At 59.9% G+C, this 57,671-nt stretch carries 41 protein-coding genes (1 of these 41 running past the window's edge); 25 read left to right on the forward strand and 16 right to left on the reverse strand.

Going from position 1 to position 57,671, the window contains the following annotated elements:
• The coding region (locus ABDB84_RS11925; protein ID WP_345919961.1) for an IS30 family transposase at positions 1–292 on the forward strand (292 nt) is incomplete at its 5' end.
• Positions 293–657: 365 nt separating this feature from the next.
• Here ABDB84_RS11925 and ABDB84_RS11930 read toward each other — a convergent pair.
• From ABDB84_RS11930 to ABDB84_RS11950, 5 genes are all read right to left on the reverse strand, one after another.
• Positions 658–1,146, reverse strand: coding sequence for a GNAT family N-acetyltransferase (locus ABDB84_RS11930; protein ID WP_345919962.1), 489 nt, complete (start codon positions 1,144–1,146; stop codon positions 658–660).
• A gap of 609 nt (positions 1,147–1,755) precedes the next feature.
• Positions 1,756–2,382 carry a hypothetical protein gene (locus ABDB84_RS11935; RefSeq protein ID WP_345919963.1) on the reverse strand — a complete coding sequence of 209 codons (627 nt, stop codon included), beginning with the start codon at positions 2,380–2,382 and terminating at the stop codon, positions 1,756–1,758.
• 236 nt (positions 2,383–2,618) lie between these two features.
• The gene (acnB, locus tag ABDB84_RS11940; RefSeq protein ID WP_345919964.1) at positions 2,619–5,228 is read right to left on the reverse strand and encodes a bifunctional aconitate hydratase 2/2-methylisocitrate dehydratase; all 2,610 of its coding nucleotides are present in this window, start codon (positions 5,226–5,228) and stop codon (positions 2,619–2,621) included.
• Between the two features lie 59 nt (positions 5,229–5,287).
• Positions 5,288–6,289 (reverse strand): HpcH/HpaI aldolase/citrate lyase family protein, encoded by a 1,002-nt coding sequence (locus ABDB84_RS11945; protein WP_345919965.1) that lies wholly within the window; start codon positions 6,287–6,289, stop codon positions 5,288–5,290.
• An 8-nt stretch (positions 6,290–6,297) separates the two neighbouring features.
• Positions 6,298–7,290 (reverse strand): malate dehydrogenase, encoded by a 993-nt coding sequence (locus tag ABDB84_RS11950; RefSeq protein ID WP_345919966.1) that lies wholly within the window; start codon positions 7,288–7,290, stop codon positions 6,298–6,300.
• Positions 7,291–7,604: 314 nt separating this feature from the next.
• On the opposite strand from ABDB84_RS11950, the gene ABDB84_RS11955 reads away from it, so the two are divergent.
• From ABDB84_RS11955 to ABDB84_RS12015, 13 genes are all read left to right on the forward strand, one after another.
• Positions 7,605–8,333, forward strand: a complete 729-nt coding sequence (locus tag ABDB84_RS11955; protein ID WP_345920154.1) for a GntR family transcriptional regulator — start codon at positions 7,605–7,607, stop codon at positions 8,331–8,333.
• Positions 8,334–8,390: 57 nt separating this feature from the next.
• Entirely contained in the window at positions 8,391–8,780 is a 390-nt protein-coding gene (sdhC, locus tag ABDB84_RS11960) for a succinate dehydrogenase, cytochrome b556 subunit (protein WP_345919967.1), read from the forward strand.
• Positions 8,774–9,121 (forward strand): succinate dehydrogenase, hydrophobic membrane anchor protein, encoded by a 348-nt coding sequence (gene sdhD / locus ABDB84_RS11965; RefSeq protein WP_345919968.1) that lies wholly within the window; start codon positions 8,774–8,776, stop codon positions 9,119–9,121. Before sdhC ends, sdhD begins: the two co-directional genes overlap by 7 nt.
• Entirely contained in the window at positions 9,122–10,894 is a 1,773-nt protein-coding gene (gene sdhA / locus ABDB84_RS11970) for a succinate dehydrogenase flavoprotein subunit (RefSeq protein ID WP_345919969.1), read from the forward strand.
• An 18-nt stretch (positions 10,895–10,912) separates the two neighbouring features.
• Positions 10,913–11,635, forward strand: coding sequence for a succinate dehydrogenase iron-sulfur subunit (locus ABDB84_RS11975; RefSeq protein ID WP_345919970.1), 723 nt, complete (start codon positions 10,913–10,915; stop codon positions 11,633–11,635).
• Positions 11,636–11,638: 3 nt separating this feature from the next.
• Complete coding sequence (locus ABDB84_RS11980) at positions 11,639–11,899, forward strand: FAD assembly factor SdhE (RefSeq protein WP_345919971.1); 261 nt, start codon at positions 11,639–11,641, stop codon at positions 11,897–11,899.
• 24 nt (positions 11,900–11,923) lie between these two features.
• Positions 11,924–13,225, forward strand: a complete 1,302-nt coding sequence (gene gltA / locus ABDB84_RS11985) for a citrate synthase (protein ID WP_345919972.1) — start codon at positions 11,924–11,926, stop codon at positions 13,223–13,225.
• A 71-nt stretch (positions 13,226–13,296) separates the two neighbouring features.
• Complete coding sequence (locus tag ABDB84_RS11990) at positions 13,297–16,131, forward strand: 2-oxoglutarate dehydrogenase E1 component (protein ID WP_345919973.1); 2,835 nt, start codon at positions 13,297–13,299, stop codon at positions 16,129–16,131.
• A gap of 37 nt (positions 16,132–16,168) precedes the next feature.
• Complete coding sequence (gene odhB, locus ABDB84_RS11995; RefSeq protein ID WP_345919974.1) at positions 16,169–17,434, forward strand: 2-oxoglutarate dehydrogenase complex dihydrolipoyllysine-residue succinyltransferase; 1,266 nt, start codon at positions 16,169–16,171, stop codon at positions 17,432–17,434.
• A gap of 123 nt (positions 17,435–17,557) precedes the next feature.
• A complete protein-coding gene (lpdA, locus tag ABDB84_RS12000; protein ID WP_345919975.1) occupies positions 17,558–18,982 on the forward strand; it encodes a dihydrolipoyl dehydrogenase in 1,425 nt (474 codons plus the stop codon).
• A 108-nt stretch (positions 18,983–19,090) separates the two neighbouring features.
• Positions 19,091–20,203 (forward strand): cell division protein ZapE, encoded by a 1,113-nt coding sequence (zapE, locus tag ABDB84_RS12005; protein WP_345919976.1) that lies wholly within the window; start codon positions 19,091–19,093, stop codon positions 20,201–20,203.
• Between the two features lie 57 nt (positions 20,204–20,260).
• Positions 20,261–21,940 (forward strand): ABC-F family ATP-binding cassette domain-containing protein, encoded by a 1,680-nt coding sequence (locus ABDB84_RS12010; RefSeq protein ID WP_345919977.1) that lies wholly within the window; start codon positions 20,261–20,263, stop codon positions 21,938–21,940.
• A gap of 66 nt (positions 21,941–22,006) precedes the next feature.
• Positions 22,007–22,762, forward strand: coding sequence for a GDSL-type esterase/lipase family protein (locus ABDB84_RS12015; protein WP_345919978.1), 756 nt, complete (start codon positions 22,007–22,009; stop codon positions 22,760–22,762).
• Between the two features lie 163 nt (positions 22,763–22,925).
• Here ABDB84_RS12015 and ABDB84_RS12020 read toward each other — a convergent pair whose 3' ends face one another.
• On the reverse strand, positions 22,926–23,912 hold the full coding sequence (locus tag ABDB84_RS12020) for a Gfo/Idh/MocA family protein (protein ID WP_345919979.1): 987 nt from the start codon (positions 23,910–23,912) through the stop codon (positions 22,926–22,928).
• A 313-nt stretch (positions 23,913–24,225) separates the two neighbouring features.
• On the opposite strand from ABDB84_RS12020, the gene ABDB84_RS12025 reads away from it, so the two are divergent.
• Positions 24,226–25,320 carry an acyltransferase family protein gene (locus ABDB84_RS12025; RefSeq protein ID WP_345919980.1) on the forward strand — a complete coding sequence of 365 codons (1,095 nt, stop codon included), beginning with the start codon at positions 24,226–24,228 and terminating at the stop codon, positions 25,318–25,320.
• On the opposite strand, the gene ABDB84_RS12030 is transcribed toward ABDB84_RS12025, so the two are convergent.
• From ABDB84_RS12030 to ABDB84_RS12040, 3 genes are read right to left on the reverse strand one after another with little or no spacing between them, the layout of a single operon-like run.
• Positions 25,308–25,859 carry a DapH/DapD/GlmU-related protein gene (locus ABDB84_RS12030; RefSeq protein ID WP_345919981.1) on the reverse strand — a complete coding sequence of 184 codons (552 nt, stop codon included), beginning with the start codon at positions 25,857–25,859 and terminating at the stop codon, positions 25,308–25,310. The two genes, ABDB84_RS12025 and ABDB84_RS12030, sit on opposite strands and share 13 nt — an antisense overlap.
• A 3-nt stretch (positions 25,860–25,862) precedes the next feature.
• A complete protein-coding gene (gene msbA / locus ABDB84_RS12035; protein ID WP_345919982.1) occupies positions 25,863–27,656 on the reverse strand; it encodes a lipid A export permease/ATP-binding protein MsbA in 1,794 nt (597 codons plus the stop codon).
• A gap of 7 nt (positions 27,657–27,663) precedes the next feature.
• Positions 27,664–28,350 carry a tyrosine-protein phosphatase gene (locus tag ABDB84_RS12040; protein WP_345919983.1) on the reverse strand — a complete coding sequence of 229 codons (687 nt, stop codon included), beginning with the start codon at positions 28,348–28,350 and terminating at the stop codon, positions 27,664–27,666.
• A gap of 105 nt (positions 28,351–28,455) precedes the next feature.
• On the opposite strand from ABDB84_RS12040, the gene ABDB84_RS12045 reads away from it, so the two are divergent.
• On the forward strand, positions 28,456–30,291 hold the full coding sequence (locus ABDB84_RS12045) for a tetratricopeptide repeat protein (RefSeq protein WP_345919984.1): 1,836 nt from the start codon (positions 28,456–28,458) through the stop codon (positions 30,289–30,291).
• Between the two features lie 251 nt (positions 30,292–30,542).
• On the opposite strand, the gene dctP is transcribed toward ABDB84_RS12045, so the two are convergent.
• The 6 genes from dctP to dapC all read right to left on the reverse strand — a co-directional run bounded on the left by dctP (position 30,543) and on the right by dapC (position 38,416).
• Positions 30,543–32,642, reverse strand: coding sequence for a TRAP transporter substrate-binding protein DctP (gene dctP / locus ABDB84_RS12050; protein WP_345919985.1), 2,100 nt, complete (start codon positions 32,640–32,642; stop codon positions 30,543–30,545).
• A gap of 198 nt (positions 32,643–32,840) precedes the next feature.
• Positions 32,841–33,854, reverse strand: coding sequence for a 50S ribosomal protein L3 N(5)-glutamine methyltransferase (gene prmB, locus ABDB84_RS12055; protein WP_345919986.1), 1,014 nt, complete (start codon positions 33,852–33,854; stop codon positions 32,841–32,843).
• Positions 33,851–34,996, reverse strand: a complete 1,146-nt coding sequence (gene dapE, locus ABDB84_RS12060; protein WP_345919987.1) for a succinyl-diaminopimelate desuccinylase — start codon at positions 34,994–34,996, stop codon at positions 33,851–33,853. The genes prmB and dapE overlap by 4 nt, the downstream gene beginning before the upstream one ends.
• Positions 34,997–35,022: 26 nt before the next feature.
• Positions 35,023–36,192: a PilT/PilU family type 4a pilus ATPase gene (locus tag ABDB84_RS12065; RefSeq protein WP_345919988.1), complete on the reverse strand. Its 1,170-nt coding sequence runs from the start codon at positions 36,190–36,192 to the stop codon at positions 35,023–35,025.
• A gap of 175 nt (positions 36,193–36,367) precedes the next feature.
• The gene (dapD, locus tag ABDB84_RS12070; RefSeq protein WP_345919989.1) at positions 36,368–37,189 is read right to left on the reverse strand and encodes a 2,3,4,5-tetrahydropyridine-2,6-dicarboxylate N-succinyltransferase; all 822 of its coding nucleotides are present in this window, start codon (positions 37,187–37,189) and stop codon (positions 36,368–36,370) included.
• A gap of 30 nt (positions 37,190–37,219) precedes the next feature.
• The gene (dapC, locus tag ABDB84_RS12075) at positions 37,220–38,416 is read right to left on the reverse strand and encodes a succinyldiaminopimelate transaminase (protein ID WP_345919990.1); all 1,197 of its coding nucleotides are present in this window, start codon (positions 38,414–38,416) and stop codon (positions 37,220–37,222) included.
• A gap of 209 nt (positions 38,417–38,625) precedes the next feature.
• Here dapC and smc point away from each other — a divergent pair, with 209 nt between their 5' ends.
• The 3 genes from smc (at position 38,626) to ligA (ending at position 45,886) form a co-directional block, all read left to right on the forward strand.
• Entirely contained in the window at positions 38,626–42,162 is a 3,537-nt protein-coding gene (gene smc / locus ABDB84_RS12080; protein ID WP_345919991.1) for a chromosome segregation protein SMC, read from the forward strand.
• Positions 42,163–42,251: 89 nt separating this feature from the next.
• On the forward strand, positions 42,252–43,427 hold the full coding sequence (locus ABDB84_RS12085) for a cell division protein ZipA (protein ID WP_345919992.1): 1,176 nt from the start codon (positions 42,252–42,254) through the stop codon (positions 43,425–43,427).
• Between the two features lie 80 nt (positions 43,428–43,507).
• Positions 43,508–45,886 carry an NAD-dependent DNA ligase LigA gene (gene ligA, locus ABDB84_RS12090; protein ID WP_345919993.1) on the forward strand — a complete coding sequence of 793 codons (2,379 nt, stop codon included), beginning with the start codon at positions 43,508–43,510 and terminating at the stop codon, positions 45,884–45,886.
• A 104-nt stretch (positions 45,887–45,990) separates the two neighbouring features.
• Here ligA and ABDB84_RS12095 read toward each other — a convergent pair whose 3' ends face one another.
• Entirely contained in the window at positions 45,991–47,406 is a 1,416-nt protein-coding gene (locus ABDB84_RS12095; protein WP_345919994.1) for an undecaprenyl-phosphate glucose phosphotransferase, read from the reverse strand.
• 2,616 nt (positions 47,407–50,022) lie between these two features.
• Here ABDB84_RS12095 and ABDB84_RS12100 point away from each other — a divergent pair.
• The 6 genes from ABDB84_RS12100 to ABDB84_RS12125 form a co-directional block, all read left to right on the forward strand.
• Positions 50,023–51,411 (forward strand): undecaprenyl-phosphate glucose phosphotransferase, encoded by a 1,389-nt coding sequence (locus tag ABDB84_RS12100; RefSeq protein WP_345919995.1) that lies wholly within the window; start codon positions 50,023–50,025, stop codon positions 51,409–51,411.
• 206 nt (positions 51,412–51,617) lie between these two features.
• Positions 51,618–52,739, forward strand: coding sequence for a GDP-mannose 4,6-dehydratase (gene gmd / locus ABDB84_RS12105; RefSeq protein ID WP_345919996.1), 1,122 nt, complete (start codon positions 51,618–51,620; stop codon positions 52,737–52,739).
• Between the two features lie 173 nt (positions 52,740–52,912).
• Positions 52,913–54,001 (forward strand): GDP-L-fucose synthase family protein, encoded by a 1,089-nt coding sequence (locus ABDB84_RS12110; RefSeq protein ID WP_345920155.1) that lies wholly within the window; start codon positions 52,913–52,915, stop codon positions 53,999–54,001.
• A gap of 55 nt (positions 54,002–54,056) precedes the next feature.
• On the forward strand, positions 54,057–55,586 hold the full coding sequence (locus ABDB84_RS12115) for a lipopolysaccharide biosynthesis protein (protein ID WP_345919997.1): 1,530 nt from the start codon (positions 54,057–54,059) through the stop codon (positions 55,584–55,586).
• Positions 55,583–57,202 carry a hypothetical protein gene (locus ABDB84_RS12120; RefSeq protein ID WP_345919998.1) on the forward strand — a complete coding sequence of 540 codons (1,620 nt, stop codon included), beginning with the start codon at positions 55,583–55,585 and terminating at the stop codon, positions 57,200–57,202. The genes ABDB84_RS12115 and ABDB84_RS12120 overlap by 4 nt, the downstream gene beginning before the upstream one ends.
• 20 nt (positions 57,203–57,222) lie before the next feature.
• On the forward strand, positions 57,223–57,671 hold the start of the coding sequence (locus ABDB84_RS12125) for a glycosyltransferase family 4 protein (RefSeq protein ID WP_345919999.1). The gene runs 733 nt beyond the window's last position; the window shows 449 of its 1,182 coding nt (coding positions 1–449); the start codon lies at positions 57,223–57,225; the stop codon falls past the right edge of the window.

Below are 57,671 nucleotides of genomic sequence, written 5' to 3' on the forward strand. Positions count from 1 at the left end.
GGGCAGCGAAATGGCCTGCCATGCCCAGCTTGCCAAGCGGCTCCAGATGGATATTTGGTTTGCCGATCCGCACACGCCTTGGCAGCGGGGAAGCAATGAGAACACCAACGGCCTGCTGCGCCAGTTCCTGCCCAAGGGCATGGATTTATCTACAGTCAGTCAGACTCAACTCAACGATATTGCACGCCTGCTAAACGGGCGGCCACGACAAACGCTCGGCTGGCGAACGCCCGAAGAAGCTCTCGCCACCGAAATGCAGAGCTTTTATAACCCTGTTGCACTTGATTCTTGAGACCAAGAATCAATCACTCCGACTTACGGTCTTAGTGTTCGAAGACGTCAAAATAAATCACCAAATAGATGAAGAGCCCAAAAGTTATAGAAGCACAAGCGACGCCCAGGACGATTCTCAACGGACTTTGCCAGCGTTCAGAAACTTTCTGCGAAATGTGCCGAACCCAAAGGAGGGGTAGCCAAAGCGCCACAACCAAGCCAGAAAGGAACGCAATAGTCTTCAGCTCTTTAAGCCAATCAACGGATTCACCTTGAGAGACCCTATACAGAGCCGCCAATGGCAATATGATCAAAGGGGGTAACAGAGCTTTGCGCGCGAGGGCAGGTAGCAGCTTCATAGCCCTGGCGTCCCCGGCCGCAGGCTTAGGCCCGCCGTTCAAATCGCTGTTCATTTACTTCTGCACCCCACTGTGTGCCGCGCTGCTGATGAGCAAGGCGAAAACCGAACTTCTCATAAAGGTGCCTTGCTGCGCCAAGGCCTTCAAAAGTCCACAGATAGGCGCGGTCGTAGTTCTGCGACTGACAGAAATCCATCGCTGAATTGAGCAGAGCGGTCCCAACGCCCGTTCCCCGCATCTTGTCTGAAGCGATGAACCAGCGAAGATGCGCGCCGTCCTGCTCGGCGTGGGAGCCGTCGATTGCAATGGCCCCCTCGATATTGCCGTCTTGCAGCGCGAGCCAAAGACCGTCCCGCTCGCCGTCGTATCGTTCGCAGAACTCGGCAAGCTCGCGCGCCACCTTGGTCTCAAAGGGCAGGCCAAAGCCAACGAGTTTGCTGTAGTACTGAGCGTGAAGTTCAGCGATCCTGCCGATCGAGCCCGGTATGTAGTCTTTGTGAATAGTCAGCGTCATGATGAAGTGCGAGATGGCTTCACGAAATGGCCTAAGGAATGAAAGGGACTTCCCCGTCCCGAGTCTGCGGCGGAAGCCGCATGATGGCGCTTCCACGCTTCATCATGCCACTCATACAAGGGCCGTCCATGAGGAGTGTAGCCTGGATGCAGCGAAGCGAAATCCGGGGCTGTTGAGGCAACGGAAAGGCCCTGGATCCCGCCATTCGCCTGAATTCGGGCGACTTGCTAGCTCTTTGCGCCGCTCACTTTTCTGCGCCTGCTCAACTCTTGCTTTACCGTTGATATGGCTAGGAAAAATGCAGTGATGAACAGTGCGACTTGATGTGCCATTGGAGCGTCGCTGGAAAGTAGGGCCAAAATTAAAACTACCGTCGTACATGAAGCGCTAACTAAAACGTAGAGCAGTTCTTTTCTGCTTTTCATTAAATGTCCTCGGCTTATGCTTCATCAGAAATGTAGCGCTGAGTGTAGCGTAGCGAAATCCAGGTCGCTTGAGACAACGGAAAGGCCCCGGATTCAGGCATACGCTTGTGTCCGGGCTATTTGCTGAATGAATTGCACAAACGTCGGAAGGCGCCTGCGGCTTTTCCGACCTACCTCCGTGCATTCAATCATTCCGACTTACGGCCTTTTTCCATACAGAAAGGGTTTTATTTTGCTCATTTTTCTTTATTTCTTCAAGACTTGAAAAAAACTCAGGCTCAATATCAATTTTTCCATCGATAATTCTGTGGCAATGTATCGGCGCCTTACGCCCATTGTTTTTGATGTAATCGTAAGCAATGCGGTGGGCTTGCATAATCTGACGCTGAATTGCCTCGCCACAATCTTTTTTCATTGTGGCTCGAACTACAACAACTAGATCGATATCCTTTAAATGAACGACATCACGATACTCGACAGTTTTTCCATCCGGTATCGACAGTGCATTCATTAGCCTGTCGATTTGAGCGCCAACAGGCCGTTTGAGGGTTTTTTCGTAAAAATCATCAAAAATTTTTTTTGCGAAGCACGTGCCGATAAAACACATGACAGTTCCAACAATCTCTAGTCCGCCAAGTGCGGTTAATTGTTTGTTTTGATAAAACGCGGGGATGGTTTCAAAGTATTCGCGGCTATATTTCCATCCGTCAGTATTGAAGAAAGGCTCTAGTATTTCTTCTTCTACGTCAGCCAATACTCTAAAAAAGTGGCTCTGGCCTTCTGCTGCGAATGAATAATATGTGTCAGACATGAGCGAGATACCTGTGAAATCTAACTGGTAGTAGACGGATCTATGCGTCCATCTACGGTGAAGAGTATGAACAGAAAAATTTCCGCATACATCATTGTTTCGTCGACTGCATCCCTACAGTTTGCCTGCGTACACATCTCAATAGTGCGGACAGAGGGGTATAGCGCAAACAATCCCCAAACAAAAACGCCCCGCAAAAGCGGGGCGTTTTTATTGCAGCCAAATCAATCAACCAATCAGGCCTTCACTTCGTCAGCCACTTCCTTGTACTCGGCGATCTGGTCGAAGTTCATGTAGCGGTAGATCTTGCCGGCGTCGGCGTTGATGACGCCCATGTCGGCTTGATATTCCGCGACGGTCGGCAGGCGGCCGATCTTCGAGGCGATGGCGGCGACTTCGGCCGAGGACAGGTACACATTGGTGTTCTTGCCCAGACGGTTGGGGAAGTTGCGCGTCGAGGTGGAGACGACGGTGGCGCCTTCGCGCACTTGGGCCTGGTTGCCCATGCACAGCGAGCAGCCGGGCATTTCGGTGCGCGCGCCGGCGGTGCCGAAGACGCCGTAGTGGCCTTCCTTGGTCAGCTCGGAGGCGTCCATCTTGGTCGGCGGGGCGACCCACAGCTTGACGGGGATGTCGCGCTTGCCTTCGAGCAGCTTGGAGGCGGCGCGGAAGTGGCCGATGTTGGTCATGCAGGAGCCGATGAAGACTTCATCGATCGGCGTGCCGGCGACTTCGGACAGCGGCTTGGCGTCGTCCGGGTCATTCGGGCAGCAGAGGATGGGCTCGGTGATGTCGGCCAGGTCGATCTCGATGATGTGCGCGTACTCGGCATTGGCGTCCGGGGCGAGCAGTTCGCCGTTGGCGATCCAGTCTTCCATCTTGGCGATGCGGCGTTCGAGCGTGCGCTTGTCGGCGTAGCCGTCGGCGATCATGTTCTTGAGGAGCACGATGTTCGACTGCATGTATTCGACGATGGGCGCCTTGTTCAGGCGCACCGTGCAGCCGGCGGCAGAACGTTCGGCGGAGGCGTCGGAGAGTTCGAAAGCTTGTTCGACCTTGAGATCGGGCAGGCCTTCGATTTCGAGAATGCGGCCGGAGAACTCGTTGATCTTGCCGGCCTTGGCGACGGTCAGCAGGCCTTGCTTGATGGCGTAGAGCGGGATCGCATGGACGAGGTCACGCAGGGTGACGCCGCGCTTTTGTGCTTCTTCCATCGAGCCCTTGAAGCGCACCAGCACCGATTCGGGCATGTCCAGCGGCATCACGCCAGTGGCGGCTGCGAAGGCCACCAGGCCGGAGCCGGCCGGGAAGCTGATGCCGACCGGGAAGCGGGTGTGGCTGTCGCCGCCGGTGCCGACGGTGTCGGGCAACAGCATGCGGTTGAGCCAGGAGTGGATCACGCCGTCACCGGGGCGCAGCGAGATGCCGCCACGGCTGGAGATGAAGGCCGGCAGTTCGCGGTGCGTCTTGACGTCAACCGGCTTCGGATAGGCCGCCGTGTGGCAGAAGGATTGCATCACCAGGTCGGCCGAAAAACCCAGACAAGCGAGGTCTTTCAATTCGTCGCGGGTCATCGGGCCGGTGGTGTCTTGCGAGCCGACCGAGGTCATCTTCGGTTCGCAGTAGGTGCCGGGGCGCATGCCCTGACCTTCCGGGAGGCCACAGGCGCGGCCGACCATCTTCTGCGCCAGGGTGTAGCCCTTGCCGGTATCAGCCGGGATCTGCGGCAGGCGGAACAGGGTGGAGGCGGGCAGGCCGAGGAATTCACGTGCCTTGCCGGTGAGGCTGCGGCCGATGATCAGGTTGATACGGCCGCCGGCGCGCACTTCGTCGAGCAGCACCAGGGTCTTCAGCTGCGATTCTGCAATCGTGGCGCCGCCCTTGGTGGCGGTGACCTTGCCGGTCGCGTGGTCGACGTTGAGGGTGATTTCGTCGCCCATGTCCATCTTGGCGACGTCGATTTCAATCGGCAGCGCGCCCGCATCTTCCTGCGTGTTGAAGAAGATCGGGGCGATCTTGCCACCCAGGCAGACGCCGCCGAACTTCTTGTTCGGCACGTAGGGGATGTCTTCGCCGGTCCACCACAGCACGGAGTTGGTGGCGGATTTGCGCGAGGAGCCGGTACCGACCACGTCACCGACGTAGGCGACGAGGTTACCCTTGGCGGCGAGATCCTGGATCATCTTGATCGGGCCGCGCTTGCCGTCTTCTTCCGGCGTGATACCGGGGCGGGCGTTCTTGAGCATGGCCAGCGCGTGCAGCGGAATGTCCGGGCGGCTCCAGGCGTCGGGCGCGGGCGAGAGGTCGTCGGTATTGGTTTCGCCGGTGACCTTGAGCACGGTCAGCTTGATCGCGCTGGGGAATTCGGGGCGGCTGGTGAACCACTCGGCTTCGGCCCAGCTCTTGATCACTTCTTGTGCAACGGCATTGCCGGCCTTGGCTTTTTCGGCAACGTCATGGAAGAAGTCGAACATCAGCAGGGTCTTCTTCAGCGCGGCGCCGGCGATGGGCGCCAGGGCTGCGTCGTCGAGCAGGTCGATGAGCGGCTTGACGTTGTAACCGCCGACCATGTGGCCGAGCAGTTCGGTGGCCTTGGCCTTGTCGATCAGCGGGCTGCTGATGTCGCCATGGGCGATGGCGGCCAGGAAGGAGGCCTTGACCTTGGCGGCATCATCGACGCCCGGCGGGACGCGGTGGGTGATCAGGTCAAGCAGAAAGGCTTCTTCGCCCGCAGGTGGGGCCTTGATCAGTTCGACCAGTGCGCCGGTTTGCTTTGCATCCAGCGGCAGCGGCGGAATACCCAGCGCGGCGCGCTCGGCAACGTGTTGGCGATAGGCTTCAAGCACGGTCAAATCCTCCAGCAGTGTTCCGTTGGCCTGTTGGGGCGGCAACGGTATTCATAAAATCAAAAGAAGCGTTCGCTTGCCTGTTCCGGCATCTTAGCGCCGGTGGCCTGCGCGCGCTTGAGCAGGTTCCAGTAGTACCGGTATGACGCACGGTCGTGCAGACGACCATCCATCTGTATGGGCCCCCACAACGCGTCCTGCGCCGCAGAGATCACTTCATGGGCTTCAACGAGTTCGCTGAAATCCGGCTGCATCGCCTCCAGAATCGGGCCGATCTGGTTCGGATGGATGCTCCACATGCGCAGGAAGCCGAATTCCTCGCGGGCGCGTCGGGCGTCCGCGTGGATCTTCTGCACATCGCGCAGTTCGGTGCATACATTGTGCGTGGGCACGACCCGGTGAGCCAGCGCGGCGGCGGCGATTTCTGTCTTGGCACGACGCAGGATGGCATGCTCGAACTGACCGGGGCTTTGCATCGCCGAGCCGGCAATCGCCCCCTGATGCGCGCTGACAAAATCCATCAAGCCGAAATCCAGCGATTCAACTCCGGGCAGCGCAGCGATCTCCCAGACCTGGTGCAAGGCGCCAGTCGTTTCGATCAGCACATGCAGCGGAATCTGCCGCTGCAGCCCGGCGTCCCGCTCGGCTTCGCGCAGCGCACGCAGCACCCGGCGTACATCGTCCGCATGGCGGGCCTTGGGCTGGGTGATGAAGGCGAGCCGCGAGCCGGCTGCGGCCACGGCATGTTGCAGGTCGCTGAGCCAGGCAGGGTGGGTGATGTCGTGAATGCGGATGCCGACGCGCCCGAAGCGGTTGTCCTCGCTCATCACCAGGGCGGCTGCCATGGCGATGTGTTCGCGCTCGCGGCCGACGGCGGCGCCGTCTTCGCAGTCAAAACTCAGGTCGATCGTGGCCATGCCCTGAGTCGCTGTTTCCTGCTGCAAAGCGAGGGCTTTGCGCATCAGCTTCTCGTTGCCGGCATAGTGGTCCACCGCCGGCAAGGCGGGCAGCTGCCCGCCTTCCGGGAAGAGCACTGCATCAGGATGAATGCGAGTGCCCATCTGCGTCATCAGGCCAGCAGGTCGGCAACGCCGGCGCGCTCTTCTTCGAGTTCCTTGAGCGTCAGTGCGATGCGTTCGGCCGAGAAGGCGTCGATTTCCAGACCTTCGACGCGCTTGTATTCACCGTTGGCGGTGATCACCGGCACGCCGAAGACGATGCCTTCGGGAATGCCGTAGGAGCCATCCGAGGGAATGCCCATGGTGACCCATTCGCCGTTCGAGCCGAGCACCCAGTCACGGATGTGGTCGATGGCGGCATTGGCGGCCGAAGCTGCCGAGGACAGGCCGCGCGCTTCGATGATCGCTGCGCCGCGCTTGCCGACGGTGGGCAGGAAGGTGTCGCGGTTCCAGGCTTCGTCATTGATCAGCGCCTTCACGTTGTCGCCATTGCTGGTGACGAAACGGTAGTCGGCGTACATGGTCGGCGAGTGATTGCCCCACACCACCAGGCTCTTGAGCGAGTCGACGCTGCGGCCGGACTTGGCAGCCAGTTGCGACAGCGCACGGTTGTGGTCCAGGCGCAGCATGGCGGTGAAGTTGCCTTCCTTGACGCGGCCGAACTTCTTGGCCGTTTCCTTGGCGATGTAGGCATTGGTGTTACAGGGGTTGCCGACCACCAGCACCTTGACGTCCGGATCGGCGTACTGGCCGATCGCTGCACCTTGCACGGTGAAGATCTTGGCGTTCTCGGTCAGCAGGTCCTTGCGCTCCATGCCGGGGCCGCGCGGGCGGGCGCCGACCAGCAGGGCGACATTGGTGTCCTTGAAGGCGACGTTCGGATCATCGGTGGCGATCACGCCGGCCAGCAGCGGGAATGCGCAGTCTTCCAGCTCCATGATGACGCCTTTGACGGCCTTCTGGGCTTGCGGCAGGTCGAGCAGTTGCAGGATGACGGGTTGATCCTTGCCGAGCATTTCACCGCTGGCAATGCGGAACAGCAGGCTGTAACCAATTTGACCGGCGGCGCCGGTAACGGTGACACGAACGGGGGTCTTGGACATTGAGAACTCCTGGATCAATAGATCGCGATGCGAGCGGTCATTAAAGGGGTCGGTCTTGCGCAACGGTTTGAAGTCTCTTCCGGAAGGTCCTTGCGCAGTTACCTCGCAGCAGCGTGCAAGCATTGTGCGGCGTTGCGACCTTCACTCATGACTGTAACGCAGCCATTTCATGCTGGCCACATTTGTTATGGGAACGCTTCAAGGCCGCAAGCTTACACCGTTTTTGCGATGTGAGTCAAAAGCTGTGTTATGTCTTATATAAGACACAAGACGCATGATGGACGCATTCTGAAAATTATGTTTCAATGCCGCCCATGGCTCCTCCTACGCCGACCTTCAGTCCGTTGTACCAGCAAATCAAGTCGCTGATTTTGCGGGCACTTGAGGCAGGCGAGTGGGCGCCGGGGCAGACCATCCCGAGTGAGCAGGAACTGGCCGTGCGTTTCGGCGTCAGTCAGGGGACGGTGCGCAAGGCGATCGATGAGCTGGCGGCAGAGAACATCCTGCTGCGTCGTCAGGGCAAGGGAACCTTTGTTTCTTCGCATCACGATCCGCGCGCATTATTCCGTTTTCTGCGCCTGGTGCCGTTAAACGGTGGAGCTGCCCAGCCGGTGAGTGTGCCGCTGGAATGCTGGCGGGCGCGGGCCGGTCAGGAAGCATCGAAGAATCTGCAGGTGGCAATGGGCAGTCCGCTGACCATCATCCGCCGTCTGCTGAAGTTTGACGTCAAGCCGGTGGTGGTCGACGAGATCTATCTGCCGGGCGAGATGTTCCAGGGGCTGACCCTGGAGGTATTGCAGGATTGGGAAGGTTCGCTCTACAGCCTGTTCGAGTCCCGTTTCGGTTTGCGCATGATTCGCGCGTCCGAGCGGGTGAGGGCGGTGGCGGCAGAGCGGGCGGTTGCAGAAATGCTGGGTGTCGCCGAACACTCGCCGCTGTTGTCGGTCGAGCGCGTGGCGTACACATATGCAGACAAGCCGGTGGAATGGCGACGCGGTCTTTATTCGACGGCGGATCACTTCTACCTGAACGAGTTGAATTGATTCTGTAAAGAGTGTGGCGGATATCTCTCCGTCACGTGTTTTCTGGGAGGTGCGGGTATGGCAGAAGCAAGCAGCAGCAAGCCACGGCCAAAGCATCTGGATCTTGCCAAGATCCGATTGCCGATGCCGGGTATTGTTTCCATTTTGCATCGCATCAGCGGAGCAGGTTTGTTCCTCTGTTTGCCGTTGCTGGTGTGGTTGTTCGGACTGAGTGTCGGGACACCCGAACAGCTTGAAACCCTGCGTGCCGTACTCGGCAATGTGTTGGTCAAGCTGATCCTGCTGGGTCTGCTGTGGGCCTTCCTGCATCACTTCTGTGCGGGCATCCGCTTCCTGCTGCTGGACATGCACAAGGGCATCGAGCTGCCGACCGCACGCCTGACCGCTGGCGTGGTGCTGGCCGTGAGTCTGGGTCTGACCGTCGTGATTGGAGTCTTCACATGGTAAAGCGTCTCGTAGTCGGAGCCCACTACGGCTTCCGCGACTGGCTGCTGCAGCGCCTCAGCGCGGTGGTGATGGCCGTCTATGCGGTGATTCTGGCCGTGCAGATCCTGCTGCTGCCGCAGTGGGACAATGCCGCTTGGCGTGCGCTGTTCGCTGGCGGCTTCATGCGCTTCATCACCTTCCTGTTCTTCCTGTCGCTGTTTTTCCACGCCTGGATCGGCGTGCGCGACATCTGGATGGATTACATCAAGTCGATCAGCCTGCGCGTCACGCTGCATGCGATCACCGCTCTCTTGCTCATCGGCTACGCCGGCTGGGCAGCCCAGATTCTGTGGAGGCTCTAATTGAAAGTCGCCAAGCGTACGTTTGATGCAGTGATCGTCGGCGCCGGTGGTGCCGGTATGCGCGCTGCGGTGACCCTGGCGGAGTCCGGTCTGAAGACCGCCGTCATTTCCAAGGTATTCCCGACCCGTTCGCACACCGTTGCGGCGCAGGGCGGTGTGTCGGCCTCGCTGGGTAACTCCGAGCCTGACCACTGGACCTGGCACATGTACGACACCGTCAAGGGCTCCGACTGGCTCGGTGACCAGGACGCGATCGAGTTCATGTGTAAGCAGGCGCCGCAAGTGGTGGTCGAGCTCGAACACTACGGCATGCCTTTTGACCGCACGGACGAGGGCAAGATCTACCAGCGCCCCTTCGGCGGCCACATGTCCAACTTCGGCGAAAAGCCGGTGCGTCGTGCCTGTGCGGCGGCTGACCGTACCGGTCACGCCATGCTGCATGCGCTCTACCAGCGCAATGTGCGTGCGAACACCCAGTTCTTCGTTGAATGGCTGGCGCTGGACCTGCTGCGTGCGCCGGACGGCCGCGTGCTGGGCGTCATCGCACTGGAAATGGAAACCGGTGAAATCACCGTGTTCCAGGCCAAGGCGACGCTGTTCGCAACGGGCGGTGCAGGGCGCATCTACTACTCCTCGACCAATGCCTTCATCAACACCGGTGACGGTGTCGGCATGGCGGCACGCGCCGGCATTCCGCTCGAAGACATGGAGTTCTGGCAATTCCACCCGACCGGCGTGGCCGGCGCGGGCGTGCTGATCACCGAAGGTGTGCGTGGCGAAGGCGGCATTCTGCGTAATGCTTCCGGCGAGCGCTTCATGGAGCGTTACGCACCGAATGCCAAGGATCTGGCTTCGCGTGACGTGGTCTCGCGCGCCATGGTCACCGAGATCAACGAAGGTCGCGGTTGCGGCCCGGCGCAGGATCATGTGATGCTCGACATCACCCACCTTGATGCTGATGTGATCAACAAGCGTCTGCCGGGCATCCGCGAGATCTCGATCCAGTTCGCCGGTGTCGATCCGATCAAGGCGCCGATTCCCGTCGTGCCGACCTGTCACTACCAGATGGGTGGTATTCCGACCAACTACCACGGTGAAGTCGTCGATTACGGCAACGTCATCCCCGGCTTCTACGCTGCGGGCGAGTGTGCCTGTGCCTCGGTGCACGGTGCCAATCGGCTGGGCACCAACTCGCTGCTCGACCTGCTGGTGTTCGGCAAGAGCTCGGGCGAGTCGATGGTGGACTTCATCCGCAAGGAACCGGCAGCGCTGCCGGAGATCCCGCAGGGCGAAATCGACAAGGCGCTGGCACGTGTCAATCGCGTGAACACCCAGACCGGTGGTGCCGATGTGGCGCAGACCCGCCTGGCCATGCAGCGCACGATGCAGAACCACGCCGGCGTGTTCCGCTTCAAGGACATGCTGCAGCAAGGCGTCGACAAGATCCTCGATATCGAAAAGCAGGTTCAGCAGACCGAGATCAAGGACAAGTCGCAAGTCTGGAACACCGCGCGTATCGAAGCGCTGGAACTGGAAAACCTCATCGAAGTCGCCAAGGCCACCATGCTCTCGGCCAATGCCCGCACCGAGTCGCGTGGCGCCCACGTGCGTGACGATGCACCGGATACACCGGAACATCCGAACGGCCGCGATGACCAGAACTGGCTCAAGCACTCGCTGTGGTATCGCGATGGCAACCGCCTCGAATACAAGCCGGTCAACCTTAATCCGCTGACTGTCCAAAGCGTTGCGCTGAAGACGCGCGCGTACTGATCCCCGGAGCTGAACCAGATGGCAACTACCTCAATTGCGCGCACCGTTCAATTCAAGATCTATCGCTACGATCCGGACAAAGACGCTGCGCCTTACCTGCAGGACATCACGGTCGATCTCGATCCGTCCGACCGCAAGCTGCTCGATGCACTGACCAAGCTCAAGGGCAAGGATGACTCGCTGTCATTCCGCCGCTCCTGCCGCGAAGGCGTCTGTGGCTCGGATGCCATGAACATCAACGGCAAGAACGGTCTGGCCTGCCTGACCGACATCGACAGCCTGGCGCAGCCGATCACGCTGCGCCCGCTGCCGGGCCTGCCGGTGATTCGTGACCTGATCGTCGACATGACGCAGTTCTTCAAGCAATACCACTCGATCAAGCCCTACGTGGTCAACAACACGCCGGTGCCTGAACGCGAGCGCCTGCAGACGCCGGAACAACGTGAAGAGCTCAATGGTCTTTACGAATGCATCCTCTGCGCCTGCTGCTCGACGAGCTGCCCCAGCTTCTGGTGGAACCCCGACAAGTTCGTCGGTCCGGCCGGCCTGCTGGCGGCTTATCGTTTCATCGCCGACACGCGCGACGAGGAAACCAATGAGCGTCTGGACAATCTTGAAGATCCGTACCGTCTGTTCCGCTGCCACACCATCATGAACTGCGTGGATGTGTGTCCCAAGCATCTGAACCCGACCAAGGCGATCGGCAAGATCAAGGAACTCATGCTGTCGAGGGCTGTTTAAGCCATGCATGATCTGCGTGAAAAAGTGAAGTGGCGCGCGCGCCGGGGCCTGCTCGAGCTGGACCTGTTTTTCACGCGTTTCATTCGTGAAGATCTGGAAACCCTGACTCACTCACAACTAGAAGATTTGCTGGATTTGCTCGTCTGTGATGACCACGAACTGTGGGCCATGCTCAACGGCAACCAGGCATGCGAAGTCGAGCGCTGGAAAACGATGGTGACGCTGCTGAAGAGCCGTGCACCGACTGTTGCTGGCAGTGTGTAAATCTGTTTTAAGGGAAGGAAAACCATGACGACCCCCCGTAATGCCACGCTGACCCTGGACGGTCAGTCCTATGACTTTCCGGTCCTGACCGGCTCTGTTGGTCCCGATGTCATCGACATCCGTTCGCTGTACGCCAAGTCCGGCGCTTTCACCTTCGACCCCGGCTTCATGTCGACCGCATCGTGCAAGTCCGAAATCACCTACATCGATGGTGACAAGGGCGAGCTGATGTATCGTGGCTTCCCGATCCAGGATCTGGCGCAGAACTGCAACTTCCTCGAAACCTGTTTCCTGCTCAAGAACGGCGAACTGCCGACCAAGTCCGAGTACGACGATTTCGAGAAGACCGTGCGTTCGCACACCATGGTGCATGAGCAGCTGACGCGCCTGTATCAAGGCTTCCGTCGCGACGCGCACCCGATGGCGATTCTCGTCGGTGTGGTCGGTGCTCTGTCGGCTTACTACCAGGATTCGCTCGACATCTCCAACGCCGAGCACCGCAATGTTGCCGCGATCCGCCTGATCGCCAAGATGCCGACCATCGTCGCCATGGCCTACAAGTACACCGTCGGCCAGCCCTTCATGTTCCCGCGCAACGATCTGGGTTACGCCGAGAACTTCCTGCACATGATGTTCGCGACGCCCTGCGAAGAGTACAAGCCGAACCCGGTGCTGGCGCGCGCCCTTGACCGCATCCTGATCCTGCACGCTGACCACGAACAGAATGCTTCGACCTCGACGGTGCGTCTGTCGGGCTCCTCGGGTGCCAATCCCTTCGCCTGTATCGCTGCCGGTATCGCCTGCCTGTGGGGCCCGGCGCACGGTGGTGCCAACGAAGCCTGCCTGGAAATGCTCAACGACATCCAGAACCAGGGCGGCGTGGCCAAGATCGGCGAGTTCATCGCCAAGGTCAAGGACAAGAGCTCGGGCGTCAAACTGATGGGCTTCGGTCACCGCGTCTACAAGAACTTCGATCCGCGCGCCACGCTGATGCGTGAAACCTGCCACGAAGTGCTTGGCGAGCTGGGCCTGCATGACGACCCGCTGTTCAAGCTGGCCATGGAGCTGGAAAAGATTGCGCTGGAAGACGAGTACTTCGTGTCGCGCAAGCTCTACCCGAACGTCGATTTCTACTCGGGCATCGTGCAAAAGGCGATGGGCATTCCGGTGCCGCTGTTCACCGGCATCTTCGCGCTGGCTCGCACCATCGGCTGGATCGCGCAATGGAACGAAATGATTGCCGATCCGGAACAAAAGATCGGTCGTCCGCGTCAGCTGTACACGGGCTCGCCGGCTCGCAGCGTTGTGCCGATGTCGCTGCGCTGAGTATTTGCAAGGGGCAGCGCCCGGCGCGTTGCCCCCACCCTGATCACACCCGAAAATACAGGTGATCCACAATGATGAAAGAATTCCTCACCAACTCCTACCTGTTCGGCAGCAATGCGCCGTTCGTGGAGGAGCTCTATGAAACCTATCTGCAGAATCCGGCCGGTGTGCCGGAACAGTGGCGCGATTATTTCGATCAGCTGCAGAACATGCCGGGTGGTGGTCGGGATGTAGCCCATGCGCCAGTCATCGCGTCTTTCGCGCAGCTGGCCAAGCAGAACAAGTTTGCCGCCAACACCAATGGTGTGGCGGACAAGCGCCAGATCGGCGTGCTGCAGATGATCAACGCCTACCGTTTCCTCGGTAACCGTTGGGCGCAGATCGATCCGCTCAAGCGTCAGGAGCGTCCGCCGATTGCCGAGCTGGAGCCTTCGCACTACGGCTTTACCGAAGCTGATCTGTCGGCGCCGTTCGCCATCGGTTCCTTCCAGTTCCAGCAGAATCCGCAAGCCTCGCTGCGCGAGATTCTCGAAGCGCTGCGTCAAACCTACTGCAGCTCGATCGGCGCCGAGTACATGTACATCGCCGATATCGCCCAGAAGCGCTGGCTGCAAGCCCGCCTGGAGCCGATCCGCTCGACGCCCAGCTTTGCGCCGGAGCAGAAGAAGCGCATCCTCGAACGCCTGACGGCTGCCGAGACGCTCGAAAAATACCTGCACACGCGTTATGTCGGCCAGAAGCGTTTCTCGCTCGAAGGCGGCGAATCGGCGATCGTGGCGATGGACACCTTCATCAACACGGCAGGCTCCCTGGGCGTGCAGGAAATCGTCATCGGCATGGCCCACCGTGGTCGTCTGAACGTGCTGGTGAACACCCTGGGCAAGAGCCCCTCGACGCTGTTCTCGGAATTCGAAGGCAAGGCTGCCTCCGATCTGTCGGCCGGCGACGTGAAGTACCACATGGGCTTCTCCAGCGATGTGAATACCGCTGGCGGTCCGGTGCACCTGACCCTGGCCTTCAACCCCTCGCACCTTGAGATCGTCAATCCGGTGGTGCTCGGTTCGGTCTATGCGCGCCAGAAGCGCCGCAACCAGGCCAAGGAACAAGTGCTGCCGGTGCTGATCCACGGTGACGCTGCGGTTGCCGGTCAAGGTATCAACCAGGAAATCCTCAACTTCAGCCAGACCCGTGGTTACGGTACGGGCGGCGCGGTGCATATCGTCATCAATAATCAGATCGGTTTCACGACCTCTGATCCGCGCGATGCACGTTCCTCGATCTATTGCACGGACATCTTCAAGATGGCCGAAGCGCCGATCCTCCACGTCAATGGTGATGATCCGGAAGCGGTCGCGCTGGCTTGCCAGATCGCCATCGAGTTCCGCCAGACCTTCAAGAAGGACGTTGTCATCGACTTGCTGTGCTACCGCAAGCTCGGTCACAACGAGGCCGACGAGCCGATGGTCACCCAGCCGCTGATGTACAAGCGCATTGCCCAGCATCCGGGTACGCGCAAGCTGTATGCCGACCGCCTGGTTGCTCAAGGCGTGCTGGAGAGCGGCGAGCCGGACGAAATCATCGCCCAGTACCGTGCTGCGCTGGACCGTGGCGAACTGCTCTACAACCCGGCGCTGTCCGGCCACACGCGCAAGTACGCGCAGGACTGGACGCTGTACGCCAAGAAGCCCTACACCGATGTCGCCGACACGCGCGTGCCGCTGGCTGAACTCAAGCGCCTGGCAGGCCGCCTGACCGAGCTGCCGTCCGGCTTCACGCTGCACCCCACGGTGAGCCGCGTGATCGACGCACGCCGCGCGATGGGCCAGGGTGAGCGTCCGCTGGACTGGGGGATGGGCGAGAACCTCGCTTACGCCTCGCTGGTGGCACAAGGTTATGGCGTTCGCGTATCGGGTCAGGACTGCGGTCGCGGCACCTTCGTGCATCGTCATGCCGTGCTGCACGATCAGAACCGCGAGAAGTGGGACGCAGGCTCCTACGTGCCGCTGCAAAACGTGCAGGAAGGCCAGGCGCCCTTCGTCGTCATCGACTCCGTGCTGTCTGAAGCCGGTGTGCTCGGCTTCGAATTCGGTTACGCCACGGCGGAACCGAACGAACTGGTTGTCTGGGAAGCGCAGTTCGGCGACTTCGGTAATGGTGCGCAGGTCGTCATCGACCAGTTCATCAGCTCCGGTGAAGCCAAGTGGGGCCGCCTCGCCGGCATCACCATGCTGCTGCCGCACGGCTATGAAGGTCAGGGTCCGGAACACTCTTCGGCACGTCTGGAGCGCTACATGCAGCTCTCGGCCGAGAACAACTGGCAAGTCTGCGTGCCCTCCACGCCGGCACAGATCTTCCACCTGCTGCGTCGCCAGATGGTTCGCTCCCTGCGCAAGCCGCTGGTGGTGATGACGCCGAAGTCCCTGCTGCGTCACAAGGATGCCGTGTCCTCGCTCGACGAGCTGGCCAATGGCAGCTTCCAGACCGTCATCGGCGATGTCGAGAAGCTCGATGCCAAGAAGGTCAAGCGCATCATCCTGTGCAGCGGCAAGGTCTATTACGAGCTGGCTGCCGAGCGCGCTGCCAAGGGCATCAAGGACGTGGCGATTATCCGTATTGAGCAACTCTATCCCTTCCCGGATGATGTGTTCACAGCCGAGCTGGCCAAGTATCCGCAGGCCAAGGAAATCGTGTGGTGCCAGGAAGAGCCGGAGAATCAGGGCAGCTGGTATTTCTTCGCATCGCGTCAGCTGTTGTCGCGCTCGCTGCCCAAGGGCCACGCGCTGCATCTCGTCAGTCGTCCGGCCGCTGCATCGCCGGCCGTCGGTTACTACGCCAAACACAACGCACAGCAGAAGGAAGTGGTCGAAGGTGCGTTCGGTCCGCTGGGTCAGAGCGTTGCTCAGTGACCCGCACACGCACAGACACACTTAAGGAAAAATCGAAATGATTATTGAAGTCAAAGTTCCGCAGCTCTCCGAATCCGTCTCGGAAGCCACGCTGGTCAGCTGGCATGCCAAGGAAGGTCAGGCCGTCAAGCGTGACCAGAACCTCATCGACATCGAGACCGACAAGGTCGTGCTCGAAACCCCGGCGCCGGCCGATGGCGTGCTGGTCAAGATCATCATGGGTAACGGCAGCACCGTCACCAGTGGCGATCTGCTGGCACACATCGATACCGAAGCCGCTGCAGGTACCAGCGCACCCTCTGCTTCCGCCGCACCGGCCTCGCCGGCGCCCAGCGCTGCACCGGCGCCTGCCGCCGTGAGCAATGCTTCGGGCACCGGCCCGGCGGCGCGCAAGATTCTCGCCGAGAAGGGCGTTGATGCCGCCAGCATCGCAGGTAGCGGCCCGAATGGTCGCGTCACCAAGGCGGATGCTCTGGCCGCCGGCAAGCCGGCTGCGCCGGGCAGCAGCGCCACGGTGTCCTCAGTGGTGCCGGTGGTTGTCGGTGCCGGTCAGCCGCTGCCGCAGCCGCCCGCACCGGTCTCGGCCGAAGCCGTGCTGGCCGACCGCCCCGAGCAGCGCGTGCCGATGAGCCGCCTGCGTGCGCGTATCGCCGAGCGTCTGCTGCAGTCGCAAGCGACCAATGCCATCCTGACCACGTTCAACGAAGTGAACATGGCGCCGGTGATGGAAATGCGCAAGAAGTACCAGGACAAGTTCGAGAAAGAACACGGCATCAAGCTCGGTTTCATGTCCTTCTTCGTCAAGGCCGCAGTCGCCGCGCTGAAGAAGTACCCGATCCTCAATGCATCGGTTGATGGCAATGACATCATCTACCACGGCTACATCGACATCGGTATCGCGGTCGGTTCGCCGCGTGGTCTGGTGGTGCCGATCCTGCGCAATGCTGACCAGATGAGCATTGCCGACATCGAGAAGAAGATTGCCGAGTTCGGCGCCAAGGCCAAGGACGGCAAGCTGTCGATCGAAGAGCTCACCGGCGGTACCTTCTCGATCTCCAACGGTGGTGTGTTCGGTTCGATGCTGTCGACGCCGATCATCAACCCGCCGCAAGCCGCGATTCTCGGCGTGCATGCCACCAAGGACCGCGCCGTGGTTGAAAACGGTCAAGTCGTCGTGCGCCCGATCAACTATCTGGCCATGTCTTACGACCACCGCATCATCGACGGTCGCGAGGCCGTGCTGGGTCTGGTGACGATGAAGGAAGCGCTGGAAGATCCGGCTCGCCTGCTGTTGGAAATCTGATTGTCGAGGGCTTAGGGGCAGGGGCTAGGGGCTCTGGCGAAGTTTCCGCGCGCGTTGCGCGCGCACGAATTTCTCTAGTCCCTCATCCCTAGCCCCTAACCCCTCTTTTCCGAAGGAAAAGATATGAGCAAACAATTTGATGTGGTCGTCATCGGTGGCGGTCCCGCTGGCTATGTTGCGGCGATCCGTGCTGCGCAGCTGGGTCTGTCGACGGCCTGCTGTGAATCGAATCCCTATGCCGACCCGAAGGGCGAGCCGCGCCTGGGTGGCACCTGCCTGAATGTCGGTTGCATTCCGTCCAAGGCGCTGCTGCATTCGTCTGAGTTGTACGATCAGGCGACGCATTCCTTCGTCATGCATGGCATCAAGGCTGAAGGCGTGAGCATCGACGTGCCGTCGATGATCAAGCGCAAGGACAACATCGTCAATCAGCTGGTGCAAGGCGTCAAAAGCCTGTTCAAGAAGTACAAGGTCACGTTCCTGCCGGGTCACGGCAGCTTTGTCGGTCAGGCTGATGGCCTGTGGCAGGTCAAGATTGCTGACGAAGTCGTCACCACCAAGCACGTCATCGTCGCGACCGGCTCGCATCCGCGCAAGCTCGCTGGCATCGAAGTGGATCAGAAGCTTGTCGTCGACAACGTCGGCGCGCTGGACATGACCGATGTGCCCAAGCGTCTGGGCGTGATCGGCGCTGGCGTGATCGGTCTCGAAATGAGCTCGGTGTGGAAGCGCCTGGGTTCGGATGTGACCATCCTCGAAGCCTCGCCGGATTTCCTCGCAGCCGCTGATGCAGCTGTGGCCAAGGAAGCCTGGAAGATCTTCACCAGCAAGCAAGGCCTCAAGATCAACCTGGGCATTCAGCTCAAGGATGTGAGCGTCAAGAAGAAGTCAGTCGTCGTGAAGTACGAGAACGACGAAGGCGAACAGACGCTGGAAGTCGACAAGCTGATCGTTGCCGTTGGCCGCGTGCCGAACACCGATGGCCTCAATGCCAGCGCAGTTGGCCTGGAGCTCGATGATCGCGGCCGCATCAAGGTCGACGAACATTGCGCCACCAATCTCACCAATGTGTGGGCAGTCGGTGACGTGGTACCGGGTCCGATGCTCGCGCACAAGGGTATGGAAGAGGGCGTGATGGTGGCCGAGGTGATCTCCGGCCAGTCCGGTCACATCAATCACAACACGATTCCCTGGGTCGTCTATACGCATCCGGAAATCGCCTGGGTGGGGCAGACCGAGCAACAGCTGAAGGCTGCCAACATTCCGTACAAGGCAGGTCAGATTCCCTTCCTCGCCAATGGCCGCGCTCTCAGCCAGGGCGATTCGACGGGCTTCGTGAAGATTCTCGCGCATGCCGAAACCGACCAGATCCTTGGCGCCCACATCATCGGCACCAATGCTTCCGAGCTGATCGGCGAAGCCGTGGTGGCGATGGAGTTCGGCGGTTCCGCTGAAGACATCGCACGCACCAGCCATGCTCACCCGACCTTGTCGGAAGTGATGCACGAGGCAGCGCTGGCAGTCGATAAGCGTTCCCTGCACTTCTGATGGAGGAGGGTCTAGGGGTTAGGGGCTAGGGGCTAGAGTGAAATTTCCGCGCGTTACGCGCGCTGATTTTCCCTCATCCCTTATCCCTAGCCCCTAGCCCCTGATTTCTTGTCCTACGAAATTCTCAAGGTCCCCGAATTCGGTGTCATCGAAGCCTATGAAGGCTTGCTGGCGATGCGTGGCTTCAAGGCCGACGCAGCGCAGCGCGGGGCGATCAATCGTTTGCAGGCTTTGTACACCGAGCTGCTGGCTTTCAAGGCCGCGCGGCGTACGGCTTTGCGCAAGCTCTTCATCCATCCGGATCTGCCGCGCAGCGTTTATTTGTGGGGCGGCGTCGGGCGTGGCAAGAGCTTCATCATGGATTGCTTTTTCGACGCCGTGCCCTACAAGCGCAAGCGTCGCACGCACTTCCATTCCTTCATGCAGTCGGTGCACGTGCAGCTGCGCGAAGCGGCCAATGAAAGCGATCCGCTCGCCAAGGTGGCTGACGACATCGCGGCCAAGACGCGACTGCTGTGCTTTGACGAATTCCACGTCTCGGACATCGCCGATGCGATGATCCTCGGCCGCCTGCTGCAAGCGCTGTTCGAGCGCGGCGTGGTCTTTGTGATGACCTCCAACTATCCGCCGGATGGTTTGTATCCGAACGGTTTGCAGCGGCAGAACTTCATTCCGACCATCGAGCTGATGAAGCAGCGCTTCGATGTGGTTGAAGTCGATGATGGCACGGACTATCGCCTGCGTTCGCTCGAACGCATGAACACCTTCATGGTGCCCAGCGGTGCCGAGGCCGATGCGCGCCTTGCCGCACATTTCGCCGAGATCGCCGGCATGCCGGGCAAGGCCGCTGAGCTCAGCGTGCAGGGCCGCAGCCTGTTGGCGCGGCGCGCAGCGCCCGGCGTGGTGTGGTTTGATTTCAATGTGCTGTGCCATGGCCCACGCTCGCAGAACGATTACCTCGAACTGGCGCGCCAGCACCACACCTTGCTGCTCTCCAATGTGCCGGTGATGAGTGCCCAGCAAGGCAATGAAGCGCGCCGCTTCACCTGGCTCATCGACGTGCTCTACGACGCACGCGTCAAGCTGATTCTCAGTGCCGAGGCCGAGGCGCCGATGCTCTACCGCGAAGGTCCGAACGCTCAGGAATTCCCGCGCACCGTCTCACGCCTGATCGAGATGCGCACCCGCGAATACCTTGCCGAGCCGCATCGGCCGGAGTAGCTAGCCGCTGCGGGGGGATAGCGGCTATCATGCCGCTCCTCCTCGAAGTATTTCCCCATGATTGTCGTCAAGAATGTCACGCTGCGTCGCGGCGTAAAGGTCGTGCTCGACCGTGCCTCGGTGGTCTTTGCACCGGGTGAAAAGGTTGGGCTGGTCGGCCGTAACGGTGCGGGCAAGTCGTCTTTCTTTGCGTTGCTCAATGGCGGCATCCACGAAGACAGCGGCGAGTTCTCGATTCCCGCGCAGTGGCAGATGGCGCAGGTCGCGCAGGACATGCCGGAGACCGAGCAGAGCGCGACCGACTTCGTGATCGAGGGTGATTCCGTGCTGCTCGCGGCGCGCGCCGAAGTCGCGGCGGCGGAAGCGAGTGACGACGGCATGGCCATGGCGCATGCCTACATGGCGCTTAACGATGCCGGCGAACACGATGCGCCGGCGCGTGCGCAGGCGCTGATTCTGGGCCTCGGCTTTTCCACCGCGCAGCTCGATCAGCCGGTGAACAGTTTTTCCGGCGGCTGGCGCATGCGCCTGCAGCTGGCGCGTGCGCTGATGTGTCCGTCCGATTTGTTGCTGCTCGACGAACCGACCAATCACTTGGACCTTGACGCGCTGGTGTGGCTGGAAGCCTGGCTCAAGCGTTACGCGGGCACGATGATCGTGATCAGCCATGACCGCGAATTCCTCGATGCAGTGACCCAGGTGACGGTGCATGTCGACAACGCCAAGCTGGTGCGCTACGGCGGCAACTACAGCAAGTTCGAGGACATGCGCGCCGAGCAGATGCTGCTGCAACAGGCGGCGATGGCCAAGCAGGCTGACAAGATCGCGCATCTGCAGAAATTCATCGACCGTTTCAAGGCCAAGGCCAGCAAGGCCAAGCAGGCGCAGAGCCGCGTCAAGGCGCTCGAACGCATGGAAAAGATTGCGCCGGTGCTGGCCGATGCAGAGTTCAATTTCGAATTCAAGGAACCGATCAACGTTCCGAATCCGATGCTGTCGATGCTCGACGCCAGCTTCGGCTACCCGCCGCCGGCCGACGCACCGGCCGGCACGCCGCCGACCGTCATCGTGCGCAACATCAATCGCTCGGTGCTGGCTGGCCAGCGCATCGGTATTTTGGGTGCGAACGGGCAGGGCAAGTCGACACTGGTGAAAACCGTGGCGCACGCGCTCACGGCCATCAGCGGCGAGATCAGCGAGGGCAAGGGGCTGTCGATCGGCTATTTCGCCCAGCAGGAGCTCGATGTGCTGCGCCCGCAGGACACGCCGCTGGAGCACATGATCCGCCTCGCCAAGGACACGCCCGCGCATCTGCGCGCGCCGGGGCAGAGCGGCACCGAGCAATCGCTGCGCACCTTCCTCGGCACCTTCAACTTTGGTGGAGACATGGTCAAGCAGGCGGTCGGCACCATGAGCGGCGGCGAGAAAGCGCGCCTGGTGCTGTGCATGATCGTCTGGCAGCGTCCGAACCTCTTGTTGCTCGACGAGCCGACCAATCACCTTGATCTGGCCACGCGCGAAGCACTGGGCATGGCGCTCAATGAGTTCGAAGGCACGGTGATGCTGGTCAGCCATGATCGCGCGCTGCTGCGTGCAGTCTGCGACGAGTTCTGGCTGGTCTCCAAGGGTGCGGTTGAGCCTTTCGATGGTGACCTCGACGACTACCAGCAACTCCTGCTCGATGAAGCGCGTCGTGTGCGCGAGGAAGCCGCTGCGGCCTTGAAGAAAGCGCGATGAACGGCGTGCAGCCTGAGCCAGCTCAGGCCTAAACTGCGGAGCATTGCATTCCTAAAGGAGCCGCGCATGAAGATCCGACTCTATGTGTTGACGGTGATGCTTGCCAGTGCGGCGCTGTTGTCGGCGTGCAGTACGCAGGCGCCGACGGCAGCACCATCATCTTCAGCCGGGCTTGGCTCGCCGAAGAATGACAACGGCGTGTTCATGCGGCGCCACGAGAGCTTTCTGCAGCGCACGAAGGAGGGCCCGGTCGATCTGCTCTTCGTCGGCGATTCAATCACCGAGGGCTGGGCGCATCGCGCGCCGGCGCTCTGGCAGCAGCGCTACGGCGCTTACCGTCCGGCGAATTTCGGCATTGGCGGCGACCGTGTCGAGCATGTGCTGTGGCGGCTCGATCACGGCGAGCTGGACGGCATCCGCCCCAAAGTGATCGTGCTGATGATCGGCACCAACAACACGCCCGGCAACAGTGCGCAGATTGCGCAGGACATTCGTCAGATCGTTGCGCTGATCCAGCACAAGCAGCCGCAGTGCAAGATCCTGTTGTTGGGGCTGTTGCCACGCGGGCCGCGAAAGGACGCCAGCGGCAGGCTGGATGACGCGCTGGCACGCATGCAGAGCATCCGCGCCATCAATGCCGATATCGCCGGACTCGACGATGGCCGCCGCGTGCGTTATCTGGACATCGGCGATCGCTTCCTTCAAGAGGGAAAAATTCCGGACGCCTTGATGCCCGATCAGCTGCATCCCTCGTTGGCCGGCTACCAGATCTGGGCCGATGCGATGCAACCCTTGCTCGATGAAATGCTGGGCCAGCCTTGAGCCGGGTTTAGAAGCTGTTCGTGATCTGTAGCGAGAGGCCGTCAGCGGGCTCAGTTGGCCAATGCGGAGCAGCGCAGGAACCGGAGTTTATGTTGATAAATGAGGATTCCGAGCAGCGCATGCGCCCCGATCACGGGCTCGCAGTAAGATCATGAACAGCTTCTCAGAACAAGAGCTTGTTGCCGCTGTCTGCGGCCTCACGCGCCAGCAAGCTTGCCTGCGTCGCCGCGAAAGCTTCTTCGGCCCTGACCATGCACGGCGCGCTGCCGCGGATCTGATCGACAAAGCTGGCAAAGATCGCACGCTCGGCTGGCAGCGCCAGCGTTTGTGCGGACGCCGCTTCGTCGTTGAAGAGGAAGGCCTGCTGATCGCGCACTTCAAGGATGCCACGCGTGCCAACGATACGGATGCGGTCGTCATCATGCGAAGGAGCGTTGGCGGGGCGCAGATAGTCGATGCTGAGGCTGGCGCTGATCTCATCGCTCATCTCGAACAGACATTGCGCTGAGACTTCCAGATCGCCATTGCCGCCATTGTGAGCGCGACTGTGCTGGGCGCTCACGCTACGGAAGCTGGCGCCGGAAAACCATTGCAACCAGTCGATGGCGTGGCTGCCGACCCAGGGGATCAGGCCGCCGCTCTGTTCGCGGTGTGAGAAGAATGCCGGGCGAGCGCCCAGTTTGTAGGACTTTTGCGCCTGCATCAGGCGCACGTTGCCGATGCGGCCCGCTTGCACGGCGGCGTGGGCGGCCTGGAACCAGGGCTTGCCACGGATGCCGAACATCGCCGAGAGCTGCTTTCCGCTACGCGCATACGTTTGCCTGAGTTCGGCCAGTGCGTCCAGCGTGGTCGCCAGAGGCTTCTCCGAAAAGACGTGATGGCCGCGCAGCAGACATTCCTGGCTGATCCGTGCGTGATCGCCGAAATGGCAATTGACGGCGACGATGTCGGGCTGCACGGTGTCAAGCATGTGGCGCCAGTCATCGAAGCGCGGCGCATGAATGTCGCGCCCCTGCATGTGTGCCTGCAGTTGATGCAGGGTTTCGCCTTCCGAGCCGTGAGCAATGCCTGCGACCGCGATACGCGGACCAAGCCCTTCGAGTACATAGCGGTAGTGACCGCTGGCGCCGATGATGCAGACACGCAACATGTTGGATCCTGGTGATGTCGCGCAAGCGCGGCATGCAAAGCTGTCTTGGTTGTCAGCGGATCGCCGGAAGAATCCATGCGCTTCCGATCAAACTTGTGACGGATAGCCCGCGCAGGCTGCTGCGGGAATGGGGCATAATCATACCCCCGCACCGGCGCCAGATGCTCAGGTCTTGCCCGACTTGCCAAGTTGATGGAACTTGTAGCCAAGCACCTGGTCCGAACAGCAGTTCCGCTGCCTGGCAGAGTCCCAGGTGTGCCTTTTGTTTGATGATCCTGTCATCAGGGTCCGCTCGCTTTAAATCGATTGTTGCATGCGCAGTTCCAAACCTCAGCCCGTTCCCGGTCTTGATGCGGTCAAGGCCATTGCTTCCCAGTTGATAGTCCTGCACCACCTGGCCCTCTACGGTCCGATGTCGGATGTGGCATGGAAACTTGCTCCCGATCTGCTGGCCTGGTTTTCCAATCACGCGCGTCTGGCCGTGCAGTTGTTTATCGTGATAGCCGGCTTTCTCACTGCGCACACGCTGGCACCGAATGGCCGCCTGCAAAGTCCGGCGCCGCACGCCTTGCTGGCGCGTCGCTATCTGCGCCTGATCCTGCCCTTCATCGCGGCGCTGCTGCTGACCATTGCGGCTTCGTGGTGGGCGCGGGGGCAGCTCGATCACGACCTGGTGCCCGAAGCGCCCGGTGTCGGTCAGTTCCTCGCCCATGTGTTCCTGTTGCAGGACGTACTCAAGCTCAAGTCGCTATCCGCCGGTGCCTGGTACATGGCCATCGATTTGCAGCTGTTTGCGCTGTTCCTCGGCATGATGTGGCTGGGCAGTCGCTGTGAGCGCTGGACCAAGACGGCGGCAAGCATTGGGCCGTGGTTTGTGTTGGCACTGGGTGTCAGCGGTTTGTTCTATTTCAATCTGGATGCAAGCTGGGACCACTGGGGCGTGTATTTCTTCGGCGCCTACGCGCTGGGCGCCAGTGCGCGCTGGGCAATGAATTCAATTGCTGCGCTCGATCGCTTCTGTCTCTTGCTGTCGCTGGTGGCGATGGCCTTGCTGTTCGACTACCGCAGCCGCGTGCTGCTGGCTAGCCTGATTGCGCTGGGCTTACTGATCTCGCTGCGTCGCCCGCAGCTCTTGGCCTGGCTGGAGCGGCCGAGCATTCAGTATCTGGGCAAGATCTCCTATTCGATCTTCCTGATCCACTTCGCCGTGCTGCTGATCGTCAATCCGCTGTTCATCAGCCTGTTCCCGACTTCGCCGCTGATGAATGCAATCGGCATGCTGGTGGCGTGGGCGGGTTCGGTGGCAGCGGGTGCTGCTTTCTACCGCTGGATCGAAGTGCCGGCGCTAGCCTGGAGTCGCCGCGTGGCGCCGCGGCCGGCAGCGCTACGCCCGTATCAGACGATATAAGCGACGCCGTTTTTCAGCGCTTCTTTCATCTGCGCCAGTCGCGCTGCATCGGCGCCTGCGCGCAGCGTGAATTCCTCACCGAACTGCGCTGAGTTGTCCATCTCCACGCGCTTGCGTTCGATGTAGTCGGCCGTGCTGCCGAGCACGCGTGCCGGGTTGCCGGCGGCCACGCTGCCCGCCGGAATGTCCTGAGTGACGACGCTACCGGCGCCGATGATCACATCGCTACCGATGCTCACACCGGGCAGCACGATGCTGCCGGCGCCGATGAACACGCGGTCGCCGATCTCCACCTGGGCGATGCGCACATAGCCCAGCGCACGCTTGGTGCTCGCATCGTGGGCCAGGATCATCACCCGTGGGCCGAGGGTGACATCGTCGCCGATGCGGATCAGCGCGCAATGCCAGGCGTCGATGACGCAATCGTCCTGCAGAAAGAAGTTCTGGCCGACCACCAGACCGCGCGCTTGCAATGTGCGCAGCGGATCGCCGCGCAACAGCTTGCGTGCGAGGCTGATCAGTCGGCTGCGCAGCGCCATGACTTACTCGACGATTTCTTCGCCGCTGGCCAGCAGATGCGCGTAGGCACCATTGGCGGCGAGCAGTTCGTTGTGGGTGCCGATCTCGACGATGCGGCCGCGCTCCATCACGACGATGCGATTGGCATCGCGGATGGTGGTCAGGCGATGTGCGATGACCAGTACGGTACGGTTGCGGCGCAGTTCCACCAGCGCTTCGCGCACCACGCGTTCGGACTCGTTGTCGAGCGCCGAGGTCGCTTCGTCGAGGAGCAGGATCGGCGCGTTCTTGTAGAAGGCGCGGGCAATCGCGATGCGCTGGCGCTGGCCGCCGGAGAGCCGATTGCCATTGGTGCCGATGCGCGTCTCGAAGCCCTCGGGCAGGGCGCGGATGAAGTCCAGCGCGCCAGCCTGGCGGGCAGCCTCTTCGAGCGCCTGGGGCGTGATCTGCTGTTGCCCGTAGGCGATGTTGGCGGCGACCGTGTCGTCGAACAGCGCAGCATGCTGGCCGACCAGGGCCAGCTGGCTGCGCAGGTTGTCCAGCGGCAGTGCGTGGATGTCGATGCCATCGATGAGGATGCGTCCTGCCGCGGGCTCGAAGAAGCGCGCGATCAGGCCCATCAGCGTGGTCTTGCCGCTGCCCGAGGCACCAACGAAGGCGACGGTTTCACCCGCTGCAACATCGAGCGTGAAATCGCTCAGCGCCGCGTGTTCCTGATTCGGATAGCTGAAGGCCAGTTGCTCGATGCGCAGGGCGCCGCGCGCACGTTCCAGCTTCAGCTGGCCCTGGTCTTCTTCGGCGGGCGCGTCGAGCAGCTCGAAAATGCTTTGCGCACCGGCCAGCCCGCGCTGGATCGTCGAATTCACATTGGTCAAGCGGCGAATCGGCTCGAACAGCAAGGCCATCGTCGTGATGTAGGCGACGAATTCGCCGGACGAGAAATTGCGGCTGTGCGACAGCGAAGTCGCCACGAAGATGACGATGGCAATCGCCGCCGAAGCGAGGATCTGCACCAGGGGCACATTCGCCGAGGAGACGCGCACCACGCGCATGGTTTCGTGACGCAGGCGTTCGCCGATGCGCTTGAAGCGCTGGTTCTCGTGTGCCTGGGTGCCGAAGATCTTGATCTCGCGCAGGCCCGACAATGACTCTTCGATCGAGCCGGTCAGCTGCGCCATGGTGCTTTGCTGGTCGCGGCTGGAGTTGCGCATCTTGCTGCTGGCCTGGCGGATGATCCAGGCAATCACCGGCGCGATGGCGAGAATCACCAGGGTCAGCTCCCAGGCCTGGTAGAGCAGGGTGGTGGTGAGGAAGAGGATGTAGAGCGAATCCTGGATCACCACGATCCAGGCCGTCGACAGCGCGCTGCCAGCCTGGTTGATGTCGTAGGAGAGGCGCGAGAGCATGCGCGCCGGCGTCTGGCGGATGTGCTCGGCCAGCGGCAGGCGCATCTGGTGTGCGAAGACGTCTTCGCGGATGTCCTGGATCGCCTTGTTGGCCACCCACTGGCTGGCGACGCTGGCAACGTAATCGGCGAGGCCCTTGACCACGGCGGTAGCGAAGATCAGCAGTGGAATCAGGCGGATGTCCTGCGCGATGTCGTGCATCAGCCGTGTCAGGAAGGAGGCGCCGTGCGGCAACACGCTCTGGCTTGCGCCGTGGGCATTGAAGTTGTCGATCAGCGGCTGCAGCAAGGCCGGCATCACCGGCTGGCAGGCTGCCGCCACCGCCATGGCGATGAACGACATCGCGATCACCCGCCAGTAGGGCTTGATGTAGGCCAGCAGGCGCTGGTAGAGGACGATGCTGTCTTTCATGCGTCCCTCACTCGCGCCGCAACAGCTTGTCGACGATGAAGTCGGCCCAGCCGCGCACCTTGAAATCGGCTTTCACCGTGTCGCGCACATACTGCTCGTTCAGCCATTGGCTGAAGCTCGTTGGCTGCGCGGCATTGCTTGCTTCATAGCGCTCGAAGAAAAAGTCGAGGATGCCGGTCTTGGAGCCCTTGAGGTGGCCATAGGTCCAGTCCAGCTCGGCTTTGGCCTGGGCCACCGGCTCGCCCAAACGAAAGATGCGGTACAGCGCTGCGGCGAATCCGGCGCGGTCGGCGCCCGACTTGCAGTGGATCAGCGCCGGGTATTCGATGCTGTCGAACAGCGCCTGCGTGGCCAGCACGGCCTGCGTCTCCGGCGCGCTGCGCGAGAGGATGCCTTTGTGATTGATGAGGGTGATGCCCAGCTCGCGGCAGACATCTTCTTCCAGCGCATAGCGCAGGGTCTGGTCGGCGCCGCGCAGATTGATGATGGTCTTGATGCCGTACTTGCGCTGGTATTTGCGGATCTGCGTCGGGCTCGGCTGGCTGCTGCGATAAAGGCCGCCGGGCAGGGCGTAGAGATTGTTGTAGAGCACGCGGAACAGGCCGTGGTCGACGAAGAGCATGTCCAGCCAGGCGAGCAGGCGGCGCCAGGGAGTATCGAGACGGGCAGTTGGCGCGGCAGTGGGATGGCTCAAAACGGTGTTCCGGAAGGCGAAGGGGCGAATTATCGCCGAATTCGGTGATCAGGCGGCAAGCTTCCGGACAAGCTCGGCCGACAAAGCTGGGTAATAATCCTTTCCATGACACACAAGAAAAAACCGGCTTCCGGCCTGCTCGCCCAGCTGATCGCGCCGCAGCGCCAGAATGCGGCGCCCCCGGCGCTGCTCGCACAATGGCTGGAGCAGGGGCTGGGCTTTCATCGTGCGGGCGATCTGGACGCTGCCGCGCGGCTCTACCAGCAGGTGCTGGCGCAGGCGCCGCGTCATCCTGAAGCGCTGACCCGGCTGGGCACCTTGCATCTGCAGCGCGGCGAGCTGGAGGCCGGTGTGCGCCTGCTCGATGAATCGCTCAAGATCAAGCCGGAGCAGGCGCATGCGCTCAATAACCGCGCCACCGCTCTCAAGGATCTCAAGCGCTTCGATGAAGCCCTGGCCGACTACGCACGCGCCACCGCGCTGGCGCCGGATTATGTCGACGCGCATGCCAACCGCGCCTTGCTGCTTGGCCAGCTCGGCCGTGCCGACGAAGCGCTGGCCGCGCATGAGCGGGTGATCGCGCTGCGCCCCAGCCAGGTCGAGGCGCATCACATGCGCGCCGTGATCATGCAGGAACGCGGCAATCTGGCCGAAGCGCTGGCCAGCTACGAAGCAGTGCTGCGCTTGCAGTCTGGCCATGTCGATGCCCTGGTCGGGCGCGGCATCGTGCTTGCGCGTCAGCGCCATCTGACTGCGGCCTTGGCCAGTTACGATGCGGCGCTGCGCCAGCAGCCGGGCAATCTGAGCGCCTTGAACAACCGTGGCCTGGTGCTGCGCGAGCTGGGGCGCTTCGAGGAAGCGCTGGCCTGTTACGCGCAGGCGCTGGCTATCGATCCGGCGCATGCCGATGTGCTGACCAATCGCGGCATCGTGTTCAGCGATATGCGTCGCTTGGATGAAGCCGAGGAAAGCCAGCTGCGCGCCATCGCGGCACAGCCCGAGCATGCCGATGCAAACTGGAATCTGGCCCTGCTGCGTCTGATGCGTGGCGATTATCTGCGCGGCTGGGCGGGCTACGAATGGCGCTGGCGCACTTCGCGCATCGCGCCGCTGGCGCGGAATTTTCCGCAGCCGCTTTGGCTGGGCGATGTCGATTTGCAGGGCAAGACCATCTTGCTGCATGCCGAGCAAGGTTTCGGCGACACGATCCAGTTCTGTCGCTATGCGCCGCTGGTGTTGACGCTTGGTGCCCGCGTCGTGCTGGAGGTGCAGCCGGCGCTGCGCGATCTGCTGCGCAGCCTGCACCCGCAGATCAGCGTGCTGGCGCGTGGCGAGAGCTTGCCCGCGTTTGAATACCAGTGCCCGCTGATGAGCCTGCCGCTGGCCTTTGCCAGCAGCTTGCAGAGCGTGCCGGCCGCGCCCGCCTACCTGCAGGCGGATAGCGCGCGGCGGCAGGACTGGCAGGCGCAGCTGGGGGCGCACCGCCGGCGCCGCATCGGTCTGGTGTGGAGCGGCAACCCGAGCTATGGCAATGATCACAAGCGCAGCATCGAACTGGCGGCGCTGCGCCCGCTGCTGGCGCGGGACGCCGAGTTCCATTGCCTGCAAAAAGAGATTCGCCCCACGGATCTGCCCTTGCTGGCGGATCTGCCGATCCAGCTCTGGCAGGATCGCCTGCACAGTTTTGCGGATACCGCCGCGCTGATCAGCGAGCTTGATCTGGTCATCTCGGTCGATACGGCGGTAGCGCATCTGGCGGCGGCGCTGGGCAAGCCGACCTGGATCCTGCTCCCGTTGACGCCGGATTTTCGCTGGTTGCTCGAAGGCGAGCGCAGCGCCTGGTATCCGGGCGTGCGCCTGTTCCGCCAGCAGCAATTCGGCGATTGGGGCGCGCCGCTGCAGGCTGTCTGCATGGCCTTGCAAGGCGAGACCGGCGCCTGAACAAAAAAGCTGCCCGCAGGCTAATGCAGTTCCGTTAAGACATATTCAGTTTTGGGGGACGAATTTTCGACGCAAAGGACGCGAAGAAAGACAGAAGGTCCACACAGGAAACCCAAAAATCGTTTTCCTTTGTGGACCTTTTCTTTTCCTTTGCGTCCTTTGCGTCAAAAGCCAGCGCATCAAACATGCACATAGCTTAACTGAACGGTATGGCTGCCCGCAGGCCGCTTTTGTCGGGGCGATGCGGCGGATCAGGACATCTGCTGGATCGCGCGCAGCAGGCTGCGTTGCTTTTCAGTGGTGACGAACTTGTCGTAGACCGGGCGCATCGCATCCTGGAAAGGTTTGCGGTCGGCGCCGGAGACAAAGGTGGTGCCGGCCGCGGTGAGCGACTTGCGTGCTGCACTTTCCTTCTCCGACCAGAAGCGGCGCATGCTCGGCACCGAAGCTTTGGCTGCGTCCTTGATCAGCTGGCGGTCTTCTTCCGACAGACTGTCCCAGATCTTCTTGGAGAAAATCAGCACATCCGGTGCCATCGAGTGTTCGGTGCTGGAGAAGTACTTGAACACATTGAAGTGCTTGAAACTCTCGTAGGCGAGCAGATTGTTCTCGGCGGCGTCGATCAGGCCAGTGCGCTGGCCGCTGATGATTTCGTCAATCGACATCGGCGTTGCCGTCGCGCCCATGGCATTGGCCACGGCGATCCACAGATCGGACTGCGGCACGCGCAGCTTCATGCCACGCACATCGGCGAGGCTGCGCACCGGCTTGTTGGTGTAGATCGAGCGCACGCCGCTGTCATAGAAGGCGAGGCCGACATAGCCCTCATTGACGCAGGAGGCGAGGATCTCTTCGCCGATGCTGCCATCCATTGCGCGCTGCATGTGTTCGATGGATTTGAACAGGAAGGGCAGGGTCGGGATGATGGTTTCCGGACAGCTCTTGTTGAGCGGCGAGATATTCACCCGCGCCATGTCCAGCGCGCCGCTCTTGAGCTGCTCCAGGGCTTCCTTCTCGGAACCGAATGAACCACCGGCATAGACCTTGAGCTGGATGCGGCCATTGCTGCGTTGTTTCAGCGTCTCGCCCATCGCGTGCAGGGCGCGCACGGTCGGGAAATCTTCGCTCTGGATGTCGGCGACGCGGATCTCGATCTTCTGCTGCGCATTGGCATCGACGCGATAGCTGGCGAGCAGGCGCGAGATGTCGCGGCTCATGCGGGAGAGGCGGCCGACCGCCTCGGCCGAGGTGGTGGCGGCAGCGGAGTTTTGTTCGCTCATCTGCGCGATCTGCTCGATGTTGCGAGCGATGGTCGTGCTGCCCACCTGCTGTTCGCGGATCGCGCCGGAGATCTCTTCCACCACCGAGGCGGCGGCCGTCGAGCCTTCCTTGATGCGCTCGATGGATTCGCCGGCCTGGCGTGCGTTGTCTACGCCTTGTGTCACCGAAGCCTCGGTGGCTTCCATGCTGGTTACCGCCAGTTTGGCGCTCTCCTGCATGCGTCCGAGCAGGTGGCTGATGTCCTGTGTGGATTTCGAGGTGCGTTCGGCGAGCTTGCGCACTTCGTCAGCGACGACCGCGAAGCCGCGCCCTTGCTCGCCGGCACGCGCCGCTTCGATGGCCGCGTTGAGCGCCAGCAGATTGGTCTGGTCGGCAATCTCGCGAATCATGTTGGCCACCGACGAGATGCTGTCACAGTCGCTGCGCAGGGCCTTGATGCGGCCGGCAGCGTCACGCACCGAATCAGAAATGGTCTGGATGCCGGTCAGTGTGGTGAGCAGCACTTCCGCGCTGTGATCGGCAATCTCGCGCGACTCCTGGGTGTGCTGGTTGGCATCACGTGCCTGCTGGGCGACCATCGAGATGCTCACCGTCATCTGCTGCACCGAGGCCGCCATATTGGTCGAGGCATCGCTCTGGATGCTGGAATTGCGGGCGATGCGCCGTGATGAGCGATCCGCATCCTCGGTCACTTCGAGCATCTGCGCCGTGGAGGCCTGCATCTCGATGAAATTCTGGCGCAGGCGGCTGATCAGCCGGTTGTAAGCCTCGACGATCTGCCCCAGTTCGTCGCTGGAGTGCAGCGTGATCGAGGCAGTGAAATCCAGATTGTCCGCCGTGTGGGCGATGGCCGAGTGGATCGTGTTGAGTGGCCGCGCCAGCGTGCGTGCCAGCATCCAGCCCAGCGCGGCAGAGATCGTCAGGCCAAGCAGCCCACAGACGATGACCGCGCTGCGCGCGTCACTCAGCGCTTCATTACCCGACAAGGCGTTGACCGCCACCAGCATCACCAGCAGGGTGCTCAGCAAAGCAGCGCCCACCATCACAAGGATCTTGCGAGTAATAGACATCCGTGTCTCCAGCTATCTTGTTATGCTGCGCCGCCTCGGAAAACGGGCGGCTGATGGGCGTGTGCCGCACCCTCCGGACGCAACACTCGCTGCACAACAAGAACGGCTGGAGTGACGAAAAGCTTTAGGGAAAACAGTTAACTAAAGTGATAGATCCTGTGACGATTTTCACAGTGCTTGATGCAGCACAGGCATGATTTATTCAGGCAGCTGATCGGCGCGCAGCAGCAAGACCTTTTCCTCTTCGCTGGCATTGCTCAGCCAGACCGCTTCGAGGGTCGGGAAGGCGGCTTCGAATTGCTCACGGTTATGGCCGACTTCGACCAGCAAGATGCCGTTTTCGCTGAGGTGCTGACGCGCGCCGGCAATGATCTGGCGCACGATGTCCATGCCATCGTCGCCCGCGCCAAGGGCCATCGCAGGTTCATGCAGATATTCGTCGGGTAGCGACTCGACCGAGGCTTGCGTTACGTAGGGCGGATTGGAGAGGATCAGGTCGTAGCGCTCTGCGCCGAGTGCGGCGAAGACGTCGGACTCGATCAGGCGAATACGCTCGCCGAGCTGATATTCATCGACATTGAGCTGGGCGACCGCCAGTGCATCCGGCGAGAGGTCGATGGCGTCGATCTGCGCATTCGGGAAGCGATGCGCCATCAGGATTGCCAGGCAGCCCGAGCCGGTGCACAGATCCAGCGCGGTCGCCACCTCTTCGTCGTCTTCAATCCATGGCGCCAGGCCGCCTTCGATCAGTTCTGCACAGAAGGAGCGCGGCACGATCACGCGTTCGTCGACATAGAAGCGGAAGTCACCCAGCCAGGCTTCCTTGGTGAGGTAAGCCGATGGAATGCGTTCGTCACTGCGGCGATGGATGATGGCCAGCACTTCGGCGCGTTCGTCACTCGGAATGCAGGCGTCCAGGAACGGTTCCAGGCGGTCCAGCGGCAGGTGCAGCGTACGCAGCACCAGATAGACCGCTTCGTCGTAGGCGTCCTGCAGGCCGTGACCAAAGAACAGGTTCTTGCGATTGAAGCGGCTGGTCGCGTAGCGAACGAGGTCGCGGACGGTCACCAGTTCGTCAATGGGGCTGTGCTCATGCTCGTGATCGTGGTCGTGATCATGCCCCTGACAATGTGTGTGATCGTGTTCAGGAGCCGGCTCCTTGCCGAAGGCGCCTTCCCAAGTGTTGTGGTATTCGTATGCTGAAGAAGTCATTTGAGTAGGTTCGCGATAGCGCCTTCGTAAGCGCGTGAGAGGGGCGCCATGTCGGCCAGCAACACGCGCTCGTTGATCTTGTGGATGCTGGCATTGACCGGCCCGAATTCGACGACTTCCGGGCAGATCGTGGCGATGAAGCGGCCGTCCGAGGTGCCGCCCGTCGTGGACAGGGTCGGCTTGTGGCCGGTGGCCGCCTCGATGGCCGCTTCCATGGCGGCGGTGAGCTTGCCCCGACCGGTGAGGAAGGGATTGCCGGAGAGGCTCCAGTCGATGCTGTATTCGAGCTGGTGGCGATCCAGCACTTCGTGCACGCGCGCCTTGAGGCCTTCTTCGGTGCTCTCGGTCGAGAAGCGGAAGTTGAACAGCAGCTCCATATGGCCCGGAATGACATTATTGGCACCGGTGCCGGCGCGGATATTGGAGATCTGGAAGCTGGTCGGCGGGAAGAATTCGTTACCCTGATCCCACTCGATGGCGGCGAGTTCGGCCAGCGCCGCCGCGCCCTGGTGGATCGGATTGCGACCCAGGTGCGGATAGGCGATATGGCATTGCACGCCGCGGATGATCAGCTTGCCGTTGAGCGAGCCGCGGCGGCCGTTCTTGATCATGTCGCCGGTGTGATCGACCGAGGTCGGCTCGCCGACGATGCAGTAATCGATGGCTTCGCCGCGCGCCTTGAGCGCCTCGACGACCTTGATCGTGCCATCGGTGGCGACGCCTTCTTCATCCGACGTGAGCAGGAAGGCAAGCGAGCCTTTGTGCTCGGGATTGGCGGCGACGAAACGCTCGACCGCAGTGACGAAGGCCGCCAGCGAAGTCTTCATGTCGGCCGCACCGCGACCGTACAGATAGCCTTCGTGCTCGGCTGCGGCGAAAGGATCGCTGCGCCATTGCTCCAGCGGCCCGGTCGGCACCACATCGGTATGCCCGGCCAGCACCACCACCGGCCGCGTCGTGCCGCGTCGCGCCCACAGGTTGGAGACGCCATTGCTGTCGATGCGCTCGCAGTGAAAGCCGATGGCCGCCAGGCGTGCGGCGATCTGCTCCAGGCAGCCGGCATCGTGCGGCGTGATCGAGGCACGGGTCATGAGGCCGCGCGTCAGTTCCAGCGTCGCGGCGTGAATCTCTTGCTCAGTCATAAGGCTTGAAAATCCGGGGCGGCCGCCTAGCTGGCGTCGCCCATGTGCAGGGTGAATGAGCGGAACGAAGCGCCGTCGGTCTCGGTCGGGTCGAACTCGGCCAGGTGCGGCTTGCTGGCCGCCGCGCCACCGTTGTCTTCGACACGGTTATTGACCAGCCAGGAGAAGTTGGTCGGCGAATCCGAATTGGCGAGGGCTTCGTCCAGCGTGATGACGCCTTCTTTGTAGAGGCGGTAAAGATCCTGCTCGAAAGTTTGCGAGCCCGGCGCAATGGCTTGCTCCATGGCTTCCTTGACGCCGGAAATCTCGCCGTTCTCGATCAGGTCGGCAACGTGGCGGGTGTTCATCAGAACCTCGACGGCGGCCACGCGCGAGCCGTCGTGCGTGCGCACCAGACGCTGCGAGACGATCGAGCGCAGCGACACCGACAAGTCCAGATACAGCAGCGGCCGGTTCTCCATCGGGAAGAAGCTGGAGATGCGGTTGAGCGCGTGGTAGGAGTTGTTGGCGTGCAGGGTGGCCACCACCAGGTGGCCCGATTGCGCGTAGGAGATGGCCGCCTTCATGGTCTCCAGATCGCGGATTTCGCCGATCAGGATACAGTCCGGCGCCTGGCGCAGCGCGTTCTTCAGCGCTTGTTGCCAGCCCAGGGTATCAAAGCCGACTTCACGCTGATTGACGATGGAGCGCTTGTGGCGGAACAGGTATTCGATCGGGTCTTCCAGCGTCAGGATGTGGCCCGAAACGTGGGTGCTGCGGTGATCGAGCATCGACGCAATGGTGGTCGACTTGCCCGAGCCGGTGGCGCCGACGACCAGCACCAGACCGCGCTTTTCCATGATCACTTCGGCCAGCGCCGGCGGCAGGCCCAGCGAGTGCAGTTCGGGAATCTCGGTGCGGATGTAACGCACGACGATGGCCATGCTGCCGCGCTGCCAGAAGAAATTGACGCGGAAGTTACCGAGGCCACGGCGCTGCACCGAGAAATTCAGCTCCCGGTCGCGCTCGAAGGCGGCGCCTTGTTCGGGCGTCACCAGCTCGTAGCCCATCTTCTGGATGACGACGGGTTCCATGATCTGCTGATTGATCGGCACCACCGTGCCATTGATCTTGATCTGGATCGGCGCACCGGCGGTGACGAAGATATCCGACGCAGAGCGTTCGGCCATCAGCTGGAACAGACGATCAAAAATCATTCGGCGCCTCGTAATCTTTCAGCCCGGTGCGTGGGCAGAGCAAACATTAAAGCAATCAAGGCCACGGCAGCAAACACAAAAGCAGACAATGCGAAGGGCTGCAAAGAATTCCAAAATACGCTTTGCAGCCCTTCATGCTTGGCGACTTGCCCTGCGGGCAAATCACAACCCAAGCTTAGTCACGCAGCAGTTCGTTGATCGAGGTCTTGGCACGGGTTTGTGCATCGACCTTCTTGACGATCACTGCGCAGTACAGCGAATACTTGCCATCGGCCGAGGGCAGGTTGCCCGACACCACCACCGAGCCGGCGGGAATGCGGCCATATGTCACTTCGCCCGTCGCACGGTCGTAGATCTTGGTGCTCTGGCCGATGTACACGCCCATCGAGATCACGCAGTTGTCTTCGACGATGACGCCTTCGACCACTTCGGAACGCGCACCGATGAAGCAGTTGTCACCGATGATGGTCGGGTTCGCCTGCAGCGGTTCGAGCACGCCGCCGATACCCACGCCACCCGAGAGGTGCACGTTCTTGCCGATCTGCGCGCAGGAACCCACGGTGGCCCAGGTGTCGACCATGGTGCCTTCGCCGACATAGGCGCCGATATTCACATAAGAGGGCATCAGCACCACGTTCTTGCCGATGAACGAGCCCTTGCGCACGGTAGCCGCCGGCACCACGCGGAAGCCGCCGTCACGGAAATCCTGCTCCGAGTAATCGGCGAACTTGGTCGGTACCTTGTCGAAGAAGCGTTGTTCGCCGCCATTGATGACGCGATTGTCGTGGGTGCGGAAGTACAGCAGCACGGCCTTCTTGAGCCATTGGTGGGTCACCCACTCGCCGTTGATCTTCTCGGCCACGCGCAGCTTGCCGGCGTCCAGATCGGCGATCACCGAGGCGATGGCAGCGGACAGCTCGGGGTTGGCGTTGCCGCAAGTGATTTCGGCGCGGCGTTCGAAAGCTTCATCAATAATGGCTTGCAGAGCTTGGGTCATGACTTCCTCTATGAAATGGACTGCTTGAATTTAAAACTTGCCTGACTGGCAGAACTCGACGATGCGTTGCGCAGCGCTGACGCATTCTTCGACGCCCGCCACCAGGGCGATACGCACAAAACCATGGCCGGGATTGAGGCCGCGTGCTTCACGCGCCAGATACTGACCCGGCAGCACGGTGACATGGGTTTGCGCAAACAGCACGCGTGCAAACTGGGCGTCATCCACCGGCGTGCGTGCCCACAGATAGAAACCCGCGTCGGGCTTGCTGACGCCTAGGACCGGCGACAGCATGGGCACCAGCTGGTCGAACTTTTCACGATACAGCACGCGGTTTTCCTGCACATGCGTTTCGTCATTCCAGGCTGCAATACTGGCCAGCTGGACCGACTGGCTCATCGCGCAACCGTGGTAGGTGCGGTAGAGCAGGAATTTCTTGAGTATGGCGGCGTCGCCCGCCACGAAGCCCGAGCGCAGGCCCGGCACATTGGAGCGCTTGGACAGGCTGTGGAACACCACCAGGCGCTCGTAATTGCTGCGGCCCAGCTGCTGTGCTGCCTGCAGCGCGCCCAGCGGCGGCTTGGCCTCGTCGAAATAGATTTCCGAATAGCACTCGTCGGCCGCGATGATGAAGCCGTAGCGGTCGGCCAGGGCGAACAGGTCGCGCCATTCATCAAGGCTCAGCACACGGCCGGTCGGGTTGCCCGGCGAGCACACATAGAGCAGTTGTACGCGTGCCCATTGCTCGGCGCTGGGGCCGTCCAGATCGAGGCCGAAGCCATTGGCGGCGCTCTGGTTGAGGAACAGCGGCTGCGCGCCGGCGAGCAGGGCGGCGCCTTCGTAGATCTGGTAGAAGGGATTCGGGCTGGCCACCAGAGGCGCCGGGCGCGAGGCATCAACCACGCACTGGGCGAAGGCAAACAGCGCTTCACGCGTGCCATTGACCGGCAAAACCTGGCTGCCCGCGCTGATCTCCTTGAGCCCGAAGCGGCGCTGCAGCCAGGCCGCGATGGATTCGCGCAGCGCATCGATGCCGATCGTCGTCGGGTAGATCGACAGCCCGCCTAGCGAATCGATCAGCGCCTGCTTCACCCGCTGAGGGGCTTCGTGCTGCGGTTCGCCGATTGACAGGCGGATCGGCGGCAAGGCCGGCGGCTGGGTGCCCGCGAAGAGGGCGCGCAGCTTCTCGAAGGGATAGGGGTGCAACTGATCGAGCAGTGGATTCACGGGCGTGTGCTTTGTGTAAGTGTGGCAAGCGCAGGGCAGGGCCGGCGCCGCGTGCTGTCAAATACCGGCAGAGGCCGGCAATGGCCGGCCGAACTAGGCGAGGGGCGATGATATTATAGCGCCCGGACATTTATCGAGCCGCGCCGCGACATTGTTTGTGCGCCAGGCGGCTCTTCCACCTCTTGACTGCCGAGTAAGCCGACACCGCTGTGCGCCTCTCCAAGCTCAAACTGGCCGGATTCAAGTCCTTTGTCGATCCCACTACGGTGCTCACGCCCGGCCAGCTGGTCGGCATCGTCGGCCCCAATGGCTGCGGCAAATCCAATCTCATCGATGCCGTGCGCTGGGTGCTGGGCGAGTCACGCGCCTCCGCCTTGCGCGGCGAATCGATGCAGGACGTGATCTTCAGCGGCTCCACCACACGCAAGCCGGTCTCCCGCGCCAGCGTCGAGCTGATCTTCGACAATGCCGACGGCCGCGCCGCCGGCCAGTGGTCGCAGTACGCCGAAATCGCCGTCAAGCGGGTGGTCGAGCGCTCGGGCACCTCGGACTACTTCATCAACAACGTCCATGTGCGGCGCAAGGACGTCATCGATCTCTTCCTCGGCACCGGCCTCGGGCCGCGCGCCTACGCCATCATCGAGCAGGGCATGATCTCGCGGGTGATCGAGGCGCGGCCCGAAGAAGTGCGCGGCTTCCTCGAAGAGGCGGCCGGCATCACCAAGTACAAGGAGCGCCGTCGCGAAACTGAAGGTCGCCTCGCCGATGCCCGCGACAATCTGGCGCGCCTCGAAGACCTGCGTGCCGAGCTGGGCGCGCAAATCAATCGCCTCGCCTCGCAAGCCGAAGTGGCGCGCCAGTACCGCAGCCTCAACGACAGCCTGCGTGCGCGCCAGACCTTGCTGTGGACCTGGAAGCTGCGCGAAGGCCAGGCTGCGCTGGCGCGGGCCGATCAGCAAATTGCCGACAGCGGCCGCCAGCTTGAAGCCGGCCAGGAACAGTTGCGCCAGCTTGAAGCGGCGCTGCTTGGCGCACGCGAGCAGCACACCCGCTTTGCCGAGTCGGTCGGCCAGGCGCAGGGCGATGTCTATGCGATTGCCGCCGAAGTCTCGCGCATCGAAAACGAGCTACGCGCCCTGCGCGAACAGCGCGAACGCCTGCTGCAGCGCCGCCAGCAGCTGGCGGCGGCGGCCGAGCAATGGCGTGGCCGTGCCGAAGCGCTGGCCTTCGACCAGGAAAAATGGGCGACCCAGCGCGAGCAGGCCGAGACCGATCTGATCGACGCACGCGGCGCTGCCGATGGCGCCCAGGCCCTGCAGCCGGATGCCGAGGCGCGCCTGGCTGACGCCCGCAAACAGCTCGATGCCTTGCGCCGCGAGCTGGCGCTGGCCGAACAACACATACAGGTCGAGCACACCCGCGCCGCCGCGGCCGAGCGCGCGCTGCAAAGCCTTGCCCAGCGCAGTGCGCGCATCGCGGCAGAGCAGGGCGCGCTGAGCGTGCCGGCGGCCGAGGCGCTGCCCACTGCGCAGGCCGCGCTGCAGGCGGCGCAGAGCGAATTCGCGAGCCTGCAGACGCGCTTGCAGGCGCAGCAAGTGGCGCTCGACGCGGCCCAGCAGGCGCAGCGCCAGGCGCAGGCGGACGCCAGCCAGGCCGATCAGCAGCGCACCGCCTTGCAGGCGCGGCTCGACGCGCTGCAGGCCTTGCAATCGCGCTTGCGTGATCAGGGCGATCTGGCCGCCTGGCTGCGCCGCTGCGGGCTCGAAGGTGTGGATCCCCTGTGGCAGCAGCTCAGCGTGGAGGCTGGTTGGGAGCTGGCCCTCGAAGCCGTGCTGCGCGAGCGCCTTGGCGCCCGCGGTCCGGTCAGCGCCGAGACCGAGCAGGCCGCGCTGGCCAGCGCGGCGCCGGCCACCAGCGTGTTGCTGCGTGCGGGCGAGTTCGCCCCAGTCATTGCGGCTGGCGCCGCACCGGATCAGGCACGCAGCCTGCGCGAGCTGGTCCACAGTAGCGCCGCGCACATCGCGCCCTTGCTCGATCAATGGCTGGCCCAGGTGTTCGTCGTCGACAGCCTGGAGCCCTGGCTGAGCCAACAGTTGCCGGCCGGCTGCGTGCTGGTCAGCAAGAGCGGGCAACTGCTCAGCGCGGGCGAGCTGAGCTTGTTTGCGCCCGACGCGCGCACCCATGGTGTGCTCGAACGCCAGCGCGAGATCAGCGCGCTGCAGCTGTCGCTGGCGCAGGCCGAAGCGCTGCGCACGACGCGCCGCGCCGCCCTGGCCGAATCCGAACACGCCCTGCAGACAGCCCAGCAGGCGCTCGCCAGTCTGCGTAGCGAGCTTGGCCGCGCCCAGCAAAGCCAGCATCAGGCGCAGCTCGAATTGCAGCGCGCCCAGGACGCCGATGCGCGCTATCAGGAACGCCGTGCGCAGTTCGAGCGCGAAGCCGCCGAAGTGCTGCGCTTGCAGGAAGCCGAGCAGGCCCAGCTTGGCCGCGCCACCGAGGCGCTGGCGCAACACGAGGAGAGCCGCGAGATCCTCAGTCACAAACTCGGCGGCGCCGAGGATTTGCTCTACGAGGCGGAACAAGGGCATTCGCTGAGCCGCCAGATCAGCGAGCAGCACCAGCGCGCCCTGCGCGAGGCCGAATTTGCGCTGCGCGAATGCAGCAGCAAGCTCGACGACATTGCCCGCAATACAGCCCTGGTCGGCGAGGAACTGCGTCGCAACGAGGAAGAGCAAGCGCAGCTGGCCGACGAACTCGGCACCCTCGACGAGAGCAGCTTGCAGACCTCGCTGCAAACCGCCTTGCAGCTGCGCGAGGCGCGCGAGGCCGAGCTGGCGCGCCGCCGCCAGACGCTCGACGAACTGGCCGCCAGCCTGCGCCAGCAGGACGAGCAGCGCTTGCGCAGCGAACAGGCGCTCGAACCCCTGCGCGAGGCGCTGGCCGCCGGGCGACTGGCGCGGCAGGGTGCCGAGATGCAGATCAGCCAGGCGCAGGAGCGCTTGCAGGAGATGTCGGCCGACAGCAGCGCGATCACAGCGGAGGCGCTGGCCGAGGTGCGCGAGACGGCACTGACGCGCGAAGTGGCGCGCCTGACGCGGGAAATCGCCGAACTCGGGCCGGTCAATCTCGCCGCGCTGGACGAATTGGCGAGCACCAGCCAGCGCAAGGAATTCCTCGATGCGCAGAACGATGACCTCACCCAGGCCATCGATACGCTCGAAGATGCGATCCGTCGCATCGACCGCGAAACCCGCGAACAGCTGATGGCGACGTACAATACGGTCAGTCGCCATTTCGGCGAGCTGTTTCCGCAGCTCTTTGGCGGGGGTCAGGCCGCGCTGGTGCTGACGGGCGACGAGATTCTCGATGCCGGCATCCAGATCGTGGCGCAGCCGCCGGGCAAGAAGAACACCTCGATCCAGCTGTTGTCGGGCGGCGAAAAGGCGCTGACCGCCATCGCCCTGGTGTTTGCGATGTTTCAGCTCAACCCGGCACCGTTCTGCATGCTCGACGAAGTCGATGCGCCGCTGGACGATGCCAATACCGAGCGTTACTGCGAAATGGTCAAGCGCATGTCATCGGTGACGCAGTTCGTGTTCATCAGCCACAGCAAGATCACCATGGAACGCGCGCAGCAGCTGGTCGGCGTGACGATGCAGGAACAGGGCGTGTCACGCGTGGTCGAAGTGGATATGGAGACGGCGCTCAAGCTGGCCGAGACCCCGGCCGCCGCGCCGAACGCATGAAGCGGCGGCGGATGGCGATGAAAATGAGACAATGGCAGCTGCATGCAGCTGTCCATGATGAACGAGATTTTTGAGAGCAGTCGATAACAATGAGTGATTTCCAACTCGCAATGCTGGCCGCCGGCGCACTGATCGTGCTGGCAGTCTTCATCTACAACTACTGGCAGGATCGCCGTGCGCGCCGCCATGCCGAGCAATTGTTCCGTCCGACCGAACGCGACGCCCTGCTCGATGGCGAGGATGTGCAGGCCATTCCGCCGGCGCCGGGCGGCCGCATGGAACCGGCACTGCCGGGCAATGCCGCGCATGCCGATCTGCCGATGTATGCCGACGCGCAGGACGCGCCAGCCCGTAGCCCGGCGTATGTGCCGCCGGTGCCGTCGTCCGCCGCGCAAACCAGCGCCCGCGCAGCGCAGGCCAGTGCACGTTCGGCGCAACCGGTCTTGCCGGTTGATGCCCAGGCCATCGATTGCATCGTCACCGTCGAAGCCCCGGCCGGGATTGCCGCCGCAGCGCTGTACACCGCCCAGCAGGCGCTGCTGGCCGGGCTGTCCAAGCCGCTGCGCTGGTTTGGCTGGGACGATGGTGATAACCGCTTCCTCGAACTCGATGTGCGCAGCCCGGGCAGTTTCACCCGCGTCAGCGCTGCGCTGCAGCTGGCGGACCGCCGCGGTCCGGTGTCGGACGCCGAGCTGGTGCGCTTCTACGACCAGATCCAGCGCCTCTGCGACCAGTTCCTCGCTGTGCCGCGCCTGCCTTCGCGTACCGAAGTGCTGCAGCGCGCCCAGGAAGTCGACCGCTTCTGTGCTGATGTCGATATCCAGGTGGCGATCAACGTGATCGCCCGCGAGGGCAGTTTCCCCGGCACCAAGATTCGCGCGCTGGCCGAAGCGGCAGGCCTGGAGCTGCACGCCGATGGCGCTTATCACGCCACCGATGACGACGGTCGCACGCTGTTCACCCTGTCCAATCAGGAGTCGGCGGTGTTCTCGGCCGAACAGCTGCGCAATCTGCACACCACCGGCGTCACCGTCGCCATCGACGTGCCGCGCGCGCCCGATCCGGTCAATGCTTTCGACCGCATGAGCCAGTTCGCACAGCAGCTGGCCAGCACCCTGGGCGGCAGCCTGGTCGATGACAATCGCGTGCTGCTCAGCGATCGCTCGCTCAAGCTGATCCGTGGCCAGATCGCCCAGTTCGAGCAGCAGATGGAAGCCCAGGGCATCCCGGCGGGTGGCGAAGTCGCGCTGCGCTTGTTCCGCTGAGTCCGGCCGGCGCCTGCCTGCACGGCGCCCGCTGGAGAATCTCGCCGAATCTTGCTGATTGAAGCGCCATTGAGGTTTGCATGACGGATTTGTTTGTCGCTGATCGCGCCGCCTGGCTGCGTGCGGAACTGCATCGCTACGCCGAGGCTTACTACACGCACGACGCCCCCGTGGTGCCGGACGCCGAGTACGACCGCCTGTTCCGCGAGCTGCAGTCCATCGAAGCCACGCACCCGGAATTGCGCACGCTCGATTCGCCAACCCAGCGCGTGGGTGGCTCAGCGCTCAAGGAGCTGCAGCCGGTGCGCCACCAGGTGGCGATGCTGTCGATCGAGACCGAGACCGACACCACGGCGGGCGGTGCTGAAGCCTTTGATGCGCGCGTGCGCCGCAAGCTGGAGCTGGCTGAAGACGCGCCGCCAATTGAATACGCCGCCGAACTCAAGTTCGATGGTCTCGCCGTCAATCTGCGCTACGAAGACGGCGTGCTGGTGCAGGCCGCCACACGTGGCGATGGCGAAGTCGGCGAAGACGTGACCCACAATGCACGCACGATTCGCGACATTCCGCTGCGACTGCGCGACGACAAGCTGCCGATTCCGCGTGTGCTCGAAGTGCGGGGCGAGATCTACATGCGCCGAGACGATTTCGAGCGCCTCAACGAGCGCCAGCGCGAACGTGGCGAAAAAACCTTCATCAATCCGCGCAATACCGCCGCAGGCGCGCTGCGCCAGCTCGACCCGGCGATCAGCGCGCAACGCCCGCTGTCCTTTTTCGCTTACGGCAGCGGCGAGATTCTCGATTGGAACTTTGCGCCGCAGACGCATGCCGAATTCGTGCAGGCGCTTGCCGATCTCGGCCTGCCGGTTTGCGAACATCATTCCGTCGCACAAGGCGCGGGCGGCCTTGTCGAATTCCACGAGTACATCGCCGCGCTGCGCGACCAGCTGCCGTTCGACATCGATGGCGTGGTCTACAAGGTCAACAGCCTGGCCCTGCAGCGCCAGCTCGGTTTCCGTAACCGCGAGCCGCACTGGGCGGTGGCCCACAAATATCCGGCGCAGGAAGAAATCACCGAGCTGCTGGACATCGAAGTGCAGGTCGGCCGCACCGGGGCCATCACGCCGGTGGCGCGCCTCAAGCCGGTATTCGTCGGCGGCGTGACGGTGACCAATGCGACCTTGCACAACGAAGACGAGCTGCGCCGCAAGGATGTGCGCATCGGCGACTGGGTGATCGTGCGCCGCGCCGGCGATGTCATCCCCGAGATTGTCGCCGCCGTGGCCGAGCGACGCAGCGGCAGCGAGCGCCAGTTCGTCATGCCGACGCAGTGCCCGGTGTGCGGCAGCCATGTGGTGCGCGAGGAGGGCGAAGCCATCGCCCGCTGCTCCGGCGGCCTGGCCTGTCGCGCCCAGCGCGTGCAGGCGCTGATCCATTTCGCCGGCCGCCGCATGATGGATATCGACGGTCTGGGCGACCGCTATATCGAGTCCCTGGTCGATTTTGGTTACGTTGAAAGCCCGGCCGATCTTTATCGCCTCAAGCTGGAAGACCTACTGGAGATGAAGCAGCGTGCCGACGCACGCGATGGCGTGACGCCGGAGACCGTGCTCAACGGCAAGATCGCCACCAAGTGGGCCGAAAACCTCATCACCGCGATTGCCAACAGCCGCCGCCCGCCCTTGGCGCGCTTGCTGTTTGCTCTCGGCATCCGCCATGTTGGCGAAGCGACGGCGAAGATGCTGGCCGAATACCTGGGCTCGCTGGCCAATGTACGCAGCGCGCCACGCGCGGTGTTCGCGGCCTTGCCGGATATCGGTCAAGTAGTGGCTGAAGCGCTGTTCGATTTCTTCGACGAGAAGAACAACGAGCGCGTCATCGATGCCTTGCTGGAGGCCGGTGTGGCACCGGCCGATGAGCACCCGCCCGCGGCCAAGCTGGCGCCGCGACTGGCCACCAGCGAGCTGCTCGCGCATGCCGGTATTCCCAAGCTGACCGAGATTCGCGCCAAGCAGCTGGCCGCGCAGGTCGATTCGCTCGGCAAGCTGCTGGCTCTTACGCCGCTGGAGCGCAATGCTCTGGATCTGCCCGCCGAGGTGCTGGGCGAACTCAATACCTGGCTGCAGCACGAGCAGAACAGCGCAGCGCTGCACGCGCTGGACGCCTGGTGCACGCAGATCCTGGCAAGCGTGCCGCAAAGCGATGAATCGGCGAGCGCGCGCTTTGCCGGCAAGACCTTCGTACTCACCGGCACCTTGCCCACGCTCAGCCGCGACGCAGCCACTGCGCTGATCGAAGCGAATGGCGGCAAGGTCAGCGGATCAGTATCGAAGAAAACGCACTATGTGCTGGCCGGCAGCGAGGCCGGCAGCAAGCTCGACAAGGCGCGTGATCTGGGCGTGACGATCATCGACGAAGCCGGCTTGCTGGCTTTGCTTGAAGCGCCCGCACAAGCCTAGCGCTTGCGTTCGTCACGCTGTGGCCAGTTTGGCCGGAGTGCGCGCCCTTAGGGCGCGTATCGAGGGCGGCGCGCACCCCGATACGGCAAAAATGGAAGTGCGGGTTAGTAAGCGCTGCTGTCCTTGGCCACCAGGCCGACCGTGCGCAGGATGATCTTGATATCCAGGCTCAGCGACCAGTGACGCAGGTAGTCCAGGTCGTACTGCACGCGCTTGGTCATGTGTTCCAGATCATCACCGCCGCGATAGCCATTGACTTGCGCCCAGCCGGTGATGCCGGGGCGCACCTTGTGACGCAGCATGTAGCCGGGAATCAGCTTGCGGTAGTTTTCATTCACCGCAATCGCGTGCGGACGCGGGCCGACAATGCTCATCCGCCCTTGCAGCACATTGATGAACTGCGGCAGCTCGTCCAGCGAAGTCTTGCGGATGAAGGCGCCGAAGCGGGTGACGCGCGGATCGGTCTTGGTGACTTGGGTGTAGCTCTTGTCACCGTCTTCCGTCACCGTCATCGAGCGGAACTTGTAGACCAGCACTTCCTTGCCATCAAGACCATAGCGGCGCTGCTTGAAGATGATCGGGCCGGGAGAGCTCAGCCGCACGCCAATCGCCACGGCCAGCAGCACGGGCGAGATCAGCAGCAGGATCAGCGTGCCGAGAATCAGATCCTCGGAATACTTCACCAGGCCGCGCAGGCCGGAGAAGGGCGTATCGCAGACGGCAACCACGGGCATGCCGGCGATATGGGCGACACGGCCCTGAATCAGGTCGGTCACAAAAATGTCCGGCACGAAATAGACCGAGGCCGTGGTGTCCTTGAGCTCATCCAGCAGGGCCAGAATGCGCGGTTGCGGCGCCATCGGCAGAGCCAGGTAGATGTGGTCAACGCGGTGCTTGCGCGTGTAATCGGCAAGCTCGGACATGTCGCCAAGCAGCGGCGAGTCGCATTCGACACTGGGGTTGCGCTCAAGCTGGCGATCATCGAAGAAGCCCAGCAATTTGATGCCGGAGTAGCGGTCGGCTAGTACCTGCCGTCCTAGCATCAGACCTGTGTCATTACAGCCGACGATGACCGCGCTGTAATGTTTGGTCGATAGCACCCGCAGCATGATGCGACGGGCAATCTCATGAGCGAGCAGCAAGACGCCCCAAGTGCCAAGCTGCCACAGCGCAATCACGCGCAGATCAAAGTAACCGAGGAAACCGGTGGCGAAACCGAACAGCCACAAGGTCAGACACACCATGCCCCAGGCACAGGTCGCCTTGATCATCATCCGCGTCCTGTTCTCCGATAAACGAAGAATGCCAGGGAACAGCAGCAAGAATGTGATCAGTACCAGTGCAAAGTACTGGCGATCAAAGCTTTGTCCAAAGATGAGGACGCTCGCGATCAGGCACGTAACAGCAACTAGCGGGCCGAGCAGGATTTCTACCAGATGGGCGGCCAGTGAGCGCGAGCGCAACGCGCCCTGCGGATCAAAGCCAAAAGTAGTTGAGACGTTCACGTGAGTTTCAGACATTCCCGAGCTTCGGTGTTGTTGGTTCAAATGGCAATACAGACTTTCATTCCTGCAACAAGCTGGATTGCAATCGAGGCGCTGGTGGCATGTTGGAGACCGGACCCCCTTCAGGTGCTCCATGACACGCGCGCTTTTCAGGCTTGCTACTAGTTATTCTGATTTTGTTTGTTGTGTCAGAAAACTAGTTGAGGCAGGCATTATATCCAATGCCGCGTTGTCCGGTGATGCCGGCTATGCGTTCTGACATCGGCAGACGGGCAATACTGTCTGTTTTCTGCGACCTTGCCCTAAAGGGCAATTTGAGTTGAGTTGTTGCGAGTTGCTGGTAAGTAGTCACAGAAGCGCAAGGCTTTTGCTCTGAATGCTGTGTGGGCCCGGGATGTCTCTATATCCAGTCGCTGGCGAGACTTCATTGATTTCAAACGGAATTAATTCTCATTTTCGCTGGGCAAATACGAAAAATGTCGTGCGTTGGTGTCAAAGTAAGTTAGTATTGCTGCAATGCAGCCAAGGGTTAACAGCAACAGGGGGTGCCGACTGCTTCGGCTTCGCTTGCTAGGCCTTCACCGCGTAGTGCTGCGGCTGCAGTCGTTGCAAGATTTGTTGCCAGAAAATTTCAGAAATCAGGGGGGTGGGGTCATGAATCTATATGTTCGCTGTGCGATTGCAGTGCTCGTGAGTTTCGCTACGTACTTTTCCTCAAATTCTTTGCCGGGCAATGAAAAGGAAGTGGTTGAGTTTGTTGCTCAGCCTTCTGTTAGCCCCACAAGTTTGGTTTCGTCTGACAATGGTCATCGCCTGTAAGAAGATGCTGCAACGGTCGTTTTTCGAGGCGCTTGTTTGAGTGAGGCTAAGAGCCTGCTTGCCAGTACGAAATTAGTTCGTGGGGTTCGGGCAAGCGATGATGAAGATGTATGAGCCCCCGCCCAGATATCCGCGGAGGCGGTTTGGTTGAGGTTAGGCGGTATGGCGGCCTGACTGGTGAGTTGCCTGCGGTAGCGTGCCTCCGCTTCTGCAGGGTGGGTATGTTTGATGGCGTCCAATAGCCGGCAGTGGGATTCCTCCTCGACTTTGCCGGCTCCACAAATTCCTAAGTCTTCCCGGGCCGTGCCGGTGGATCACCCCGGCTGTGTGGTTCGTGCCCCATGCCGACCTCGGCAAGCTCTAGGCTGTAGCGGATGGAGATGAACTGCAAGTCTCTGTTCGTATGATCAATCCTGTTGTCTTCAGGATTTGGCTGCTGCGCATACCGTGCTCGCTCCAAGGCATCCAGACAAACTCTGTCTGTATGGGCCAGCTTGCGCATCGCTATGATGCGTCTGGCAAAGACTCCCCCTCTCGAGACCATTTGCATCCAGACCTGCCAGGTCTCGCCCTAGGTGATGCCCGGGGCTTACTGTTGCTTGGAGTGGTCTGCTTTGAACTGCTGATTGACCGGATCCAGTGGGCACAGCACCTTTGTGTCGCCGAGGCGACTCGCTCCAGCTTACCGCGTACCAACTCCCTCAAACCTCAGCACATCATGCGTCGCTCGACCATGCTGTGCGCTACTTCTGCGCCTTTTCGGTGCAACTTCGCCGTGTCTTGTTGCCTCGCAGACGCGCGGATTAGCCTCCCGGGGGCTTCAGCCTTGGTGCCCAAATTTTCTTTGCACTGCTCGCACTGCTCATGTTGCTCAGGATGAGGATTGAACTCGTCCTCGACAAAAGACATCCGGAATCGAATTGACAGACGAGATCCGCATACGTGAAACGGCTTGGCAGGCTTGAGCGTCTCTTTGGCTCCGAGCTGTTCAGGATCTTAGGAATCCAGTTTCGTAGGGCTGAGCTGTAAGGCCGGTGTCGGATACAAGAGATTCAGCTAAGGGCTGCTGCTACGAAGGGTTGTTCCTAGGGCGCATGGTCAGCATGGCACAGAGTGCTCACTGTTTCTGCTGAAGATGTTCATGGTTCTAGCCTCGCCAGAGTCAGAGTCTCCACCAAGCCCGCTGTGATTCAACTACCTGCGTGCTTTTAGGTTCCGGGCTTTTATTGTCGAAGTGTGATGAAAAATGCATGAATAAGCTCGCGCTAATCACAACTGCGCAATAGATATATAGGTTCATATGGGGCTCCTGTTAATAGCATCGGCAAGGTGTAAAACGCCAAGCATGCGATTGTCTATCTAGCTAGGCCGGCAAACATATGCTGCTTGTTCGGCGATCAGTTTGGTTTTCTATTTATTAGAACCAATATTATGTTTGCGCCGCAGCAATCGTAAATCAATTTACATGCTCTGTGTGATGAAAGTGCATCCCCATCCGTAAAAGATGACTGGTATTTGCGGGGTGATAGGCTGTTTGTTGTGGTTTTTAACAAAAAAAACAGTATTGCCGGATGGTGCTTACAGTGGCCTTAATCTAATGCCACAATCAAACCAGCGGGAAATTATTCTGAAGCTCAGGCTGCAGGTAGCCCCACGATCCCTGCAGCTACAACGTAGATGGAGGGTTTTCAAAAATTTACTCGAAACTGCTGCGTGCGAGTGCGGTAAAAATTATTTAGCTGATTGCGCTGCAAGTGTGTAAGTCCGTTAATTTAATTTGTGGAGGTTGCTGTGGAACGAGTAAACGCTTCCATGAGCTTTGGTTTTGATCCACATGGAGCCCTACGTGCTCGTGCATCTGCCGCCCATGCGGTAGAAATTCTGCTTGGCCCCCTAGTAGCTGTCTTTTGTCTGGTTGTCAGTGTGCATTTGCAAGGTCAGAGTTTTGATCGGCAGTACTTCGCGCTTTCCTTGATTACCTTCATTTTGCTGTTTCCTGGAGTTCTGCGCCTGTCCGAGCATCGATGGAGAATGATGCTTAAGGCAACGATGGCATGGCTGACATTCTGTGCATCGCTATGGATATTCGGATATTCGACTGGGTTTGCCGAGTATTTTCCGGTCCGTGTAATTCTGCATTGGCAGGTCAGTACCTTGGTGGTGCTGTTGGTGGCGCATGAGGCTGCACGTAGAGTCATGCAGAGGGTGCTTGCCAAGCAAAGGGCGAAAGCGGTCATTGTGGGGGCAAATGATACGGGCCTCACCTTGGGGCGCGAGCTGCAATTTAGCCGCTATTCTGGCATTGAGCTTCTTGGCTTTTTTGATGACAGAGGGCAGGGCCGCAATTCGTCAATCGGCTGTCACGCCCCAATTCTTGGTCGTATTCCTGATCTGGCTGAGTTTGTACGTAAAGAGCATGTGGATGAAATATATCTAGCTCTTCCTATGGCGTCTCAGCCACGCGTGCTGTCTTTGCTTGAGGATTTAAGAGATACAACGGCATCCATTCATTTTGTCCCTGATATTTTTGTAACTGATTTGATTCAAGGCCGTGTGGATCATGTTGTAGGGATGCCTCTTGTTTCTGTTTGCGATACGCCTTTTTATGGCCTAAGGGGGATCATCAAGCGGACTGAGGATGTTGTCCTGGCCGTCCTTATTTTGCTGTTGATATCTCCACTGCTGATAGCTGTCGCAATTGGTGTACGTCTGTCATCACCTGGACCAATTGTATTCAAACAGCGTCGCTATGGACTCGATGGAAAAGAGGTTCTGATTTATAAATTCCGTTCAATGAGTGTTACGGAAGATGGCGCTACGGTGTTTACTGCGGCATCAAAATCAGATGCACGGATTACCAGATTCGGGGCGTTTATACGTAAGACCTCATTAGATGAGCTGCCTCAGTTCATTAATGTATTACAGGGGCGCATGAGCATTGTAGGTCCGCGTCCGCATGCGGTAGCGATGAACGAGAGCTACAGAAAGCAGATCTCGGGTTACATGGTGAGGCACAAGGTTCGCCCTGGTATTACTGGTTGGGCGCAAGTCAATGGCTATCGAGGCGGTGATGATCTGGCCCATATGATCAAACGGGTTCAGTATGATCTTGATTATTTGCGTAACTGGTCACTTCTTCTGGATATAAAAATAATATTGCGGACCATTCGACTGGTTGCCAAAGATAGCTCTGCGTATTGATTTTTGGCTGAATTGAATTTCGCTTTTTTATAACAGCATCTGTTTGTTTGCGCTTCTAATGAATCTATAGCTTTATTGCGGCTGAGCGTTGTGTGGCGTGCCGTTACGGTAGGTGTTTGTCAGAAGGAATGTCGGAGAGACCGTCGACGTTCTTAAAATTTGTCGCCGATTGTCTGCTGTAAAATATATAGTCGATTTAAAAATATATGACCAAAGTTGCATTGATTACGGGTGTTACCGGACAAGACGGTTCCTACCTCGCCGAGTTTCTGCTGGAAAAAGGTTACGAAGTGCACGGCATCAAGCGTCGCGCGTCCTTGTTCAATACGCAGCGCGTCGATCACATTTATGAAGATCCGCATATTGAAAACGCTCGTTTCAAGCTGCACTACGGTGATTTGAGCGACAGTAGCAACCTCACACGCATCCTGCAGGAAGTGCAGCCGGACGAGGTTTATAACCTTGGTGCGCAGTCCCACGTGGCAGTGAGCTTTGAAGCCCCTGAATATACGGCTGACGTAGACGGCATGGGCACGCTGCGTCTGCTCGAAGCGATCCGCTTCCTCGGCCTCGAAAAGAAGACGCGTTTCTACCAAGCCTCGACGTCCGAGCTGTACGGACTGGTGCAGGAGATCCCGCAAAAGGAAACTACGCCGTTCTATCCGCGCAGCCCCTACGCGGTGGCCAAGCTCTACGCCTACTGGATCACCGTCAACTATCGTGAGGCCTATGGCCTCTACGCCTGTAACGGCATCCTCTTCAATCACGAATCGCCGCGCCGTGGCGAAACCTTCGTCACACGCAAGATCACCCGTGGCCTAGCCAATATTGCCCAGGGACTGGAACACACCCTGTTCATGGGCAATATCGATTCCCTGCGCGACTGGGGTCACGCCAAGGATTACGTGCGCATGCAGTGGATGATGCTGCAGCAAGACAAGCCCGAAGACTTCGTCATCGCCACCGGTGTGCAATACAGCGTGCGCCAGTTCATCAGCTGGAGTGCCGAGCACCTGGGCATCAAGCTGCGCTTTGAAGGCAGCGGCGTTGATGAGATCGGCGTGGTCGAATCGGTCAGCGGCGACAAGGCCCCGGCCGTCAAGGTCGGCGATGTGATCGTCAAGATCGACCCGCGCTACTTCCGCCCCTCGGAAGTCGAAACCCTGCTGGGCGATCCCGCCAAAGCCAAGGCCAAGCTCGGCTGGGTGCCGGAGATCACCGTGCAAGAGATGTGTGCCGAAATGGTCGCCTCCGATCTGGAGTCCGCCAAGCGGCATGCGCTGCTCAAGAAGCATGGTTTCGAGGTGGCTGTCAGCGTCGAGCATTGATTGAAGCTGGCAATGTTTTATTTATCAAAATGGCAATATTAAAAAGTAAAGCCCGGGTTTCTGGATTCCCTGAAACGCGGGCTTCAGTATGAGTACGATGCGGTAATCGTGGCGCACGGGGTACCCGCCGACATGAGAGGATTGTGTGATCAGCGGAATTTTGGGATTTGATGATGAGTAGCCAAGAAAAAATCTACGTAGCGGGGCATCGTGGCATGGTGGGGTCGGCCATCCTGCGCCAACTGAAAGTTCAGGGATACACGCAGATCATCACCCGCACCCACGCTGAGCTGGACCTTACCAACCAGCGTGCGGTGCGCACATTTTTCGATCAGGAAAAGCCCAGCCAGGTGTATCTGGCCGCGGCCAAGGTTGGTGGTATTCACGCCAACAACACCTATCCGGCCGAATTCATCTATCAAAACCTGATGATGGAAGCCAATATCATCGACGCGGCCTACCGCAACGGCGTGCATAAATTGCTGTTTCTTGGTTCAAGCTGTATTTACCCCAAGCTTGCCGAACAACCGATGCGCGAAGACGCCTTGCTCAGCGGCGCCCTTGAAGCGACCAACGAGCCCTATGCCATCGCCAAGATCGCCGGCATCAAGCTCTGCGAAAGCTACAACCGCCAATACGGCGTGGATTACCGCAGCGTGATGCCGACCAATCTCTACGGCCCCGGCGACAACTACCACCTCGCCAACAGCCACGTGCTGCCGGCCATGATCCGCAAATTTCACCTCGCCAAGTTGGCGATGGAAGGTGATCTCGTCAGCATCATCGCAAACGAGCAAGAGTACGGCCTTATTCCTGAAGACATTCGCGCGATGATTGGTCTGGAGCCCCCAATTCCTCACGGGGCTAATGGGCCCGTCACACTCGACTTCAAGCTCCTCCCACGTAACTCCGTGACCCTCTGGGGAACCGGTACGCCTTACCGTGAGTTTCTACACGTAGACGACATGGCCTCCGCCTGCATTTACGTCATGAATCTGGACCGCGAAACCTACGCCGCCAATACTCAGCCTATGTGCAGCCATATCAACGTGGGTTATGGGTCGGACCTGACAATTCGCGAAGTGGCCGAATTGGTGGCGAAGGTCGTCGGCTATACCGGCAATATTGAATTCGATGCTACGAAACCGGACGGTACGCCGCGCAAGCTGATGGATAGTAAATGTCTCAATATCTTAGGCTGGAGGCCTTCCATCAATATTGAAGTGGGTCTACATCAGACATATCAGTCATACGTCTTTTAAACATAGATGACCGTTTCTGCGGTTTTAGAAAGATCATTTTAAATGATTGTTTTTTATGTCTGTAGTTAAAAGACTGTTGTCTGGGAGTATTGCCGGGTGGGCAAGCATTGCGATTTTGACCGTAAATCAACTTGCCTTAGTGCCGATTTTTTTAAAGTATTGGACGGTTGAGGAGTTTGCGGTTTGGTTGGCCGCGCAGGCTGTTTTGTCCTTTGGTACTGTGCTTAGTGTTGGCTATAACACCTATTTAGAGTTTGAGTTTATAAAGTACGGAGAAAAAAACAGAATTCGTATTGCCGAAATTCTCTATTCGGCCGCTCCTTGTGTTTTTGTTCTAGCAGCATGTGAAACCTCTGTTGTTTTTTTTGCAATCAAAAGTGGGTGGGCGAACAGTCTATTTAACTCCGATGGAGATCTACCTGCATGGTTGCTTCGAGATGCAGGCTATCTCATTCTTGTTCAGTCTCTTGGCTATTTGATTAGTGTATGTGTTCTGGGGTTGATTCAACGCGCAATTGTTCCTTTTGGATATTACTCGCGAAATGCGTGGCTATATGTGTGTGGATCAATCGTATCGACTCTTGGCGCCGTCTGTTCCGTAGTGTCAGGAGGAGGGGTGCTGGTGACAGGTATCGCCCAGGTTGCCGCATATTTTTTATTTTCAGTGGCTGCTGCGTACTATTTGATAAATATACTTAAAGACGAACTGTTGCTGCCGCGAAAATTCAGTTTGCTATACGGTTTTAAATCATTGCTTCCCGCATCCGCATTGGCAGTAAAAACGCTATTTGGAATGCTTCAGCAGCAAGGCGTTCGATTGTTATTAGGTGGTTTTTTAGGCATGCATGAGCTGGCCAGTTTTGCATCAATGCGAACGATAAATAATGTTGCCATGCAAGCAGCGAGCACCGTTGTTAACCCGTTGGCGCCAGAGCTGATGCGCTATGCGAATAGTGGTGATTCAGAAAAGATGCACTCCACCTTTGGTTTGATGTGGATCTTGGTAGCCATATCGCTGGCCTTTGTGTTGGTTCCTTTGCAATGGATTGCTCCGCTAGTTTTCAAAACCTGGACTCTCGGACGTATTTCATATTACCCATTTGTTTTTTGCGGCTTGTCAGTAGCTTTGCTTGTTTTTTGTGTTTCACAGCCTGCACTAACGATAGTAAAAGGAACCAACAGCATAAAAACGCAACTCGCGGCAACCATCTGCGGCGCATTTGTACTGATTGTGTCTATCTATTGTCTTTCAAAAAGTATTGGCTTGCTTTCGGCTGCCGTTGGATTAATAGCCTCGGAGGTCATCGCGTTAATATTTTATATGCTCAGTGCAAAGCGATGGATAGCACGTCACGAAATGACCTGGCCTCAGTTGCTATTTATCAGGGTTGTAGTCGTATGCAGCATTTCTTCCCTAGGGATATTGCTAACCGCAGCTTTTCCAGAGCATGCCTTGACGATTACTGCTGTGATCTGGTTGTGTGAGCTAGCTATGCTGCCGTTGGTGTGGCGGGCGTTGCCGTACGTACTGAAGGAGCGCTTTGTGAGTATTCAAAAGCGTGTTGTTAGTGCGGGAATTGAATGATGATGAACGCCACGACAGAGTATGGATTTGTAGATAACAGACAGATATCTCTTGTAAGAAGCTGTATAAATTTTCTATTGATTTTTAGTGCCATCATCCAGTTGTTTTTGTATTTTACATATGAAGACAATGCGGTGTCTGTGTTGATTGTGTTGTTCGTTTCGTTGTTGACTACGGCATATTGTTTGAATGGTCGCGTATTTTGTAAAACACCTGTGTCGAGCTTGCTCATACTTGGTTTTAATTTTGTGAGTTTAAGTGGAGCAATGGTTGTAATGACCATGGGTGCAAACCCGATCGTCAAGTACTTAAATGTTCCTTTATATACATTTAGCTTGTTGGCGATTGCTCAGATTACATTGATATTTTCTCATGTAGTCTATTTGAGGTCGTATGTTTTTGTCAGGGCTAGCGAGCTGATTAGAGAGAATATATTAAAACCAATCGGCTTGTTTGATCTTCCAGGAGATAAAGTACTTTGGACTATGGGCGTAGTGGGGTGTATTGCGATTTCACTGACGCGCGCGGGAAGCTTTGGGGAAGCACAAACCTTCCAGGGTAATGACGTTGGCAGCAAGGTGTTCGCGGGGTTTGCTGTTTTTTCAGCCGCACCATTGTTTGGGCCGATATTTAAAAAATTTTACGAAAATACTGAAGATAAGCCCCTTGGCATCTCATGGTGGCCGCTGATTACCTATTTTTGCATGTTGTTGATAGTTGCTACGGTCGCTAACACTCGGCAGGTGTTTGCCGACGCTGTTATCGAGTGTGCATTAGGTGCAGTAATTCTGTTTTGTTTGGGGAAAATAAAGCTTACGTCACAGTTGCTGAAGAGACTGATTCTTATAGCGCTGGTCGCTACAGTTGTATTGCCTCTAATGTCTAGATTTTCTATAGCAATGGTGGTTGCGCGAGAGTTTAGAGCGGACTCGTCGCCAATTTCCCTCCTGTCTCTAACATGGAGTTCGTTTTGGGATCAGGCAGCCATTGCTTCTTATCAGGAGGGAATAAAGACAGCATTGCTTGGTGACTACAATGAGTTTTATGCAGACAATCCACTGCTGTCTAGATTTATTATCACGAAATTTCACGACAATATGTTCTATTTTTCAGGGCATCTACAGTCGGGAGATGGGTGGTTGTTATTTAATTCTGCGTTGGATCGAATTATTGCATTGCTGCCACAGCCATTGATTAACATTCTGGGGCTTCATGTAGATAAATCTGATCTATTAAGCTCCAACGGTGACTATCTTTTTTCACTAGCCTCCGGGTATGGTCTTGGCGGATATAGAACGGGTTCGATGATTGCAGAGGGTTTTGCAATGGTTGGATTTTTATACCCGCTGCTATTAGGTGTCTTGGCGATAAGCTGTTTTTCTTTTTACGATGCATTCGCGGATAACTCCCGTGCCAAAGGGGTTGTTGTTGCTCCGGTGATGATGTTTCAGATCTGGTATCTATTTGGCGGTGTCGGTGGGGCCGCATTTGGTGCGGAAGGGCTGAGTAACGTTGTTGTGGGCATACTTCGCGGCATGCCACAGATGGTTATTTTCTACTGCGCGATTGCGTTTTTTGTGAATAGCTTTTTGTCCAGCAGGCTTAGTGCCAAATAACATAAAGTCATGGAATTAGTATGAAGCCCAATGTAGTGATGCTGGTAAGTCATCCTATTCAATATTATGTACCGATCTATCGCTGGCTTGCAGCACAAGGCGATATCAATCTGACAGTTCTATTTCATAATCGCGTTGGGGTGACAAAGTCATTTGATGCCGGATTTGGTCGAGAGATTGTCTGGGATCTTCCTTTGCTGGAAGGTTATAAATATGAGTTTTTGTCTGATCGTAGTGAGTCCGGTGGTATTTGTTTTTCAGTAGTTTCCGCATTGTATAGAATTAACCCGGATGTCTTGTTGGTCCACGGTTATCACGACGTTACGAATATTCTTGCTGTTTTAGCGTCGAGACTTATGGGGGTTCCTGTTTTAATGCGGAGCGACACCAAGCCGACCCCGCAAAATATGAACCCAGGCTTATTCAAAGGAGCTCTGAAGAGGCTTGTGTTTAAGCAGGTTGACTATTT

This window comes from Uliginosibacterium sediminicola, from assembly GCF_039631295.1.
Classification (GTDB): Bacteria; Pseudomonadota; Gammaproteobacteria; order Burkholderiales; family Rhodocyclaceae; genus Viridibacterium; species Viridibacterium sediminicola.

What these genes read in the sequence shown, in the direction of transcription:
- dctP (WP_345919985.1), bottom strand. Translation starts at nt 32,642, where the DNA reads ATGTCTATTACTCGCAAGATCCTTGTGATGGTGGGCGCTGCTTTGCTG.
- ABDB84_RS11955 (WP_345920154.1), top strand. Translation starts at nt 7,605, where the DNA reads ATGGCTCCTCCTACGCCGACCTTCAGTCCGTTGTACCAGCAAATCAAG.
- lpdA (WP_345919975.1), top strand. Translation starts at nt 17,558, where the DNA reads ATGAGCAAACAATTTGATGTGGTCGTCATCGGTGGCGGTCCCGCTGGC.
- gmd (WP_345919996.1), top strand. Translation starts at nt 51,618, where the DNA reads ATGACCAAAGTTGCATTGATTACGGGTGTTACCGGACAAGACGGTTCC.
- ABDB84_RS11945 (WP_345919965.1), bottom strand. Translation starts at nt 6,289, where the DNA reads ATGGGCACTCGCATTCATCCTGATGCAGTGCTCTTCCCGGAAGGCGGG.
- ligA (WP_345919993.1), top strand. Translation starts at nt 43,508, where the DNA reads ATGACGGATTTGTTTGTCGCTGATCGCGCCGCCTGGCTGCGTGCGGAA.
- ABDB84_RS11990 (WP_345919973.1), top strand. Translation starts at nt 13,297, where the DNA reads ATGATGAAAGAATTCCTCACCAACTCCTACCTGTTCGGCAGCAATGCG.
- dapE (WP_345919987.1), bottom strand. Translation starts at nt 34,996, where the DNA reads ATGACTGAGCAAGAGATTCACGCCGCGACGCTGGAACTGACGCGCGGC.
- ABDB84_RS12065 (WP_345919988.1), bottom strand. Translation starts at nt 36,192, where the DNA reads ATGATTTTTGATCGTCTGTTCCAGCTGATGGCCGAACGCTCTGCGTCG.
- sdhD (WP_345919968.1), top strand. Translation starts at nt 8,774, where the DNA reads ATGGTAAAGCGTCTCGTAGTCGGAGCCCACTACGGCTTCCGCGACTGG.
- ABDB84_RS11950 (WP_345919966.1), bottom strand. Translation starts at nt 7,290, where the DNA reads ATGTCCAAGACCCCCGTTCGTGTCACCGTTACCGGCGCCGCCGGTCAA.
- ABDB84_RS12015 (WP_345919978.1), top strand. Translation starts at nt 22,007, where the DNA reads ATGAAGATCCGACTCTATGTGTTGACGGTGATGCTTGCCAGTGCGGCG.
- ABDB84_RS12010 (WP_345919977.1), top strand. Translation starts at nt 20,261, where the DNA reads ATGATTGTCGTCAAGAATGTCACGCTGCGTCGCGGCGTAAAGGTCGTG.
- ABDB84_RS12020 (WP_345919979.1), bottom strand. Translation starts at nt 23,912, where the DNA reads ATGTTGCGTGTCTGCATCATCGGCGCCAGCGGTCACTACCGCTATGTA.
- sdhC (WP_345919967.1), top strand. Translation starts at nt 8,391, where the DNA reads ATGGCAGAAGCAAGCAGCAGCAAGCCACGGCCAAAGCATCTGGATCTT.
- gltA (WP_345919972.1), top strand. Translation starts at nt 11,924, where the DNA reads ATGACGACCCCCCGTAATGCCACGCTGACCCTGGACGGTCAGTCCTAT.
- ABDB84_RS12110 (WP_345920155.1), top strand. Translation starts at nt 52,913, where the DNA reads ATGAGTAGCCAAGAAAAAATCTACGTAGCGGGGCATCGTGGCATGGTG.
- ABDB84_RS11980 (WP_345919971.1), top strand. Translation starts at nt 11,639, where the DNA reads ATGCATGATCTGCGTGAAAAAGTGAAGTGGCGCGCGCGCCGGGGCCTG.
- ABDB84_RS12100 (WP_345919995.1), top strand. Translation starts at nt 50,023, where the DNA reads ATGAGCTTTGGTTTTGATCCACATGGAGCCCTACGTGCTCGTGCATCT.
- ABDB84_RS12095 (WP_345919994.1), bottom strand. Translation starts at nt 47,406, where the DNA reads ATGTCTGAAACTCACGTGAACGTCTCAACTACTTTTGGCTTTGATCCG.
- ABDB84_RS12045 (WP_345919984.1), top strand. Translation starts at nt 28,456, where the DNA reads ATGACACACAAGAAAAAACCGGCTTCCGGCCTGCTCGCCCAGCTGATC.
- ABDB84_RS12115 (WP_345919997.1), top strand. Translation starts at nt 54,057, where the DNA reads ATGTCTGTAGTTAAAAGACTGTTGTCTGGGAGTATTGCCGGGTGGGCA.
- prmB (WP_345919986.1), bottom strand. Translation starts at nt 33,854, where the DNA reads ATGACTTCTTCAGCATACGAATACCACAACACTTGGGAAGGCGCCTTC.
- ABDB84_RS11975 (WP_345919970.1), top strand. Translation starts at nt 10,913, where the DNA reads ATGGCAACTACCTCAATTGCGCGCACCGTTCAATTCAAGATCTATCGC.
- ABDB84_RS11935 (WP_345919963.1), bottom strand. Translation starts at nt 2,382, where the DNA reads ATGTCTGACACATATTATTCATTCGCAGCAGAAGGCCAGAGCCACTTT.
- ABDB84_RS12025 (WP_345919980.1), top strand. Translation starts at nt 24,226, where the DNA reads ATGCGCAGTTCCAAACCTCAGCCCGTTCCCGGTCTTGATGCGGTCAAG.
- dapD (WP_345919989.1), bottom strand. Translation starts at nt 37,189, where the DNA reads ATGACCCAAGCTCTGCAAGCCATTATTGATGAAGCTTTCGAACGCCGC.
- ABDB84_RS12030 (WP_345919981.1), bottom strand. Translation starts at nt 25,859, where the DNA reads ATGGCGCTGCGCAGCCGACTGATCAGCCTCGCACGCAAGCTGTTGCGC.
- ABDB84_RS12120 (WP_345919998.1), top strand. Translation starts at nt 55,583, where the DNA reads ATGATGATGAACGCCACGACAGAGTATGGATTTGTAGATAACAGACAG.
- msbA (WP_345919982.1), bottom strand. Translation starts at nt 27,656, where the DNA reads ATGAAAGACAGCATCGTCCTCTACCAGCGCCTGCTGGCCTACATCAAG.
- ABDB84_RS12085 (WP_345919992.1), top strand. Translation starts at nt 42,252, where the DNA reads ATGAGTGATTTCCAACTCGCAATGCTGGCCGCCGGCGCACTGATCGTG.
- ABDB84_RS11930 (WP_345919962.1), bottom strand. Translation starts at nt 1,146, where the DNA reads ATGACGCTGACTATTCACAAAGACTACATACCGGGCTCGATCGGCAGG.
- odhB (WP_345919974.1), top strand. Translation starts at nt 16,169, where the DNA reads ATGATTATTGAAGTCAAAGTTCCGCAGCTCTCCGAATCCGTCTCGGAA.